We start from the raw sequence: 57,671 nt of genomic DNA, 5'->3' as shown, positions 1-57,671 counted from the left end.
AGGCCCCTCAACATAACCGTAGAAACAACCAGAATGCACAGAAGGGAAGCCTTAAAGGTCATAACCCGACCTCAACTCTGGAGTGGTTGGCCGGATAATCGAACATCGGCGATCGCAATATCCATTGGCCGGTGTTCCGGGGGTAAAGTCCCCGTCGTGACCCGGCCTGATTCAAGGGGATAAAGCCCAAGTGGTTTCAACGCGGGCGCCGGGCCTGAAGCCCCGGACTTCACCCTCCGGCGTGACTCCGGGGCCGCGGACCTCAGCCATGTCCATTTCCTGCGTGCCCGCGACGCCGACCGGCGTCGAGCGCAGCGCAGGCGGAAGGAGGCGTGCGGGCACGGCTCGTCCTTCCTGTCCGAACGCATACCGCGATAAACGCGGATGACGCGGATTCACCTCCAAGAGAACAGCGAACCCCGGGAGCCGCGTCCTCCCGGCGGGCGCTTTGTCCGCAAATCCTGTCAAGCCCCTCAGTCACCCGATTTCCGTCTAACTCCTTCCAAACGCTCATAATAAAAACTTCCAGCGCTTGCGCATTGCCCCACCTCGATTTGCTACTCTGAAAGTAGGGCCCAGAATGATGCGCACTTGACTGAGCCCGAAGGGCGGCATTTGCTTGAGCCCAGCGCGTCAGCGCTGGGATCGGCCTTCAAGAAAGAGACGCGGCGCCGGAGCGCGCAGCGCGACTAAGCCGCGCACTCCAATCAGCAGAACTGAAAACAAACACGTTAAGACCTCGGTCCTAACCCACGGCCCTGCATCAACTTGCCCGAAACCCGCTCCGCAACTGACTGAAATCATTACCACCAGAGGGGGGTGCCCTACGAAACGGCATCGCACACTCGCGCGCCGCTGCGGCTACGTCCACATTGACGGTCGCCCTTGCGGCTCGCCGCCCGTCCGCCAAGGACGCTTCTGTTACTTCCACTACCAGGTGAACCGTCCTCGCGCCACCGTCCCGCCGCTCGAGGACGCCGATGCGATCCAGCTCGCGCTCACCGATCTCGCCCGCGCGGTCCTCGCAGAAACTGTTGACCTCAAGCGCGCCAGCGTCCTCGCCTACATCCTCCAGACCGCGGTCTCCAACCTCAAGCGCGTCCAACTCGGCGTCCACACCGAGGAGATGACCATCGAACCGCCGCCACCGGTGCAGAACACCGACGAGATCGACGCCGCCTACACCACCTACACACCGCGCGCCCGCGGCGAATCGCAGCCGGAGACCACCGACGTCATGCTCACCCGCCACGACATGACCTGATCACGCGAACGGAGACGCAAACACGGACAATCGCCAATCACAAATAACAAATCACAAATAAAAAGCCCTCGCTCGTCGCGAGGGCTCTTCCGGAACCTGATGGGCTCGGCCGAAACCGGGGTCCCCATTGCGCCCGCCTTTGGCGCAATGGGGTGGAGGTTAACTCTGCGTGATCTTCGGGGTGATGAAGAAGATCAGTTCCTGCGTGCTGGTGGAGACCGCGCGGCGGCGGAACGCATTGCCCAGCACCGGGATATTGCCCAGCAGCGGCACCTGGCTGACGTTGACCGAGTTCTGCGTCTGGATGACGCCGCCGATCATCACCGTGCCGCCGTCGGTGACCAGCACCTTGGTCGTTTCCTGCTGCGTGTTCAGCGTCGGGTTGCCGTTCACCTGCCGTCCGAAGTCGGGGACGGTGTTTTCCACGTCGATGTTCAGGAACACCGTGCCCTCAGCCGTGATCTGCGGCGTCACCGTCAGCCGCAGGAAGGCCTGCACGTAGGTGACGGTCGGCGGGCCGCCCAACTGCGCGGCAGTCACCACCGGGATCTGGGCGCCCTGCCGGATCACGGCCTGGATGTTGTTCTGCGTGACCAGGCGCGGACGCGACAGGATCTTCAGCAGGCCGCGGGTCTCGGCCATGGTCAGCACGAAGTCGAGGCGATAGTTGTTGGTCGCGTTCGACACCGTGATGCCGCTGGTCGGGCCCACCGCCGGCTGGTTGGAGAACAGCGGAATGCTGTTGCCGATGGTGATGAATGACGGCGTAAGGCCGTTGATCAGCAGCGGGCTGGTGCCGACCGCGCTGGCCCCGCCCACCACGCTGGTCGAGTTGCCCCAGCCGAAGCCGAGCTGCGTGCCGATGTCGCGCGCGAAGTTGCGCGTCGCCGCCACCACGCGGGCTTCGATCTCCACCTGCTCCGACTTGCGGTCGAGCTGCACCAGCAGCCGCTGCACTTCAGGAATGATGTTGGGAATGTCCTGGATGATCAGCGCGTTGGTGCGGTCGTCGGCAATCAGGTCGCCGCGCTGCGAAAGGAACTTCTTGATGGTGGGCATCACGTCCTTCGCCTGCGCGTAGCTCAGGTAGTGCGTGTAGAGCACGCGGTCGACGGCCAGGGCCTGGGCTTCGGTCTTGGCGCGGTTGGCTTCCGCTTCCTTGCGGAGCGTGTCCACCGTGGCGATGCGCAGCACGTTGCCCTGCAGTTCCTTGTCGAGGCCGTTGTTGGTCAGGACAATGTCGAGCGCCTGGTCCCACGGCACGTCGTCGAGCACCAGCGTGAGCGAGCCGCGCACGTTGGGATCGAGCACGATGTTCAGGCCGCTGATCTCGTGGATGAGCCGGAAAAAGTCCTTCAGGTCAACGTCCTTCAGGTTCACCGAGATCGGCTCGCCCGTATAGCGCGGCTTGGCGGCTGCGGGCGCGGCGGCAGGCGCCTGCGCCATGGCCGCCTGCATTGCCGCCGGATTGTTGGCCAGCTTGGGCGAGAGCGCAGCGGCAGCCGCCGGAGGCGCCGGCAGGTTGTTCACCGTGACCTCGGGACGCATGCGCGACGCAGCTTCGGCGGCGCGCGCGGCGGGGTCCGCCTTGGCTTCTGCTTTTACATCGGCCGAGGTCGCCGGCTTCTGCGCGATGTCGTTGGCGGCGGCAGCCGCGGCTTCGGGCGTCGCCGGATGATAGTTGGGCTCCAGGTACACGAACTCTTTCGCGTCCTTCGCCGGGTCCTTCGCCGGAGCGGCCGGAACGGCGGCGGCCGGGATGGAGATGGGCGCCGGCGGCACGGCCGCGGCAATCGATGCCAGCGGCGGAGCGCTGATGTTCGACGCCAGCAGCATGGCTTCGCCGCCGCGCAGCTTCAGCGTGAGCTTGTTGCCGGCGGGCGCCACTTCGTATTCCCGGCTCGCGGCCAGGTCAACCACCACGCGGGTGACCGGAGGCTGCGCCTGGAAGCGGCCCATGCGCACACCCTTCACATCGCCGCTGGTGGTGGCGATGGCGTGCGCCTTCGGGCCGGGAACTGCGTTAGCGATGTCCAGGACAACGCGGTCGGGCTCCTTCAGCCGGATGGCCTTGGCGGTCATCGGACCCGAGCCGATGATCTCGACCTGCATGCCGTCCTTGCCCTGCGAGAGCGACACGCTCTCGACCGTCACCGGCCGGGCGGAAGCAACCGTCTTCGCGGCGCGCTTGGATTCAGGCTTTGACTCTGGCTTGGCGGTCTCGGTCTTGGCCGCAGCTTCCGGCTTCGCCGGTTTCGCAAAAGGCTCCGCCGGCTTCGCCGGCGCGGCAAAGGCATCGCCCATCACGCGCAGCGCCAGTCCGTTGGGGACGTCGCTCACGTGGACCATGGCGCCGGGCAGCAGCGAGATCTCGACGCGGGTGACTTCGCCGCCGTTCGCGCCCTTGTAATCGAGCACGTGGTACGACACCACGCCCGGGGTCTTCACGTCGCGGGTGCTGTTGGCGAATTTCGCGGGCGAGACCCCGGCCAGGTCAACCAGCAGAAGGTTGTCGGTGGGCCGGTACTCGTTGTGCGTGAACGCGCCGCTGGTCTTGAACGTGACGGTGGTCATGTTGCCCGCCGACGCGACGTTCAGGTCCGTCAGTTGCGACGCGGCCGCGGCCGCGCTGATGCAGCCGGCCAGCAGCAGAAGTGAAATTCCCAGCAGTTGCTTTCGCCTCATCTCGTCTCTCCCCACGCCCGGAACTCGGCCATGGCGTGCGCGGCGGCCGTGTCAGCACCCGACACGCATCCGCGTAAGAATTAGCCCTCCGTCCCGGAGCGCCACAAGTCCCTTCCGTGGTGCCCCAGCCGGCTCCTGCTCCCTGGGTTCGGCCCGAATTGTGCGACTGCTTTGAACTGCGCGGCGGCACCTGATCCCGCCGTATTGCCTTTCCGGCGCGGGGAAAACGATTCGCGCCTTGACAGCCGAGACGTAGCACGCTACGTCTCTGCCAAAACTCTCTACGCCGTGGGCGCCACCTTCTTCACCACCTCGCGCGTCATCGGACGTCCCACGCTGTCGGTGGTGTTCTCGCGCACCACGATCGAGTCACCCGTGATCTTGCTGACCACGCCGTTGTAGACCGGGTCGTTCTCGCGCAGGAAATAGGTGCGATGGCTGGAGTTCTCCACCACCGCGATCATTCCATCCTGCGCCTTCACGATGCCGCGCAGCATCAGTTCGCCGGCCACCAGGCAGCGTTTGCCGGTGTTGCATGCCACCGTGGGCCCGCTGGAAACCCTCACGATCGGGCTGACGAATGGGTCGCGCTTGCCGCGGCCTTCGTTGCCCGCCCTGGCCATCTCCGGCGCAGCCGCCGGCTTCGCCGCCGCGGGCCTGGCCGCAGCCTTCTTGGCCGGCACAGCCTTCTTGGGCGCCATGGGCGAGTGCATCACCGGGGCCGCCTTGGCCGCCGGTTTTGCCGGCTTCAGCGCGGGCATGGCCGCCGAAGGCGTGCCCGCCGCCGGAGCGGCAGGCTTTGCCGCGGGCTTTTGCGCCACCGCGCCGCCTTTGGCCGGCGACACGACCGCGCCGCTGGCGGGCTTCTGCGCCGCAGGCGCGGCCGGTTTGGCTTGTGCCCAGGCCGCCGATGCGGCGGCCACTACAACCAATCCCAGTTTCGCGAGCTTCATGGCGGCTGTCCTCAAAACGTTTCTCACTTACTTCTTCGCTGCTGCCGGGGCCGGCGGAGCGCCCGGCTTGGCCAGGTCTTCGCGGCTGAAAAACGTGGTGGTCACGCAGGTGGCCGCCACACTCTCATTGGGAGCGTAGGCATAGCGCCGGCGCGCGCCGGAATCGCCCGCCCTGGTCAGGGCCGCCACTTTCAGCCCGTTCACGTTGATGATGCGCTCCAGCTTGCCCACCCGCGCGAAGAAGTCGAGCATCGAGTAATACGGCCCGTCCAGTTCCATCTCGTAGGGGGCCTCGGTGTAGAACTTCTGCGGGCTCATCTGGCGCGCGGTGTAGCGGCGCACCTCGATGCCGGCGTTGGCCGCCGTCTCCTGCATCAGGTGGATGAACTGGTCGGCGAGCTTCTCGTCGGGCAGGATCTTCTTCATCGCCTCAAGCTGCTCTTTCTTGCCTTCCACCTGGCGCTGCAGGTCGGGCATCTCCAGCTCGATCTTGCGCAGGCGCGCGTTCTCGTCCTGCTTGAGCTTGAGCTGATCGGCGGCCAGCTTATTGGCGTCGGCCTGCTTCTGGTAGACCAGAAACCAGGCCGCGGCGGAAAGCGCCACCAGAAGACCGAATACGATCCCCAACTGCGTCATTGCCGGCATTTCGCTGAACTTTGCCATGGCACCCTTCCCCTACGACTTCTTTTCCTGCTGCGGTGGCACCGGCGGCGGCTGCTTCTCGCACACCAGCGTGAACTGGAACGCCTGGACTTCCTTCATCTGGTCGTCCTGGTAGGTTTCCTTGATCTCCACGCTCTTGAAGTATTTCTGCTTCTGGAGATTCGAGATCAGGTTGGCCACCGCGTTTGCGCCCAGCGCCGTCCCATCGAGGCTGATGGAGTTGCCGTCATCCTTCATCGTCACCAGCCACACGCCGTCGGTCTGGTTCACGGTGTTGCCCACCATGGTGAGCAGGTCCACCGGCCCGGACTGGCGGGCGCGCAGGTCTTCGATCACCTGCCGGCGATCGTCGAGCGCCTTGCGCTGCGCGACCAGCGCGTCGTACTTGGTCTTGACGTCGTTCAGGCGCTTGTTCTCGATGTCTTCCTTCGCGATGTCGGCCATCAGCTGGTCGTGCATGCTGTTCAGGTGCCAGTACCACCAGCCGTTGGCTGCGAGGCCGACGAGCACAAGGATCGCGAGAACCACGATCGGGCTGCCGCCCTCGCCGCCCCCGCCACCGCCCATGGCGGCGCGCCTGCCCCGCTTGGAGTGTGGTATGCCGAGAAGATTGATGCGAATCATAGGTCGTCAAAGCTCCTGAGGGCCAATCCCACCGCGACCGCGAGTTGTCCCGCGTTCTGCCCGATCAGTTCGGCGCCCGGCTGGGTTTCCGAGTAGCCGATTTTCTGGAACGGATTCAGTATCTCGACCGGCAGCGAGAACTCCTGCCGGAGCGCTTCCATCAGGCCGGCAACGCTGCATGAACCGCCTGCCAGGTAAATGCGCTCAATGTGTTCGCCCGCCGCCGTCGCGCGGAAGAAGTCGAACGTCTTCTGGATTTCCAGCACGATCACTTCGGTGACCTGCTGGAGGATGGGCAGCTTGGCATCTTCGCTCACCGTGCCGACCTGCTTGCCGAGCTTGAGGGCCTCGGCGTCGTCGAAGCTCAGGTCCAGCTCTTTTTGCAGCGAATCAGTGTACTGGTGGCCGCCGGTGGAAACGTCGCGGGTGAACAGCGGCACGTTGCCGCGCACGATGTTGATGTTCATCACGCTGGCGCCCAGGTTGAGCAGCGCGACAACCGATCCCGGCGCCGGGCTGTAGTTGTACTCGTAGCAGTTCTGCAGCGCGAAGGCGTCAATGTCCACCACCGCGCACGTCTTGCCGGCCAGCGACAGGACGTTGGTGTAGTTCAGGATCTTGTCCTTCTTCACGGCCACCAGCAGCACGTCCATCTGCGGGCCGGAGAAGTCTTCGCTCAGGATCTGGTAGTCGATGTGGACGTCGGTGATGTCGAACGGGATGTGCTGCGCCGCTTCGGTCTGGATGCTCTCGGCCAGCTCCTGCTCCGACATGGTGGGAACGGAGATTTTCTTCACGATGACCGAGTGTCCGCTGACCGAGGTGGCCACGGCCTTGGACTTGATACCGCGCTCGCTGAAGATCTTGCTGATGGCGCTCGACACCGAACCGGAATCGACGATCATCGAGTCCACCACGATGTCCTGCGCCAGCGGCTCCACGCCGATGTGCGCCAGCTCGATGCCGCCGCGCGCCTTCTTCAGCTCGACGGCCTTGATGCAGCTGGAGCCGATGTCCAGCCCGACAATCGTCTTTGCTCCACCCAATCCGAACATGCTGTCTCTCTCCCCAGCTGCCGGCACTTCCGTGCCAGCCGCCAACCCGCCTTAGTGTCCGGCTGCCGCCCGCGCCGAGCGCGGCTTCTTCTTGCTGCTGCTCCGGCCTTCCCCAAGAGTGCTCTTGCGCTCCATCCACGAGTCGAGGATGGTCTTTTTGAACTTCCAGCGGTTGCCCAGTTTGAATGCGGGTATTTTCTCCTCGTAAACGTATTTGTAAAGCGTGTCAGGACTCACGCCCAGGTATTGCGAGGCTTGCCGGATGTTCATGACTTCTGGCGAATCGGCCATAAAGCGCTGACCCTTTCCACACGATGTGACGCCCCATCTTCCCGCAGACGGGAAACGGCCCCATACCTTCATGAGGCAAACAGCGAGGAGATAATCCTCTACTTTCTCGGGGGGGAAAACCAGAATGCGCGAGTTATATCAGTGTAACGGCGGGAGGTGTCAAGACTTTCTTTGGGTTTTTTCGGGTTTTATCTGATTTTAACAGGAGTATGGCCATGCACGTTCGTGACCGAGCCGCATATCTCGTACCATCCTGAGTACCTGGATACCAGTAATTGTGGTGTTAATGCAGTTGGGGCAAGACCACCAAGCACGTCCTTTGGTGCGTCGAGGGTGCCATTCGCGCGCAGAGGAAGTCGTGACGCATTCTGGCGCAGCGGGAACTAAGGACAATCGTGCAGGTTCTAACCCGAGTTCCGCCTTGGGTTTCGGGCTGCTGGTGGCAAAAGACGACCAAGATAATATTTATGGAATCATCGGCGCGCCAACAATTCGCCTCATTAAGGCGCGTTTAATCGCCGCGCGCTAGTTTCGCTTTAGAGCGTGTGTGGACCTTGGCGGCCTCCGCAGCGGCAATCCGCCTGAATCCCGTAACGGCTCAACCGGCCGGTTAGGGCGACGCAGAGTTCGTCGGTAAGAAGCCTACGCTGCTCTGCGCCCGATGCCGGCGCCCGTCGTGTCGCGCCGGCGTACGAACATGCGGTACAGCCACAGCAGCAGAACGGCGCCCGCGATGGCCAGCACGAAGCTGCCCAGGCTCCAGTCGTTCACGCCCGAACTGCCCCACAGCGCCCGGCCAATAAAACCGCCCACCACCGCGCCGGCAATGCCGAGCAGCATGGTGATCATGAATCCGCCCGGATCGCGCCCGGGCATCAGCAGCTTGGCGATCGCGCCCGCAATCAATCCGAAGATGATCCAGCCAATAATCGCGCCCATACCTTTCCTCCTGTCGGGGGAACACCTGTTTAGACGCGGGGCTTCGGACGGCAGGATGCCGGGCCTCCCAGCCGCGGTTCACCTCAATCGCGTGCTGCGGCAGGGCTGGCGCCGCCTCCGGAATCGCTCCTGGAACGACACGTTGGCGGAGGCGAGCCGGAGCGCGGCGGTTTTCAGGCGAGCACGGCCGGTCGCGCGCGCGACAAAAAGCCCGGCCGAGGGCGGCCGGGCTCCACATAAGTTAAGGCAGACGTAGCGGACCTACGTCTCTACGCTAGTTCACGTCAAACTGCTCTTCGTGCAGCAGCGGATCGCTCTTCACGATCAGGTTCTTCCCGATCAGTTCTTCGATCTCCTGGATCCAGCGTCCGCCGTTGGCCTTGAGCGCCTTGGCGACCTCGGGATGAACGCGCAGCATCACGTCGCCAGCTTCGAACGTCTTGGCCATCTTGCGCATTTCCACCCAGATCTCGTTGCACACCGTGGAAACCGACTTGGTAAAGCCAGTGCCGCTGCAATGGTTGCAGGGCTGGCCGAGAGTGCGCTCCAGCGACTGCTTCACGCGCTTGCGGGTGATCGCCACCAGCCCAAAGTCGTTGAACTGGAGCACCTTGGACGGCGAGCGGTCGCTGCGCAGGGCCTGCTCGAGCGCCTGCATGACGCGCTGGCGGTTCTTCCGCTCATCCATGTCGATGAAGTCGATGACGATGATGCCGCCCAGGTCGCGCAGCCGGATTTGCCGCACGATCTCGCGGATGGCGTCCACGTTCGTTTTCACGATCGTGTCTTCCAGGCGCTGCGTCTTGCCCACGTACTTGCCGGTGTTGACGTCAATCGCCACCAGCGCCTCGGTCTGGTTGATGACGATGTAGCCGCCTGACTTCAGCCACACCTTCGACTTCAGCGCCTTGCTGATCTCGTCGGTGATGCCGAACTGCTCGAACAGCGGCGTGGTCTTTGTATAGAGCTTCACGCGCTTGGTGAGCGCCGGCTGGAAGCGGCTGACGAAGCGCACCAGGCGCTCGTAATCGCTTTCCGTGTCGACCCAGATGTTGGTGAAGTTCTGGTTCACCTGGTCGCGGAGGATGCGCTCCACCAGGCTCAGGTCGTGGTAGATCAGCGCCGGCGCCCTGGCGTTCTCGGCGCGCGACTTGATCTCCTGCCACAGGTTCTTGAGGAAGCGGATGTCGGCGCGCAACTCTTCCTCGTTGGCCCGGTCGGCCGCGGTGCGCACGATGAAGCCGCCATGCCCGTTTTCGCGTTCGCTGAGCACGATGCGCTTCAGCCGCGAGCGCTCTTCCTCGGACGAAATCTTCCGCGACACGCCGATGTGGTTCACGGTCGGCATGTAGACCAGGAAGCGGCCGGGCAGCGCGATGTGGCTGGTGATGCGCGCGCCCTTCTTGCCCATGGGCTCCTTGGCGATCTGCACCAGGATCTCCTGCCCTTCCTTCAGCAACTCGGAGATCATCTGCGTGCGATGCGGCTCGCGTCCGGGACGCCCGCGCCGGCCGCGGCGCCCGCCGCGCCCGCGCTGTCCGCGGCGATCGAAGCCGCGGTCGGGCCGTTCGCTGCGCTCCGAGCGCTGCTGGTAGCCGGCCGTGCCCGAAGGTCCGCGCAACTCGGCGCGATCGGGCGCGAAGTCGCCGCCGCGCGCCAGCGCCGCTTCGGCTTCGGCCTGGGCGGCGTCGGCTTCGGCGTCGTAACCGCCGCCCTCTTCTCCCTCGCCGTTGCCGTCTCCCTCGCCGTTGCCGTCTCCTTCGCCCTCCACGCTCTGGTCGTAGCCGCCCTCGAGCGTCAGCCCGCCTTCGGCGTCGTCGCGTCCGTTGGGACGCCGGCCGGCGTGCATCGTCTCCTCTTCCATCTCCTCGAACTCGGCGTCGTCGGGTTCCTCGGCTGCGCCGGCGTACTCGGTCTCCTCCTCGTCGATCACTTCCTCTTCCACCACGCCCTCGCCGGGAGCGAACGAGCGCGATTCTTCGGAGCGGAATTCGCTCTTCTGCGCCGGATGCGATTCATGCTCGTGTGGCTGCGACTCGAACTCGGCGGGCTCGCCCCGTTCACTCGCCTCACGGCTCGCGCCTTCGCTGCGCGGTCCCTCCTCGTTCTCGCCGCGGAAGAATGACGCCACGTTCGAGAAGAACCCGCTGCGACGCGGCGGCCCGGCCTCGCGGCCGGCGCCCTGGCCCTGCTCGTGCTGGCGGGTGTGCCCGTAAACTTCCGGACCCGGGCCGGGTTTGACCTCGAGCTGGTGCGGCTGCTGGGTCAATTCTTCGCGCGATTCATCGCCGGCGGCCACGTGCAGCTCGCTTTCAGGCTGTGCGTGATTGATCTCGGCGGACCGGCGCTCCGCCTCGGCTTCATCTCTTCCGCCGGTATCGAGTCCGGCTTCGCCGAACAGACGCGCCGCTTCCTCTGAAGCCGTCGGCGCCGTCTCCTGCCCGGGCAGCGCTTCGGTCATGCCCGCGGGATGCTGCGGCGGCGGCGCCTGCTGCTGCGCCAGCCGGTTGTACTTGGAGATGGATTCGCCGGGAAGAATGATCGGCTGATATCCTGCCGGCGGGCCGTACTCGCGCGAGTCGCCTCGCGATTCGCGACGCGATGAATAGCGGCCTTCGTCGCGGAACTCGTGGCGGCCTTCGTCGCGAGTTTCGGGCCGGGTGTCGCGCTGTTCGGGACCGCGTCCGCGGTCCTCTCTTCCACCGCGATCAAACCGTTCATCCCGTCCGCCGCGGCGGCGCCCGCGGCGACGGCGCCCGCGCCACCGGCGCACGCCCTCTTCGTTCTGTTGCGGCTGCGTACCGCCTTCAGCGCTCGCCGGCGCTTCGCCCTCGGCCTGCGCCTCGGTCTGCGTTTCTTCTTCGCCGCCCTCGTCCTGAGCCTCGCCTCGGGCTTCTTCCGGCGCAGCCTCGGCCTCCGTTGCCGGCGAGGCCTGCTGCTGCTGCTGCTGCTGCGCCCGCTCCAGTTGCGGCTGCCGCGGCTGCGGCACCGCCACGTTCTCAAATTCCTCCTGCTCGTCCTGTTCCTCGAGGAAGTCGGTCACGTAGAGGAACGCGTCGCGTTCCAGGCCGATGTCCACGAAAGCCGACTGCATGCCGGGAAGCACGCGCGTGACGCGTCCTTTGTAGATGGCGCCGGCGAGGCTGTATTCGTTTTCGCGCTCGAAGTAGATTTCCGCTAACTGGTCGTCCTCGGCCACCGCCACCTTGGTTTCGTGGGGCGTTGAGGAGATGAATAGTTCCTTGTTCATTGTGTCTCCGGTCCCGCTGTCGTGAGCGGGGTCTACCGGCGCGGAGACGGAGAGATCAGAGCGGAGAGGATGCGCGAAGCTCCGCGCGCCCGAGGCACACCATGAGGTCTGCCTCGACCGGCGTAAGCACATGTTCGGATGGGAAGCTTGGGAATCTTCGCACCTGTCGCGCCTCGCGCCGGGTTTGTGGCCAACTCCGCCGCGGCCGTTGCCGCGCGGGGCCGTTACCTTCCCAGCGGGAGACACTTTCTGCCCCTGCGCCGCAGCGCCGGGCTCGCATCTCTTTGTCCGCTCCGGCCTCTCTTTTTCGCGACCGGCGTTGACCCTCGTCCTGGAGGGTCTTACTGCTCAAATTTTTCCGCCCTTGGGCGGCTCCTGCTTCGGAATCCTTTCGTTCAGTTCACGAACCGGCGCATCCGTATGTTGTTGACAATGCCCAGCGCCAGGAATGTGAACAAAACCGACGAGCCGCCATAACTCATCAGCGGCAGCGGTATTCCGGTGACCGGCATAAAGCCGACCACCATGCCGACGTTTACCAGGATGTGGAACGTAAGCACCGCCACCACACCCATCACCACAAACCCTCCGGCGCGGTCAGGCGCCGTCTGGGCGTTGTGGACTAAACGCATCAGCACCATAAAGTATAGCAGCAGAAGGGTTAAAGCGCCTACAAATCCGTGTTCCTCGGAAAACGCGGCAAAGATGAAGTCGGTATGGGGCACCGGCAGGAACCCCTGCTGCGTCTGCGAGCCCTTGGTCGCCCCCCGGCCAAACAGCCCGCCGGAGCCGACCGCGATCAGCGACTGCTCCACCTGGTAGCCTGAACCCTGCGAATCGGCCTCCGGATGCAGGAAGCTGGTGAGCCGAGCGCGCTGATACGGCTTCAGCTTCATGTAAGCCAACGGCATGGCCAGCGCCGCGACCAGCACCAGCACGGTTGCCTGCTTGAGGCGCAGGCCGCCGAGGAACAGCGCCATGATGACCACCGGAATGTAGGTCAGCGCCGTACCCAGGTCGGGCTGGACCAGCACCATCAGGAACGGCACGCCCACCAGCAGGCCGGCCTTGATGATGTCACTCCACGACGCCTCGCGCTGCCGCATGTCGGCAAAATACTTGGCGACGGCGAGGATGAGAATGAGCTTCACCCACTCGGAGGGCTGGAAGTGTTGTCCGCCGGGAAGCTGGATCCAGCGCCGCGCTCCGAGGTACTTCTTGCCGAAGATGAGTACAGCTACCAGCGAAACAATGGCGGTGAGATATACCCAGTGGATATAGTCGAGCACCACCTGGTAGTTCACCAGGCTCACCAGGAACATGATGGCGACCCCGGCCATGATCCAGTACACCTGCTTCAGGTGCACGCCCGCGAACTTGGTGGTGAAGGTTGCGCTGTAGATCTCGACCACACCGAGGCCGCAGATCACCAGCACCATCCCCAGCAGGAACCAGTCAAAGTCGCGGTATGAAACGTAGCGAGACATGAAAGCAGTTTCGAGTTTCCAGTTTCGAGTTTCTAGTTCGTGCCTTCCTTAGCGCCCTTTGTGTGCCCTTCGTGTCCTTGGTGCGAACCGCTTTTGCTTCTGCTCGAGATTCGAAACCTGAAACTCGAACCTAGGGGTTGATTCCCGGCGCGGCCTTGGCCGGCGCCACCGTCACGGCCAGCGGAATGCGGACGCGGCCGGCGCGCAGGCCGCTGTTCTTCCCTTCCTTCCCTGCATCTCCGCTTTCGGCTGACCAGACGCCCGTAAATTCCGCCTCAGGTTTCGCCGGACGCAGCTCCGCCGTCTTCTGCTGCGCCGCCCGCGCGCGCTGCTTCTCCACGAACGCCTTTACCACCTGCGCCGCGATGCGCGCGGCGAACTGGCCGTGCTCGCCGCCCTCGAACAGCACTCCGACCACCACCTCCGGGCTGCGGCGCGGCGTGAAGCCCACGAACCAGGCGTTGTCCTTCATCGAGTGGCTGTGCCCGAGCTTCTGCGCCAGCGCGTTGCTCATGGTCTGCGCGCTGCCCGTCTTGCCGGCGAAATCGATTCCGTTCAGGTGCGCGCTGTTGGCCGTGCCCAGCGGCGAAGGCACGTTCGACATGGCGTCGGTGATCGTTTCCCAGTTCGACTGCTGCAGGTCGAACTTCACTTCTTCCGGAAAAGCCGCGCTTACGCGTTGCAGCGTCTGCTGCGGCACTTCGTTGTCGAAGACCAGGTGCGGACGCCGCAACTGCCCGCCCATGGCGATGCCGGAAATCGCGCGGGTGAGCTGGATGGGGGTGACAGCGACGGCGCCCTGCCCGATGCCGACCGAGATTGTTTCGCCGGCGTACCACTTCTGCTTGAAGTTGCGGATCTTCCACTCTTCCGACGGCATCACGCCGGCCATTTCTCCGGGAAGGTCAATACCGGTCCGCTTGCCCAGTCCGAGCGCGGTGGCGTACTGCGCGATGCGGCCGATGCCGAGTTTTTCTGCCAGCGTGTAGAAGAAGACGTCGCAGGACTGGTAAATCCCCTTGCTGATATCGACCGCGCCGTGCGCGCGGTGCTCGGCCGCGACCCAGCACTTGAAGTAGCGCCCGTAGAAGGTCGCGCCGCCGGGGCAGTTCACGTGCAGCGTTTGCGCGATGCCCTCCTGCAGTCCCGCCACCGACATGATGATCTTGAACACCGAGCCGGGCGCGAGCTGGGCCTGGATGGCTTTGTTCATGAGCGGATGCTCGTCGTCGGTGGCCAGGCGCGCCCACTCCTGCCGCGAGATGCGCACCGAGAACGCGTTCGGATCGAACGTGGGCCGCGAAACCATCGCCAGGATCTCGCCCGTGCGCGGGTCCATGGCGACGATGGCGCCGTTCTTGTCGCCCATGGCGACTTCGGCGGCGATCTGCAGGTCGAGATCGATCGTGAGCTTGAGCGGCTTGCCGGGTTCGGCCGGCGTTTCGCTCAGCCGGTCCACTTCCTTGCCGCGGCTGTTCACCACCGCGCGCCGGGAGCCGTCTTTGCCCATCAGCAGGTCGTTGTACTGCTGCTCCAGCCCCGACTTGCCCACGATCATGCCCGGCTCGTAGAGCTCGTACTGCGGCTGATTGAGCATGTCTTCGCTGACTTCGCCCACGTACCCGATGGTGTGCGCCAGGAAGCCGTTCTTGGGATACAGCCGCCGCGACACCAGGATCGTCTCCAGCTCGGGCAGCTCGAACTTGTGCGCCTCGATGAATTGCAGCTCGCTCGGCGTGATGTCGTCCTTGAGCACCAGCGGCTGGAACGCGGGCGCGGTGGCAATGCGGCGCAGGCGGTCGCGGATTTCGCTGGGCGACATGTTCAGCCCGGCGGCGATCTTGTCGATGTGCTCCGGCTCGATGTTCTTCACCTGGTCGCGCAGCAGCAGCACGGAGAACGACGGATAGTTGTCCACCAGAACGCGGCCTTCGCGGTCGAGAATCTTGCCGCGCGGCGCCAGGATGGGAATGGTGCGGACGCGGTTGCGCTCCGCCAGGCTCTCGTAGCGCTCGCTGCCGGTCACCTGCAGCCGCCACAAGCCGAACAGCAGCACGAGGAAGATCGCCAGGATGCCGTACTGCACCATCGTCAGGCGAAGCTGCGGAATTTTTTCCTCGCGTCCGGAAAACATTGGTTGTCAGTTGCCAGTTGCCAGTTTCAGCTCTCGTTGTCTTTCACCGGACTGCCCAGTGTGTGCCGCTGCCGATCCATCCCAGCACATACCGTCCATCACTGCGTCGAAAAACCTTGCGGCTTCCTCGGAAACGCCCTCGTACCACGCAACGCTTCCACCATACAGGGGTCCGACCGTCCGCCATCTTGTAGAGTCAGCATCGATGCCGCTGACATCTAGTCCAATCGTTTCACCCGAGACCCAGAGCCGGGTTGCGAAGCTCCTGGCCTGGAAGTATTTGTTTTCGGCAGGTCGCCCTGCGTATGCCATGCCTCCCCATAGCACGGTCAACCAGTATTGCTTCCTCGTCTCCTTGTCGCGAAAGGAAATGGCGGCGCCTTCGTAATCGACGTCGCGACCACGGACCGTCTTCATCCGAGATGGGCGGGGCAGCTTCAGATAGTGTCCGAACGTTCCTTTCCGACCTTCACAGGGCGGAACTCTCCACTCCGATTCCGGTACCAGTACAAACTCGGCCGTTGTCCCGTCCCCAGACAGCAATGCGGTCGCCGGGTGAAAACCGCGACCCAATGCGATTACCACTGTTGGCGCCTTCGCCTTGGGTAAAACGTACCGTCCTTGATCGTCCGTAGTCGCGTTGCTGACCAGCCCGTGAAACACAACCGCGCCGGTTACGGGTTCTCCGGACATTGCTTTCACTGTCCCGTGTACTTCGGCAATACAGATCGCACTCACAAGCAGTCCGCACGCAATCAGGGTTGTGCGATAGCGCTCCAAGTTGTGCCTCACGCCCTCTGCTTGAACCTGTCCAGCACCGCGAACATCGGCACCGCCAGCACCGCGTTGATGGCCGCGATCACCAGCGTGCGTCCCCACATCCAGGCGGCCGTGTCGCCCACCAGCCCGCGGTCCACCACGAAGTACACCGCCTGGTGCAGCAGGTAGAAACCGAACGTGAGCAGCAGGCGCGAGCCCGGATTCTCCACGTCAATCTTCACGCCCAGCGACGACGCGCCCCAGCCCACGACTGTTTTCGCGATGCCGTAGACGCCGATGGGATGATGCCCAAGCGCGTCCTGCGCCAGGCCGATGGCGCATCCCGTCAGCAGGCCGCTGATCTGGCTGCGCCGCGCGACGGCGAAGAAGATCGTGACCAGCAGCGGCAGGTCGAAAATTTCAAAGAACCGGAACTTCACCGGCACGAACGCCTGGAGAAAAATCGCCAGCGCCGGGATGGCAATCGCCACCGGCAGCGGAAAGCGATAGACCTCGATCTTCTCCCGCGACTGATAGGCGGCTACCGCCATGCGCCGTCACCTTGCATCGGGAGGGTCCCCGCTCCGCTGCGCGACCGCCTGCGGCGGTTTTGCGATTTCGCCGGTCTGCTGCTTCGGCCCGGGCTTTGTTCCGGGATTTGTCGCCGCGGGATTCACCGCCGCCGGCGCCGCATTCGGCGTGGTCGCCGGCGCGGCCGGCTTGTTCGGTGAAGCGCCCGTTGCGCCCGGCGCCGCCAGCTTTGCCGCATTCGGCGTCGTGCCATCGGGCCTGGGCGGCGGCAACGTGGGCAGGCGCTCGGCCAGAATGTCGGCCGCCCTCACCGGCCCGGCCGTTTCCGGCTGCGCGCTGCGCTCATCCACCTGCGTGATCACCAGCACCTCTTCCAATCGCCCCAGGCGCGCCGCCGGCTTCACGCGAATATTCAGGAACAGGTCCGGACCGCGGGCAACGTCGCTCACCACGCCGATCGGCAGGCCCTTGGGGAAAACGCGGTCACCGCCGCTGGTGAGGATCAGTTCGCCCGGCTCCACCTTCTCGTCGGCCATGATGTAGTGCAGCATCAACTCACCGTTCGGTGTTCCGCGCACCACGCCTTGCAGCCGCGAATTGCTCATCAGCGCGCCCACGCCGCTGGCCGGATCGCTGAGCAGCAGCACCTGCGAGTAGCCGCCGTACACCTTCACCACTTTCCCGACCACGCCTTCCGACGTGATCACCGCCTGATCCGTCGCTACGCCCGAGTCGCGTCCTTTGTCGATGGTGATGAGCCGCGACGCCTCGCTGCCGCTGGTGCCGATCACCTGCGCGGCGACGGTCTTGTGGATGAATTGTTCCTTGAAGGCGAGCAGGGTTTGCAGGCGACGCGCCTGAGCTGCATCCTGGGTGAGCCGGATCTGCTCCAGGCGCAGCCGCTGGATCTCATCGCGCAATTCGGCGTTCTCGGTGCGCACGCCGCGCAGCCAGAAGTAGTTGTGCCAGATGTCGCCGAACAAGTGCTGCGCCCCGATCACGCCTTTTTCCAGCGGCGAAATCGCGGCCACGGCCCAGATGCGCAGCAGGCGGTCGCTCTTCTCGTCTTTGCGGCGGACTTGTACCGCCAGGCCCAGCACCTGGGCAAACAGCACCGCCACCAAAATGGTCAGGTTACGGTAGCGGGAGAAGAAGGAGTCCATGATTCAGTTTCGAAGTTTCGAGGTTTCGAAGTTCAAGGTTGAACGCGGTCGCGCGATCGGAAACTTCGAAACCTCGAAACTTCGCAACCGATATCACGGCCCGCGAGCGATTACTCGATCGAAATCTTTCTCAACAACTTGAAATCCGAAAGCATCTTGCCCGTGCCCAGCACAACGCTGGCCAGCGGATCGTCGGCGATGGAGACCGGCAGGCCGGTTTCTTCGCGGATCCGCTTATCCAGGTTCTTCAGCAGCGCGCCGCCGCCGGTGAGCACGATGCCGCGGTCGCTGATGTCGGCGCTCAGCTCGGGCGGCGTGCGCTCCAGCGCCACGCGGATGGCGTTCATGATGGTGGCCACGCACTCGCCCAGCGCCTCGCGGATTTCGCTGTCATCCACCGTGATGGTTTTCGGCACGCCCTCGATCAGGTTGCGGCCTTTGATCTCCATGGTCAGTGGCTTGTCGAGCGGATAGGCGCTGCCGATTTCGATCTTGATCTGCTCCGCAGTGCGCTCGCCGATCAGCAGGTTGTACTTGCGCTTGAGGTAATTCATGATGGCCTCGTCCATCTGGTTTCCGGCCATGCGCACCGAGCGCGAATAGACGATGCCGGAAAGCGAGATGACGGCGATGTCGGTCGTGCCGCCCCCGATGTCGACCACCATGTTGCCGCTGGGTTCGGTGATCGGAAGGCCAGCGCCGATGGCCGCCACCATGGCCTGCTCGACGAGGTGGACCTCGGAAGCCTTGGCGCGATAGGCCGAGTCCATCACGGCGCGCTTTTCCACCTGGGTAATTTCCGAGGGCACGCCGATCACGATGCGCGGGTGCACCAGCATCTTGCGGTTGTGCGCCTTCTGGATGAAGTAGTTCAGCATCTTCTCCGTGTGTCGGAAGTCGGCGATCACGCCGTCCTTCATCGGCTTGATGGCCACGATGTTGCCCGGCGTGCGCCCGAGCATCTCTTTGGCCTCTTTGCCGACCGCTTCCACCTCGTTCGTCGTCTTGTTGACGGCGATGATGGAGGGCTCGTTCACCACGATGCCCTTGCCCTTGGCATACACCAGCGTGTTCGCCGTCCCCAGGTCGATGGCCAGGTCGCTGGAGAACATGCTGAACAGCGAGCGCAGGTTGTTGAACCGCGATGTGTTATGGAAGCCGTTCGATGACATGGTGTGCTGCGTCTCTCTTGCTGGCTCTCGGGGTGCGCCCTGGCTGTGGAGAGGCTTCGGCGGAGGGCCGGCTACTCTCAAATTGTACTCGCCTTTCGGGAGCGCCCGCGGCGCACCGCCGGACATGGCCGGCCGTGTCTCGCCTCCGTTTTTCCGGGCTTCCCGAACCTGTCGCGGCGCCCCACTCAAGCCTTCCTTTGGCTCGAGCGGCCTACCGCTGAATCACTACCTTCTCCTGCCTGGTGCGCGTCCCGCCGCGGGTGTTCTGCGCCGTCACCGTGATCAGGTTTTCGCCGGGCGGCAGCGGCTTGGTGAAATAAAAGAACGAACCATCGTCCCGCACTTCGGCCTCGCTGCCGTTCACCATCACGCGCGCCTCGCGCTCAGTCTGTCCCTTGATCTCCAGGATGTGGCCGTGCTGCACGAACGGCTGCAGCTCGAGCTGGATCGCAACCGGCTGGTCCGACTTGGGAATGATGGTGAAGCGGTTGCGCTCGCTCTCCACCGACTCGCGCCCGGTCGCGTCCACCGATTGCACCTGCCAGTAGTAGTTGCCTTCCTTCAGGTTGGGCACGCGCGCTTGCGTCGCGCTCGTCTTCTCGTCGTACACGGTGGAGGAGAAGTACGGGTTCTTGGAGATGCGCACGCGGTAAAGCTTGGCCAGCGCCACCGGCGTCCACAGGAAGTCCTGCGTCTTGGCGCCGCCGGAAATGAAAATGGGCGCCATGTTCTGCGGCGAGATCAGCGTTGGCGGGCTGATTTCCTTGCTCTTGGCCATCCTGGAATCAGTCGTGAAGCTCACGCGCTCGAACGAAGTCAGGGCCACGGTTTCACCGTTGCGCGTCACTTCGCCCGAGCCCTTCTTCACCATGATCTCGTGCCTGTCGTCGCGCGGATCGTTGCGCACCTGCGCCGACGATTCGGGCGCGAACGTTGCACTGGCTCCCGCCACCGACACGCCCGAACGCGAGCCCTGCGTGAAGGTCGAGGTCGAGAGGTCCACCGTACCGGTCGTCACCTGCACCGAAACCTGCGTGCGCTGCGAGGCGTCGGTGGAGTTTTCTTCGATCACGATCAGCGAATCCTGCTTCACCACGTAGTTGCTGCCGTCGGCGAAGACGATTTTCGCGATGCCGTCGGAGGCCGTCTGCACCACGTCGCCTTTTTCCAGCGGCACGGTGAAGTCGGCGGAAATCCAGTTGTTGCTGTCGTGCTTCTTCACGCGCACGGTCCCATCGAGCTGCGTGAAGTTGGCCGCCTGCTGCCCTTCTTTCGGCTTGTTGTCGGTCACGCCCTTGCCCGCCATGGCGTTTTCCACGCGCTGCAGCACGCGTTTGGTGGCGTCGGGAAAAGCGATGTACAAGACCATGCCGGCCAGCAGAAGCAGTCCCAGCACCGCCAGGATCACGCTGCGGTAGGTGATCGTGACCCAGCCGATCATCGGGTCGGATTTTCTGCCCGGTGCCATTCAGAAATAAGGATTTGCAGGCCGATTTTGAGGTCAGAGTACCACAGCTAAAACCCTGCGGATATAAGGTGATTAACTGCCAAGGCACCCCCGTTCAGCACCTTTTGGCACGGGTCCCGCGGGCAGAAAAAGGCCAAAAGAACTCGGGGCTTCAACGCGGAGGACGCTGAGGGCGCCGAGGAGCCGCAGAGGAAACGAAAACGAAGAAGAAGCACTCGAAACGAATACTTGAATCGGCCTTCCTTCTCGTTGAGGCGGTTTTCCTTTTGCCTGTTGTTTTCCTCCGCGCTCCCCTGCGTACTCTGCGCCCTCCGCGTTGAGTCCCACGGCGAATCCTTCGCCCGCGTAGAGCAATCTGTCACATTACGGTACGATAAACAGTTGGAATTCATCGCAGGGGACCCTCATGGCAACCGCAGACACCGTCTCCACGGCAGCCCGCTCCACTGGCGCGGCAGCGAAGACTTACAAGAACCTGATCAACGGCGAGTGGGTCGCGTCACACAGCGGCCAGACGTTCGAGAACCTGAATCCGGCCGACACGCGCGAGGTCGTGGGCATCTTCCAGCGGTCGAATGAGCGCGACGTGGCCGACGCCGTCGCCGCCGCCGCCAGGGCCTTCGAGAGCTGGCGTCTGGTGCCGGCGCCGCGCCGCGCTGAGATCATCTTCCGCGCCAGCGAGCTGCTCATCCAGCGCAAGGAAGAGTACGCGCGCGACATGACGCGCGAGATGGGCAAGGTGCTGCACGAAACCCGCGGCGACGTGCAGGAAGCCGTGGACACCGGTTACTACATGGCCGGCGAAGGCCGCCGCACGTTCGGCCAGACGGTGCCCTCGGAGCTGCGCAACAAGTTCGCCATGAGCGTGCGCACACCCATCGGCGTGTGCGGCATGATCGCGCCGTGGAACTTCCCCATGGCAATCCCGTCGTGGAAGCTTTTCCCCGCCCTGGTCTGCGGCAACACCTGCGTGATCAAGCCGGCGGAAGACACGCCGCTCTCCACCTTCAAGCTGGTGCAGGCCCTCATGGACGCGGGGCTGCCGCCGGGTGTGATCAACATCGTGACCGGCTTCGGCCCGGAAGCGGGCGCGCCCATCGTTTCCCATCCTGACGTCCGCGCGGTTTCGTTCACCGGATCGAGCGAGGTCGGGCGCATCGTCGGCGCCGAAGCGGCCAAGACCTTCAAGCACTGCTCGCTCGAAATGGGCGGCAAGAACCCGATCATCATTCTCGACGACGCCAACCTCGAACTCGCCCTCGACGGCGCCCTCTGGGGCGCCTTCGGCACCACCGGCCAGCGCTGCACCGCCGCCAGCCGGCTGATCGTGCAGAAGGGCGTGTATCGCGAGTTCGTCGATGGCCTGGTGGCGCGCGCGAAGTCGCTCAAGGTCGGCAACGGCCTCGATGAATCCGTTCAGATGGGCCCGCAGATCAACCAGCAGCAGCTGGACACCACCACCAGGTACGTCGAGGTCGGCACGAAAGACGGCGCGAAGCTGCTCGCCGGCGGACATCGCCTCACCGGCCCCGAGCACAAGCACGGCTGGTTCTTCGAGCCCACCGTTTTCGGCGACGTTGACCCGAAGATGCGCATCGCGCAGGAAGAAATCTTCGGCCCGGTCGTCTCCGTCATTCCCTGCAACGGCTACGACGAAGCCATCGCCATCGCCAACAACGTGCCGTATGGCCTGTCGTCATCCATCTACACGCGCGACGTGAACAAAGCGTTCCGCGCCATGCGCGACCTCTACACCGGCATCACCTACGTGAACGCGCCGACCATCGGCGCCGAGGTGCACCTGCCCTTCGGCGGCACCAAGGCCACCGGCAACGGACACCGCGAGGGCGGGACCGCTGCGATTGACTTCTACAGCGAGTGGAAGTCGCTCTACATCGATTACTCGGACAAGCTCCAGCGCGCCCAGATCGACCGGCCGGAGTGAAATGGCAGTTTCGAGTTGCAAGTTTCGAGTTTCGGGCTAAACGCAAAAACCAAGGACCGGATGGTGCCCTGCGTTCGCGCCGCGCTTTTTGCGGCGCGAATGTGGGCGCAGTCTCCCTGCCCACGCCCGTGGGGCGAAGACGAACCTAGAACCCGCACGTCGGCGCCAGCACGGTGAACGAGTTCACCTGAAATCCGCGTGAGAGCACCGTGCACGAGGTCACGACGGTCATGGTCGGAACAAACGTGCCGGTCAAACGCACGCTGGCGTTCGGCGGCGGAATCGCTCCACCGACAAGAAACAGGGTTGAGCCGTCGGTTACGTGGAAGATGGTGCAGTTGCCGCTGGCAGCGACGAACGTCAGGCAGCCGTTCACCGAGGAGAAGGCGATCACCGCGTCGCAGCCCATCGAGGGCACGATGAGCGCAAGCGCGGCGCATAGCAGCAGGATTGCTGGTATCGACTTCCGGCGGGAGCGCGGCATGGTGAACTCCGCGGCGGGAACTCGATAAGCATAGCCCTTTCCAGAACCACTCGTTGCCGGTAAAAGGACGATGCGCCTGACTGGCAGGGCGGGCCGGCTGCCTGCGCGGACACGCCGCCGCACAGAAAAACGCGCTCAACCTGATATAACTAACCGCGCCCTCCAACGCCCACTGGACGGTGCAATGCTGACCAGGAGAACACTCCGCTGCCGCGCGTCGCCGGCGGAGCAACAGAAAAAATGGTTATCGGCGTCCCCAAGGAAGTAAAAGACCACGAATCGCGCGTCGGCATCGTCCCGGCCGGCGTGAAGGCCCTCACCGACGCAGGCCACAAAGTCCTCGTCGAGACGCGCGCCGGTGAACTCTGCTCTATCGCCGACCAGGACTACAGCCAGGCCGGCGCCGAAATCGTCTCCACGGCCGCCGACGTCTGGCGCCGCGCCGAAATGGTGGTCAAGGTCAAGGAGCCGGTCTCGAGCGAGTTCCCTCACCTGCGTGACAACCTGGTTCTGTTCACGTATCTGCACCTGGCGCCGCTGCCCGAACTCACTGATCAGCTCCTGAAGCACAAGGTCAGCGGCATCGCCTACGAAACCATTCGCGACAAGGCGGGCACCCTGCCGCTGCTCACGCCCATGTCGGAGGTCGCGGGACGGATGTCGGTGCAGATCGGCGCCTCCTACCTGGAAAAAGAACGTGGCGGACGCGGCGTGCTGCTCGGCGGCGTCCCCGGCGTGCCGCCGGCGCAGGTGTGCATCATCGGCGGGGGAATTGTGGGCACCAACGCCGCCAAGATCGCGCTCGGCATGGGCGCCATTGTCAGCCTCATTGACCTGAACCTGAACCGCCTGCGCGAACTCGACGACATCTTCAGCGGCCGCGTCTTCACCCTCGCTTCGAACTCTTACACCATCGCCAAGGCCACCGAGCACGCCGATCTGGTCATCGGCGGCGTGCTCATCCCTGGCGCCGCCGCGCCCAAGCTGGTCACCAAAGCCATGGTCAGCCGCATGAAGAAGGGCGCCGTCATCGTGGACGTGGCCATTGATCAGGGCGGATGCATCGAAACCGCGCGCCCCACCACCCACAGCGACCCCGCGTATACGGTTGACGGCGTGGTCCACTACTGCGTTACCAACATGCCCGCCGCCGTGCCGCACACTTCCACGTTCGCGCTCACCAACGCAACGTTTCCGTACGTGATGAAGCTGGCGCAGATGGGCCCGGCCGCGGCGATCAAGAGCGACCCCGGCATTCGCGAGGGCGTGAACACCTTCGCCGGACACGTCACCTACCCGGCCGTGGCGCAGTCGCAGGGCAAACCGTCGAAGCCGGTGACGGAACTGATCTAGGCCCGTTCACCGCAGAGACGCAGAGAACGCAGTGTTCTTTGAATCAGTTCCCCTGCGCTCCTCGGCGTTCTCCGCGTCCTCAGCGTTGAAGGCTGGCCGGTTTTGCTTGAAACTTGAAACTGGAAACTTGAAACTGCTCCTGCATGGTTGACATCCACTGCCACATCATCCCGGAGGTGGACGACGGGCCCAGGACCTGGGAGGTGGCCGCCGAGATGTGCCGCGTGGCGGCCAGCGACGGCATTCGCCACATCGTGGCCACGCCGCACGCCAACGAAGAGTACGCATACAACCGCGACGACCTGAAGGAGCGCCTCGCACGCCTGAAAGACATCTCCGGCAACCTGCTGAACTTCTCGCTCGGCTGCGACTTCCATTTTTCCTATGAGAACATCCGTGACTGCCTCGATCATCCCGAGCGCTACCGCATCGGCACGACCAACTACCTGCTGGTCGAATTTAGCGATTTCGCCATTTCGCCCAACGCGAGCGAACACCTTGGCCTGCTGCAGCGGCAGGGGCTGGTTCCGATCATCACGCACCCGGAGCGCAACCCGATCCTTCAGCGGCGGCCTGAGTTGGTGCAGGCGTGGGTGAGGCAGGGGGCGATCGTGCAGATCACGGCGAACGCGCTCACCGGGCGCTGGGGCCCGATCGCGAAAAAAGCGGCGCTGCGCTTCATGTCGCAGGGCGCGGCGCACGTGATCGCCACCGACGCGCACGACCTGCGCAGCCGTCCGCCCGTGCTCTCCGCCGCGCGCGAAGAACTCGCCAGGCTCGCCGACCCCCAGACCGCCCATGCCATGGTCGACGCCAACCCTCGCGCCATCGTGGAAGGCCAGCCGCTGCCGTTCGTGCCGGCGCCGGCGTAAAGGCGATTCACCGCAGAGGCGCAGAGGGCGCAGAGGATTCGTAATCTTGCAGCTCCCAGACGCGTGGACTTCCATTCTTTCCTTCACGTGGATTAGTCGCCTTGGGGTTGTGTCATGCTGAGCGGAGGCCCGCATAGCGGGTCACAGTCGAAGCATCCCTGCTCGCACCACGGTCCGTGGTCAGGTAGGGATCCTTCGACTCGCCCGCCGCGGCGGGGCTCCCTCAGGATGACCTTCCTGATTTTCCTGCGTCCTCTGCGGCTCCGCGGTGAAGCCTTTGCCTGGGTTGTTTCGGGAAACGGGAAACGAACAACGTGAAACGGTTTTCTTCCTGCGATACTCTAATCCCAGCAGATGGCCAACATTCACGAGGAAGAGGTCTTAGGCAAGGCATACGACAGCCGTCTCATGAAACGGCTGCTTACGTATCTGAAGCCCTATACCGGACACGTCGTTGTCGCCCTCACTGCGATCGTCCTGAAGGCCGGCGCCGACGTCCTCGGGCCCTACCTGACCAAGGTCGCCATCGATAAGTACCTTACCCCTGCCGGTCGCACTTCGTTCCTCGACCCCTGGCTGAGTTCTAGGCCGCTGGTGGGCATCGCACAGGTCGCGGGGCTGTTCGTCGGCACCCTGCTGCTCAGCTTCGTCCTCGACTTCCTGCAGACGTACTACATGCAGTGGACGGGCCAGAACGTGATGTTCGACCTGCGCAGTCAGATCTTCCGGCACTTGCAGGCGATGCACCTTGGCTTCTACGACAGGAATCCGGTCGGCCGCCTCGTCACGCGCGTGACCACTGACGTGGACGCGCTCAACGACATGTTCACCGCCGGTGTCGTCTCGATTTTCGAAGACATATTCGTTCTCGCTGGGATCATCCTCATCATGCTCCGGATGGACTGGCGCCTCGCGCTGGTCACCCTCGCCGTGCTGCCGTTCATCTTCTGGGCAACCATGATCTTCCGCAAGAAGGTGCGCGACTCCTACCGGCGCATTCGCGTCGCCATCGCCCGCATCAACGCCTACCTGCAGGAGCACGTGAGCGGCATCGTGGTGCTGCAACTGTTCAACCGCGAGCAGCGCTCGTACGAAAAATTCGAGCAGGTCAACCGCGTGCACATGGACGCCTTCAAAGACGCCATCATGGCGCACGCCGTGTATTACCCAGTCGTCGAACTGCTGTCGTCCGTTGCCATCGCGAGCGTGATCTGGATCGGCGGACACCAGGTGCTTGGCGGCATCACCACGCTCGGTGTCCTGGTAGCGTTCATCCAGTACGCGCAGCGCTTCTTCCGCCCCATCCAGGACCTGAGCGAGAAATACAACATCCTGCAAGCCGCCATGGCGTCGAGCGAGCGCATCTTCAAGCTGCTCGACACGCCGGCCGAGATCACCTCGCCCGCGATTCCGAAGCACCTCACCGGTCCCGGCCGCGTCGAGTTCGACCACGTGTGGTTCGCGTATCGCAACCTGCCGGTTGAAGAAAATCGCGCCGGCCCGGACGTCGCCTCCAGGCCGGCGGAGCGCAGCTCCGCTCCCGAGCCCGACTGGGTCCTCAAAGACGTCTCGCTCACGCTCGAACCTGGCGAAGCCGTGGCCGTCGTAGGACACACCGGCGCGGGCAAGACCACGCTCATCTCGCTGCTGCTGCGCTTCTACGACGTGCAAAAGGGCGCCATCAGGATTGACGGCGTCGACATCCGCGACGTCGAGCTCGGTCAGCTGCGCCGCCGCTTCGGCGTCGTCTTGCAGGACCCGTTCCTGTTCACCGGCACCATCGAGCAGAACATCCGGCTGGGCTCGGACTGGGTCACACGCCAGGCGGTGGAGCAGGCCGCGGAAGATGTGAACGTGGCCGACTTCATCCGCACCCTGCCCTCGGGCTTTGCCGAGCCCGTGCACGAGCGCGGGTCCACGCTGAGCACGGGGCAAAAGCAGCTCATCAGCTTCGCGCGCGCGCTCGCCCACCAGCCGCCAATCCTCATCCTCGACGAAGCCACCTCGAGCGTGGACACGGAAACCGAGTTCCGCGTGCGCGAGGCGCTGGGCCGCATGCTCACCGGCCGCACGTCGCTGATCATCGCGCACCGCCTCTCGACCATTCAGCGAGCGGACAAGATCGTTGTCATGCACAAAGGACGCGTGCGCGAAGTCGGCACGCACCAGGCTTTGCTCTCCCAGCGCGGCATCTACTGGAAGCTCTACCAGCTCCAGTACAAGGACCAGGAGATTTCCGGCGCCCCGCCGGCGCCCTCGCCCGAATTGCCGGTCGGGGCGGACGATTAAAGCAGTTTCGAGTTTCGAGTTTCCCGCTTCGAGACAAACCGGCCGCGGATCGATGCTGGCTAACAGCCGTGGCAAATTCCTCTGCGTCCTCTGCGTCCTCCCTGTTTTAATGGCTCTGTGAAGCTCCTCATCTCTGCCGGCGAGGCATCGGGCGAACTCTACGGCGCGCATCTCATTGAGGCGCTCCGCCGCCTCGACCCGTCGCTCGACGTCTTCGGCGTGGGCAGCGACCGCATGCGGGCCGCAGGCGCCGACATCGTGGTGGACTCGCGGGAGATCGCCGTGCTCGGCATCGCCGAGATCGTCGGGCACCTGCCGGCCATCTTCCGCGCCTGGGGCCGAGCGACGCGTGCGGCCGTCGAGAGAAGGCCCGACGCGGCTGTCGTGATCGACTCACCCGGATTCCACCTCGGATTGGCGAGAAGAATGCAAGATCGCGGCATTCCGGTGATCTATTACGTAAGCCCGCAATTGTGGGCCTGGCGGCCGTGGCGCGTCCGGCGCGTGCGCCGCTATGTGCGAAAGGTGCTGGTGATCTTTCCCTTCGAAGAAAAGTGGTATCGCGAGCGCGGCGTCGACGCGGAATTCGTGGGACATCCGCTCGCCGAGGTCACGCCCCCTCCGATCACGAGAGAAGACTTCGGGGCGCAGCACGCGCTCGATCTGCAGCGGCACTGGATCGCTCTGCTCCCCGGCAGCCGCCGCAAGGAAATTACGCTGAACCTGCCGGAGATGATCGCCGCCGCTGGCCTATTGCAGAAATCCGGCGGCAACTGCGACTTCGTACTTCCGTTGGCGCCGACCATCGGACCCGCCTGGCTCGAAGAGCAACTCGCGCCGCTGGAGGCGCAGCACGGCGTGAAAGTCCACATCGCTGCGGGCGACCACGTTGCCCGCGCCGCGCTCAAGCACGCTCGCGCCGCCGCGGTGGCCAGCGGCACCGCGACCGTGGAAGCCGCGCTGATGAACACACCGTTCGTAATGGTCTATCGCGTTACGCCGCTGAGCTGGATGCTCGGGCGCAAGCTGGTCACCGTCTCCAACTTCGCCATGGCCAACCTCATCGCCGGACGCCGCGTCGTCCCTGAGCTTGTTCAGCACGACTTCACCGGTCAAAGAGTGTTTGAGGAACTAAGCCGCATCATTCCCGAAGGCGGGCCGCGCCGCGCCATGCTTGAAGGCCTGGCCGGCATCCGCAACCGCCTGCGCGCATCCAGTTCCGGGCCCGAGACTGCCGCCGAGCGCGCCGCGCGCGCGGTGCTGGCGATCCTGGATCAGGTGAAAGGCCTGAGAAAGACCGAGGCCCGCGCATGAAAACTGCTTCGCGCGCTGGTGCCGCCGCATCTTTCCTGAGAAAATATTCATCAAAGCGCTCAGCAGCACCTCTGGAGTCCCTCTTGACGAATTTCGCCCGGCGTCCCCTGGTTCGTGCCGCGGCCCTTCTTCTGCTCGCGATCGCGACGCTGCCCGCCTTTGCCGCCGAGAAGCCGCGCCTCCGGGTTGACGACTACCTGATCGACGCAGAAATCACTCCCCGCACTCATCGTCTCGCCGCGCGCGTGCGCGTGAAGTTCACCGCGCTCGACGACATCAATACCGCCGTCTTCGAATTGCACAACGCGCTCCATCCCTCGAAGGTGGAAGACGCCTCGGGACACGTGCTCTCGGTCGAGCGCGTCACGCAGGATTCGACCATCCGCATCCCGCTGCCCGCCGCGCTGCCCAAAGGCGAATCCACCACGCTCACCGTCGACTACGACGGCGCGCTGGTTTCCGGCGACGACAGCCCGGTGCCCGGCCTGAAGCTCGCCTACATTGGCGACGACACTTCCTATCTTCTATATGCAGGGCGCTGGTTCCCGGTCTCCGGCTACGGCGTGAACCGCTTCACCGCCACCATCAACCTCACCGCGCCTTACGGCGTGACCGTGATCGGCAGCGGCAAGTCGAGCATGTCGGCCGTGTCGGCAGCAGTCGCGGCGGCGCCGAAGGCCGCGCCTCCGGCGAAGGGCGCCAGGGGACGCGCCGCGCCGCCTTCTCCGCCTGCGCCACCGCCCACCGCCGCCGGGGGCCCTGCGCGCACTGTACACACCTTTGTCTGGGACAAGCCCAGCTTCCCCGGCACGATCATCGCCGGCAACTTTGTGGAAACCGCGGCCACTCCCGGCGGCGTGAACCTGCACCTTTACTTCAAGCCGAACCACAAGGACCTGGCCTCAGCCTACGCCGACACCGCCGGCCGCGAGTTCCAGTACTTCTCGCTGCTCTACGGCGCCGCGCCCTCGGCCACCATCAAGATCGTCGAAATTCCCGACGACACCGTGCCCTCGGCCTGGGCGCCGGAGATCGCTGCCGTCGCCTCGCGCTCCATCAGCGAGAAGACCAACTACCGCCTGCTCGCCAACGCCATCGCGCACCAGTGGTGGGGCGTCTCCGTCAGTCCGGTAAACCGTGAAGATTTCTGGCTGGTCGACGGCTTCGCCCGCTACTCGGAGGCGCGCTACATCGAGAACGCCGCCGGACAGCAGGCCTTCGAAGAGGGCATCAAAGACATTTCCGTGGGCGCGCTCGCCTACGACAACATTCCCCTCTCCGGCGTCGGCAAGCTCGACCCCTTCTCGCCCGAGTTCCAGTCGCTCACCACCGACAAGGGCGCCATGATCCTGCACATGCTGCGGTGGATCATGGGCGACGGGCCGTTCACCAACGCCATGCACAACTTCGCGACCCGGTTCGCGGCGAAGCCGGCGTCGCTGGAGGATTTCCGCCTGGTCTGCGAGCAGGCCCTGGGCGGCAACGTCCGCCTGAGCGGCTTCTTCAACCAGTGGCTCGATTCCACCGGCGCGCCCGAGTTCAAGAACAAGTACACCGTTTATCGCACCAAGAACGGTTTCCGCGTGGTCGGCCAGATTTCCCAGGACCTCGACCTGTTCCGCATGCCCGTCGAGCTGAAGATCGACACCGACGGCAAGAGCGAGATGAAGCGCATCGAAGTCTCCGGCACCGACTCGCCGTATTCGGTGGACACGTTCGGCAAGCCGCGCCGCATCAACATCGATCCCAACAACTGGGTGCTGAAGAACTCCGGCGAGCTGAAGGTGCGCACCGCCATCCTGCGCGGACAGCAACTGGTGCAGCAGGGCGACCTGGCCGAGGCACTGCGCCAGTTCCAGCAGGCACTGGAGGCCAACAAGAACAGCTCGCTGGCGCACTACCGCATCGCCGAAGTTTTCTTCCTCCAGCGCAACTACCAGTCCGCCGCCAACGCCTATCGCGAGTCACTCAACGGCGACGGCGAGCCGCGCTGGACCGAGGTCTGGAGCCACATCCAGCTCGGCAAGATTTACGACATCACCGGCCAGCGCGACCGCGCCACCAACGAGTATCGCCAGGCGCTCCAGACCAACGACGACACCCAGGGCGCTCAGGAAGAAGCGCGCAAGTATTTGTCCGCACCGTATCAGCGCGAACGGAAAGAAGGGCTGGGGGACTGAGCGAATCGGGTCATTGCGTCATTTCGTAATCGAGTAATTGAAAGGCGAAAGCGAACCGCAAAGAACACAAGGTTCACTAAGGGCACGAAGGAATCCATCGTGTCCTTTTGTGCTTCCTTCGTGTCCTTTGTGGTTAGCTCTTGCCTTTGACTTTTCCCGATCACCCGACTTCCCAATTACCCCATGCCCCAACTGGCAACTTCGGTATGATGAGGGTCCATGCCGTTCCCCCGCGCCTCGGGCATCCTGCTGCATCCCACTTCCCTGCCGTCGCGCGGCGGCATCGGTGACCTCGGCCCGGCCGCCTACGAATTTCTCGACTTCCTCGCCGACGCCCGCCAGGGCCTTTGGCAGGTGCTGCCGCTCTCGCCCCTCGGCGTCAACCACTCGCCGTACTCTTCCACCTCCGCCTTCGCCGGCAATCCGCTGCTGATCAGCCTGGAGCGGCTGGCCGAGCGCGGCTGGATCGCGCGCGATCGCGTCGCCGCCCTCCCCGGCGCCGCCGGACACGTGGACTACGACCGCGTCCGCGCCGCCAAGCTTCCGCTGCTCCGCGAAGCCGCCGCCAATTTCCTCAGCGCCGCCAACGGCGGCGACCGCAAGCGCTTCCAGGACTTCTGCTGGCTGAACGGCTGGTGGCTCGAGGATTTTGTGCTCTTCGAAGTGCTGCACCGGCGGCGCCACCGCCAGTGCTGGAACACCTGGCCGCCGGCGCTGGCGCGGCGAGAACCGCAGGCGCTGGAGCACGCGCGCAGGGAATTCGCCGCTGAACTGGAAACCGAGCGCGTCATCCAGTTCGCCTTTTTCGAGCAGTGGCGCGCGCTGCGCGCCGCCTGCCACGCGCGCGGCGTCAGAATCGTGGGCGACGTCGCCATCTTCGTGGACCTCGACTCGGCCGACGTCTGGACCCACACCGACATCTTCCGCATGGACGCCGCGCTCCAGCCCGAAGTCGTCTCCGGCGTCCCGCCCGACGCGTTCAGCGCCACCGGCCAGCGCTGGGGCAATCCGCTCTATCGCTGGGACGTGCTCCGCGCGCGCCACTACGACTGGTGGGTGCAGCGCATGCGCTGGGCGCTGGCGCAATGCGACATCATCCGCCTCGACCACTTCCGCGGCTTCGAAAGTTGCTGGGAAATTCCCGCCTCGGAAGAAACCGCGGTCCACGGCCGTTGGGTCCCCGGCCCGGGCGACGATCTGTTCAACGTCCTTCGCGGCGAACTCGGCGACCTGCCCTTCATCGCCGAAGACCTCGGCCACATCACCGCCCAAGTGCACGCCTTGCGCGAGCGCCTTGGCATTCCTGGCATGCGCGTGCTGCAATTCGGCTTCGGCGATCCCGGCGCGCACATCTACCTGCCGCACCGCTACGACCCCAACACCGTCGTCTATACCGGCACGCACGACAACGACACGACCGTCGGCTGGTGGCAGTCGCGCAACGGCGCCGAGCGCAGCGCCATCGAGGCGTATCTCGGCCTCGGCAGCGACGGCATTCACTGGGCGATGATCCGCGCCGCCGTCAACTCCGTTGCCGAGCTCGCGATTGTTCCGTTGCAGGATGTGCTGGGAATCGGCAGCGAGGGCCGCATGAACACGCCCAGCCGCCCCGACCGAAACTGGACGTGGCGCTTCTCGTCCGGCGCGCTCACGCCGGCGCTGGCGGAAAAACTGGCCGCGCTCGCCGAAGTCAGCGACCGCCTGCCGCCGCCCTCAGTGGCTGGCGAGCAGCGCGACCGGGAAGTGCGCGAAGACTTCGCGGCATAGCAGCGTCCGCGCCGTTGTCACACGCACTTTTTCTCCCGTCAGGATGTTGGTGAACTCTGCCGGCGCCCGCGGCGGCAGGCCCAGCTCCGCCGCTCCCCAGGCGTCGCCCAGCGGCGGCGCCAGTGCAGCTCGCATCAGCGTGTAGCTGAATCGCGGGACGGCTACAATTGCCATCTGCCGTTCGTGCGTGCGCGCGAACGCGCACACGTGCTGCTGCTTTTCCACCAGGCTGAACAACGGCGTGTACCCGCCGTGCTGGAGCAGCGCCGCGTTCTCCCGCCGGAAGCGCAACCCGCGCAGCACGGTCCACATCTTTACCGCGCCTGACGTCCACTCCCGCAGCAGGTCCGAGCACAGCTCAGGCCACGCAGAACGATTCGCGCGCTGCTCCAGTTCGGTCAGCATCTGCTGCCGAAGCGCGAAGTCCACCGGCCGCCGGTTGTCTGGGTCCACCAGGCTGAAGTCCCAGAGCTCCGTTCCCTGGTAAAAGTCCGGCACGCCCGGCGACGCCATCTTCAACGCCGCCTGGGCCAGCGAATTCATGGCGCCGTGGAACTGCAACGGCGGAAGCATCCCTTCCAGTTGCTGCACGAAGCCGGGCGCGCGCCAGCGCCGCTTCTCGCCGCGCTCCAGGATGCGCGCCACGAACTCGCGCAGCGCCTGAACGTACTCATCGTTCGGATTCACCCAGCTCAGGTTGACCTTGGCCTCGTGCACCGCCTTGGTCATGTAGTCCTGCACGCGCGCGATCAGCCTCTGATGTTCCTGCTCGGTCACCGACGCGCCGGCGGCGACGAACGGCCACACGCCGGCCAGGGTCTGGTAGAGCAGATACTCCTCGTTGTGGTCCGGCACGGCGCGTCCGTCGGAGAGCACGCGCTTCTTCGCCCGATTCGCGCGCCGCCAGCGCATCACTTGAGTGGCCCATTGGCGCGGCATCTCGCTGATCACGTTCAGCCGCGCGCGCACGTCTTCGCTGCGCTTGGTGTCGTGCGTGGTGGTGGCCAGCATCGAGAACGGCCAGCGCTCGGCCCGCAGCATATTGCCGCGATGGAACTCATCCGCCGAGGTGGCAAACGCCGCCGGCGATCCGCCCACCTCGTTCACCGAAACAAAGCGGTTGTAGACGTAGCACGCCGTGTCTTCCAGGCCCTTGGCCATCACCGGTCCGGTGAGCTGCTGGAATTTCAGCGCGAAGTACAGCCGCCGGCGATGGCTGTCGGCATTGTCGCGCGGCTGCGGCACGAGCATCAGGATGTCGCGCAGGAAATGGAAGACGTCCGCCGGGGTCGTCTCGTTCCGGCGCCGCGCGTGCGCGATCGCCGCATGGATGTAAGCGCGGTCGCGCTCGCTGATGTTGCCACGCTCGTCGATGTACGTGCGATATACCGGGAAGCAGGCGATCGTCTCGCGCGTGGCGTCGGCCAGCGATTGCAGCGTGAAGTCGCGCGCCCGCCGGTCGGCGTGGCAGATTTCCGCCAGCAGGTGCGTCAGCACCGTTACCTCACTCGACATCGCGCTCTCCATCACCAGCTTCTTGCTCTGGTAGATGAGCGTGGGCACATCCGTCGTGAGGCCGCTGAACCGATGGTACAGCGTGGTCAGCGCGCGCTCGTTGCGCGGCTCGATGAACACGCCGTTCACCAGGTTGGTGAAGTCGTAGCCGACCGTGCCGTCCACCGGCCACTCGCGCGGCAGCTCTTCGCCCGGCCCCAGGATTTTTTCCACCAGCACGAACAGCGGGGCGTGCGCGCCAATCCAGTCGTGCGAGCCGAACACCTGCTCGATGTCTTTCTCGATCCCGTTCTCTGCCGTCGCCGCCCGCGGCTCCGGACCGCCGCACTGGCTGGCCGCGTACAGCATCTGCGCGCGCGTGAAGTACTGGATGGGATTGAACAGCCCGTCGGGATGGTCCACCCGCAGTCCCGTCACGCTGCCGTCGGCCAGCAGTCGCCGGATCAGCCGATGCGTCTCGGCGAACACCTGCGGGTTCTCCATGCGCAGACCGACCAGGTCGTTGATGTCGAAGAAGCGCCGGTAGTTGATCTCCTCGGCCGAAACGCGCCAGTGCGCCATGCGATACGCCTGCACCTCGAGCAGCCGGTGCAGCGCGTTGAAGCTGCGGCTGTCGCCGGGCGCGCCGTTCACCAGCCGCAGCGCCGAAGCGATCTCGTGCTGCGCCGCCGGCGACCGCTCGGCCAGCAGCGCCAGCCGCCGGCGCAGGCCAAGCCACTCGCGCCGGCGCTCGGCCGCCAGGTCGGCGTCGGCGGTGTCGTGCGGCGGAAGCCCGCGCAAGGCCGCCAGGATCGAATCCAGTTCCGCCAGGTCGGCCTCGGCGTTGCGGTTGTTTTCTGCCGGACGCGGCGGCGCGTTCCACTCTGGCGCTTCGCGCTTCGCTTCAAAGATCAGCGGATAACTGCGCGGATCGATCGGCAGGCGTTTTTCGAAATAAGTGAGCGTGAAGCGCCCCTCGGCAAACTCCAGCCGCAATTGCCCGCTCTCCAGCACCACGCCGTACTGGTCGCCCAGGATCGGGATCAGCACCTTGCCGTGCAGCTCGGTCCGCAGCGGGCACCAGTCAATGTCGAAAAAGCTCGCGTACGCCGACGCGCGCCCGTTCTCCAGCACGTCCTGCCACCAGGGATTCGTGCCCTCGCCCACCCCCATGTGGTTCGGCACCACGTCGAGCACCAGCCCCATGCCGCGCGACTGCAACTCGCGCGCAAACTCACGGAACTCGGCCTCGCTGCCCAGGTCGGGATTGATGGCGCTGTGATTGATGATGTCGTAGCCGTGCTGGCTGCCGGTGCGCGCTTGCAGGATGGGCGATGCGTAGCAGTGCGTTACTCCGAGCTGGTGCAGGTAAGGCGCGATGCGCCGCGCGTCTTCGAAGCGGAACTGCGAGCTGAACTGCAGCCGGTACGTCGCCAGCGGACGGTTCTGCCACCGCCGCGACGCCAGCCGGTCAAGGCATTCGGAAACACCCGTCCCTTCGCCGTAAAGAATTACCGGGCTGCTCGCCATCGCCCGTACTTAGATGCAGATTATCGGTTACCTGTGATTTGCTATTCGTCTTTGTGGCGTCAGGGGCGCCGGCGAGTTTGTGCAAAACAGCCAATCGCATGACACGGCTTTACTAAACCACGCCCTACCGATGAAAATACTTGTTCGCCCGCCGCGTTCCGGCCCTGTCGGGCGAGGGAGACTTGATGCCGATTTCCGGTGAACTTCTGCGGATGATGAATTACGTCGACGACATTGCCGCCACGCTCCGCCGCGTGACCGCCAACCTCAGCTTCATGACCCCCGAGGAAAAGCAGCGCCTGGCCGACTACATGCGCAAGTCCGATCCCAACTTCATCACCGTGCTGGAAAAGCTGGAGCGCGGCGCCTGATGCCGGGCGCGACGCCGCAAGTCCGCACGATTTCCGTCATCGGCGCCGGCATCATGGGGCGCGGCATCGCCCACGCCGCTGCCCTCGGCGGCTACCGCACCATCCTTGAAGACATTCTTCCCGCCGCGCTGCGCAAAGCGGAAACCGAAATCCGCGGCAACCTCGACAAGGCCGTCGAGCTCGGCAAGGTCAGCCGCCCCGACGCCGACGCCGCCTTCGCCCGCCTCGAATACGCCACGTCGCTCGAGGACGCCGCCCGCCAGGCCGACCTCGTCATCGAGGCCGTCCCCGAGGAGATGGAATCGAAAATCGAGATCTTCACGCTCCTCGACAAAATCTCGCGTCCCGGGACGATCCTGGCGTCGAACACTTCGTCGCTCAGTATCACCGAGATCGCCGGCGTGACCTATCGCGCGCCCAAGATTCTCGGTATGCACTTCTTCAACCCCGTGCACAAGATGAAGCTGCTGGAAGTCGTGCGCGCGCTGGAAACCGACGACGCCACGCTCGCCGCCGCCGTCGAAGTGGGCCGCCGCATGGGAAAGGAAGTGGTGGTCATCAAGGAGTCGCCCGGCTTCATCACCAGCCGCATCAACGCCATGATCGGCAACGAGGCCTTCTACATGCTCCAGGAGGGGATCGCTTCCGCCGCCGACATCGACAAGGCGCTGAAGCTCGGGCTGAATCACCCCATGGGACCGTTCGAACTGGTGGACCTGGTCGGGCTCGACACGCGCCTGCACATCCTCGAATACCTGCACCGCACGCTCGGGGAAAAATTCCGCCCCGCGCCGCTGCTGGTGCAGTACGTCAAGGCAGGCCGCCTCGGCCGCAAGTCCGGACGCGGCGTGTACGACTATCCACAAAACGCGTCCGCGGAATCAGCGCCCGCGGCGAAGAAACTCAGCCCGCCTGATTGAAAAAGTGCCGCCGCCGCAGCCGCCCGGTACCCGGTACGCCCAACTCCCTGCTGGTTTGTTCCGGCAGCTACTCGGGATAAACTGCTGCGTGTAAACAAATTGTGGAACAACCGGCTCGCCTCGGGCGTCTGTAAACGTCGAAGCGGGATGGGCGTGCTGGCGGTGAAACCGGCGGCGGTTCCGCAATGTGTTCAGTGGCAAGCGGAGCTGCGCCCGCGCCGGCGCACTTCGCTGCTCGCCCCCATGCGCCTGCTGCTCGACATCGTTGGCCAAACCCTGCGCACGCTTTGGGCGCACAAGCTGCGCTCGTTTCTCACCATGTTCGGCATCGCGTGGGGCGTGGGGTCGCTGTTGCTCCTGGTCGGCGTCGGCGAAGGCTTCCGCAGCGGCAACCGCCGCCAGCTTTCCCAGCTCGGCGAAGACGTGATCTTCCTCTTCTCCGGCCTCGCGCCCGCGGTCAAGGGACACACCGGCACGCGCCAGTACTACCTCACCTACGACGACTTCCAGGCGATCAAGGCATCGCCCGCCGTGCGCAACGCCGCCGCCATCCTGTCGCGGGGCGACATCCGCGCGGTGAGCGAATTCGGCAACAGCGGCGCCGGCGTCACCGGCGTCACCCCCGAGTTCAACCAGGTGCGCTTCGTGCCGGTCGATGCCGGCCGCTGGCTCAACGACGCCGACGAGGCCCAGCGCCGCAACGTCGCCGTGATCGCCGTCGATCTGAAGAAGAACCTCTTCCCCGGCCGTCCCGCCCTCGGCTCTACGATCTTGCTCAACGGTGTCCGCTTCGAGGTCGTCGGCCTGCTGCAGGACGTCTCGCGCGACACCCGCCAGGCGCAGGACACGCGCGCCTTCATCCCCTACTCGACCATGCGCGTCTACTTCCCGCTCAAGGGCGTGCCCTCCGACAACGTGATCTCGTTCATCAACTACCAGCCGCGCGTGCGCGGCGCGAACGAAGAGGCCAAGCGCCAGGCGCACCAGATTATCGGCCAGCGCCACGGCTTCGACCCGGACATCGCTGAGTTCAATGAGTGGGACACCATCGCCAACCAGGAGATGGTCGGCAAGATCTTCACCGCCATGGACCTGTTTCTCGGCGCCGTCGGATTGATCACGCTTGCCCTGGGCGCCATCGGCGTCATCAACATCATGCTGGTCTCGGTCACCGAGCGCACGCGCGAGATCGGATTGCTCAAGGCGCTCGGCGCCACCAACCGCAGCGTGCTCACGCAGTTTTTCCTGGAGGGCCTGTTCCTGACGCTGTTCAGCGGCGGACTCGGCATCGCTGCCGCCGCCGGCCTGATGCGCTTTCTGCACACTCTGCCGTCGCAGCCGGGATTCGATCCGCCGACCCTGGTGCCGGCTTCGGCGGCGCTGGCCATCGGCGCACTCGGTTTTGCCGGCATCGTCGCCGGACTCTATCCCGCGCGCCGTGCCGCCATGCTCCAGCCGGTGGAAGCGTTGAGGAAGGAATAACGCCATGACCCGCGACGTAATCGCGCAGGCCTACTTCGCCATGCGGCACGACTCCCGCCGCACGATGGTCACCATCATCGGCATGGCCTGGGGCATCGCGACGGTCGTTTTGCTGCTCGCCTACGGCGCCGGCTTTGGCACCGCCATCCGCAACATCTTCGAAACCTGGGGCGTGAAAGTCATCGGCGTCTTCCCGGGACGCACCTCCATGCAGGCCGGCGGCCAGAAGGCCGGCACCCAGGTCCGCTTTACCCAGGACGACATTGACCACATCGTCGCGACCGTGCCGCTGGTGCGCCACATCACGCCCGTGTTCGGCAAGTCGGTGAAAGTGCAGAGGGACGAACATACGCTCGACACCTGGGCGCAGGGCGGCACCACCGCCATTCAGCGGATTCGCAATCTCGACATGGCCGAAGGCCGCTTCTACAACGAAGAAGAAAACGCCCAGCGCGCCCGTGTCGTGGTCATTGGCCCCGACGCCAAGGCTGAACTCTTCCGCGGCGCGCCTGCTCTGGGTGAATACATTCGGCTCGACGGCGTCAGCTTCCAGGTGATCGGCGTGCTCGAACCCAAGCCGCAGGAGGGCAACGACAGCGTCAACAAAAGCATATACATCCCCGCCGGCGCCATGGGCGCTCTGCGCGACACCTACTACGTGGACGGCATCTGGTTCGACTACGAGGGCATGCAGTACGAAAAAATCGAGCAGGCCGTGCGCGCCTCGCTCGCCGCCACCCACAACTTCCGTCCCGACGACCGCCGCGCCGTTTGGGTCTTCAACGGCATGAAGCGGCTGAGCCAGTTCGAGATCATCAGCGCCGGACTCCAGATTCTGCTCGGCTTCGTGGGCACCCTAACCCTCGGCATCGGGGGCGTGGGCCTGATGAACATCATGCTGGTCTCGGTCACGCAGCGCACCCGCGAAATCGGCGTGGAAAAAGCGCTGGGCGCGCGCCGCCGCCACATCCTCATGCAGTTCTTGGCCGAGGCCATGGCCATTACGGCGGCCGGAGGCGTGCTCGGCATCCTTATCTCTTATGCCATCTCGTATGGAGTAGGGACGCTCACCCTGTACAGCGCCCTGGCCAAGAACGGCGAAATGGGCGATATCCGCCTGGTGATTCAAATGAAGTCGCTGCTCACCGCCACGCTGATCCTCGCCGTCGTTGGCCTCATCAGCGGCATGGTCCCGGCCATCAAGGCCTCGCGCCTGGATCCGATCGAAGCCCTGCGTTACGAGTAGTTCCTTGTTGTCATCCTGAGCAATTGCCTCACCCTCTTTCCACCCGAAAGTCGTAACACCCCGCCTCCGTGTCACGCACGTGGACATACCGCACACCCACGTCGTCGAGCAGCCGTTCAATCACCGGCTCGACCGCGCCGTCATCCACATACTCCTGCGCCAGCAGCCGGCGCCCCGCGCCGTAAGCATTCAGCGTGAGCCGATGCGCTCGCAAATCCTCGGGAAATCCGCCGCGCTCGTCGTACCGCTCGCACTCCTCTTCGTGGATGAACACCGGCCCAGGCAGCGGCAGTGGCTCTAAGCCATAAAACGGATCGAACGTGAACAGGATGCGCCGCTCCTCTCCAACGCGGAACGTCCGCAGGCAATGCCGGCACGGCCCGTACCCGGTCGCCACCTCCACGTGCGCCGGATGCCCGTAGCCCGGCGACTTCATCGATTCCCGGACCTTGTTTGCCGTATATGTCGGCATGGCAACCACTCGAATGCGATCCATGATGCTCTCCTCTGCGAAAGTTTCTTCGTCGCAGACCCAGCATCGCGCAGCCGGCCCGGCGCCAACTATCCGCTATGTGCCGTCAAAAAAATGTCGATGGGCCCAGCCGCCCTCGGCTGGGCCCTTGGTTCGCGTAGCGCCCGACGTCTCTCCTGCGAATGCGTGAGATGTCTGTCAAGTCCCGGGGACCCCCGATTTCCGCGCAACCCCCACGAAATAGGCGCACTAAATTTTCCTCGCGCCTTCCCATTCTTCCCCCACAACCTGCTACCCTTGAAGCAGGCCCGCGCACACGCGCGGGCTTCGTTCTTTGACAATCCGGGTGCCGCTAACCCCTTTAGACAACATACTTTGCGTGTAACTCCTTTAGATCAACAGACCACCAACAGACCTTCGCCGCTAACCTCCTGATTCCATTCAACACCGAGGGGGGAGGGTATATGTTCGGGAGCGACGAAGGCCCGGCTGCGCCTTCATGGACAGCTCCGAAGCCGGCATCCACTTGCGCCTCGACCTCACCACGCCGGTCGCTGCGACGATCATCCTCGTCGTCGTCGGCGGAATCATTCCGGCGCTGAAGGCTTCGCGCCTCGACCCGATCGAAGCGCTGAGGTATCAGTAGCAGTTCTAAACAGGAACGCTCGCTGCTCGCCGCCGTTCCACCCAAAGCGCCGCGGCCAGCGCGGTAACCGGGATTGCCAGCATCCCCAGGTACGCGCCGCCGAACGCGATCAGGTACGCCGGAAGGAACAGAAACAGCGACGGCACGAGCAGCCCAAGCCATCGCTTGTGCTCCACCAGCGCACTCGTGAGCAGGATCAGCGGCAGGAACAGGATCGTGAGGTCGTGCAGGTAGACGTGGTAGCCGACCAGCGCAGCCACCGTGATCGCCAGCCCGAAGTCGAGGTCGAACCACAGCCCGCGCTTTTCCGCCGGACGTGGCGCCACGGCGGCAAGCAGGAATACGACAACTGAGATTGCAATCGTCGCCACCCGGAGGAACGTCTCGCCCACGCTAAACGCGGCAATGAACCCGCGGACGTTCGGCATGGCGTTCGGCAGATCGAGCAGCTCGGCGGTGTACTTGAGCAGCATCGGGTACTGCATCGCGCCATCAACGCCGGCGGCCGCAATCGAAACCAGCATGAGCGCCGCGGCCGCCGCCGCGAAACCGGTGATCGCCTTCACCTCGCGCCGCAGCAGCAGGATGAGCGCGACCGGAACGACCAGGTGCCACTTGATGAGCGCGAGGGCCAGCACGCCGCCGCCGAGAGCGTCTCTGTTCCTCTTCAGCGCGATGAACGCCAGCGCGAAGAAGAAGAGCTGGAGCACCGAGTCCTGTCCTTGCATCAGCGCCACTGCGATCGGCGCAAACGCCAGCGCCGGACACCAAACCGCGGCCTCGCGCCACGGTATCTCCGCCGAAAGCAGCGGACGCAGCCAATGGGCCGTCGCGAACAGCAACAGCACATTGATCAGCGCCCACAGGTACAGGCTCTGCGCGAACGGCAGCAGCGACAGCGGCGCGAAGACCAGTGCCTCAAAGGGCGGATGGTTGAACGGCACGGTCGACCGGACCATCCCGAACAGGCGCTGCTGGTAGTCCACCTGCGCCGCCAGTTCGTAGAGGTAGGCTGAGCGGCCGTCCGCAACCATTCGGCCTGCCAGGTAGAAGCCGGCCCAGTCGGCCATTCCGCGGCTGCCGGCGCGAATTCCTTGCACCGCGAGAACGATGTTCGCCGCCATGACCGCGAGGACGAGGAGCGCAAGGGCAACGCGCAACAGCGAGCCAGGCTTCAAGAATGGCCGTCCGCAATCGAGGTAAGCGCGACTTGTGCCGTAACCGGGAGCAGGATGGCCGCAGTGTAAACCATGGCTTGCGGCACTGTAGAATTCCGGAATGGGTCCCGTTTCTTCGCCGCGCCTGGAGCGCGTTCTGCGGCAGCTCGAGCTCTACGAGCACCCGCTGCTCGATTTCGGCGCGCGCGCCAAGGGCGACGGCGTGGAAGTGATCATCCGTTTCAAGGATCCGTCCGTGCCGGTGCACACTTATTTTTTTCAGATGCACCCGCGCGATCTCGATCATCCCCAGTTCGAGTGGACCTTCCAGCGGCAGCTGTTCGACTGCCTGCACGACTACCTGATCGAAATGTTCGTGCGCACGCCGCAGAACAAGCAGGACGCGCATCAGCGGTGATGAACACCATCGGCAAACCGCGGCCAATGACTCCGGCGCCGGCTGACTCGCCGCTGCGCCGCCTCATCGCCGAAGAGATCGCGCGGCGCGGCCCGGTTCCCTTCTCGCGCTACATGGAGCTCTGCCTCTATCACCCGGAGTTGGGCTACTACTCGCGCGCGGAAGAGAAGTTCGGCAAAGGCGGAGATTTCTACACGTCGAGCGATGTGTGCGCCGTGTTCGGACGCCTGCTGGCGCGCCAGTTCGACCAGATGTGGCGCGCGCTCGGCGAGCCGCCATCGCTCGATGTAATCGAACTCGGGCCTGGCCGCGGCCTTTTCGCGCAGGATGTGCTCGCTAACGCCGAGAGGAAGTACCCCCGCTTCTACGCGGCGGCGCGATATCGGCTCGTTGAAAGCTCTCCGTCGCTTCGCGCACGCTTGCAGACAACGTTTGGGCCGCATATCGCCCAGGAACGCGCGTCGGTGCATGCGGGGATGAGCGAACTCGCGCCTGCGGGGAATGCCATCGTGTTCGCCAACGAGTTCTTCGACGCGCTGCCGGTGGAAGTGCTCGACTATCGCGGCGAGGTGCGCGTGGGCATGCGCGACCAGCACTTCATCGAGCAGTTCGCGCCGCCCTCAGCCGAGGTCCTGGAATTCGTCGATCGCTACGGCGTCCACCCGGAAAACGGTGAGCGTGTGGAAGCAGCGCCGGCTTATAGGGAGTGGCTCCGGCAGATCGCGGGAGCATTCCATCGCGGGTTCGTGCTCGCCGTAGACTACGGCTACACGCGGGGCGAGCTGCTGGCAGGGCGCCATCGCGGGACCATCGCCGCCTTCCGCCGGCACACGCTGAGCCGCGATCCGTACGAAGCGCCCGGCGAGCAGGACATTACCGCGCACGTGAACTTCACCGCGCTCGGCCAGCTGGCGCGCGCCGCCGGAATCGGGCCCGTCGCCATGGTGACCCAATCTCAGCTGCTCATGGGCATCGGCGAAGCGGACCAGTTCGCGGAAATCTTCGAAGACAGCACGCGGCCGCAGGAGCACGCCAAACGCGCGCTGCAACTCAAGCACCTGGTCACGCCTGCGGGAATGGGCGAGAGCTTCCACGCGCTGCTGCTGGCCAAAGGCGTGGGAAAAGAAAAGGCCGCCCAATTGAGCGGCCTGAGGTTTGCCTCCTCGCGCGGCGAGTTTGCCTCCTCGCGCGGCGGGACGTAGCCAGCTGCGTCTCGGCAGAATGACTATCCCTGCTGCGGCGCGCTGCCGAACAGGCGGTTCCACTCTTCCTGGTTGATGCGGATGCTGCCGTCCTTCTCCATGCGGGCGCGCAGGCTGCCGCTGAACAGGTCCATGCGGTCGCGGCGCTTCTTCTGCACCAGCGTCTCGCGGATCTGCTCGCGCTTCTTGGCGTAGTCCTCGGCCGAGGGCTGCTGCTTCTCGGCGATCTGGATGATGGTTTCGCCCGCCGGAATGTTGATCGCGTCGCTGATCTCGCCCGGCTTCATGTCGAACGCCACGGAAACAGGTCCGCTCATTCCGCCCAAGTCGGGCACCTGGCTGTCGATGGTGACCAGTTCGCTCGTCTTAACGGGAACATTCAGCTCCTTGGCCGCCTTCTTCAGATCGTGCAGCGCTCGTGCGCGATCAGCCAGTTCACGCGCCTTGCGTCCCAGCATGCCAACAGCGCGTTCCTGCTTGAACTCGCCCTCCACCTGGTTGCGGATCTCCTCGAAGGTGGCTGCCGACGCAGGCTTTACGTCCACCGCCTGAACCACAGCGTAGCCCTGCGCGGTCTTGGCCAGCTCGGGCTGCCCGCCCTTCTGCTGATTGAACGCGGCGGCCATGAACTCGCCGTTCACCCCGACGCCGGGAAGCGAGTCGCTGCGCTTGACCCAGTCGGTGGTCACCACGTTCAGGTGGTTCTCCGCCGCGGCCTTCTCCAGGCCGCCGCTGCGCGCCGCGTTCAGCACGCGGTTGGCCAGCTGATCGCCGGCTGTCGCGGCGCGCTGCTGCGCGAGCGTATCAGCGATTGAATTGCGTACCTCGGAGAGCGGCTTAAGGTGCGCCTCGGTGCGCTCGTCCACGCGAATGATGTGGTAGCCGTAAGTGGACTTCACTAGGTCGCCGATCTTGCCCACCGGCTGGCTGAATGAAGCCTGCTCGAACTCCGGAACCGTGCGCCCGCGCTCGATCGTGCCCAGCGAGCCGCCGTTCTTGGCGCTGCCCGGGTCCTGCGACTCCTTCTTCGCCATCTCGGCGAAATTGGCGCCCGAGCGCAGCTTCTTCAGGATGTCTTCCGCCTTCTGCCGCGCTTCGGCATCGCCTTTCGCGTCAACTTTTCCGTCCGGGCCGGGCGGCGGCGTCTTGATCAGGATGTGGCTGACCTTGGCGCTCTCCGGGACACGGTACTGGTCCTGGTTCTGCTGGTAGAAAGCCTCGATCTCGGCGGGCTTGATCTGGTTCTTGGCCTGTTCCACGATGTTGGAGGTGTCGACCACGATGTACTTCAGCTTGCGCTTCTCGGGGCTGGAACTCGCATAGCGCGTGTTCTTGCCGGCTTCGTAGAACGCACGCAGCTCCGATTCGGCGGGCTTCACCTGCTTGGCAAGCTCGTCCGCCGTCAGCAGGGCGTAGTCGAGCTTCACCTTGGTGTTTTGTTTCTGGAACTCCTTCTGCACCTCGTCGTCGGTCACACCCACGCCGGCCGCGATCGCGCTCTGCAGCTTGTTCAGCGCCAGCTGCGTCTTGAAGAGCTGCTCGAACTGCTGCACGCCCATGCCGAAGTTCTGGGCGACAAAGTTGTCGTAGGCTTCCTGGCCGACGAAGTTACCGTTCGGGAACAAAGCGCGCCCGAACTCACCCTGGCGCAGCGCGTCGCGGAGCTCGGCGTCGGTCACGCGCAAGCCCAGGCGATCGGCTTCCTGCAACATGGCCTTCTGCAGGATCAGGCTGTTGGCGGCCTGCTGCATCAGGAACGGGACAAGCTGCTCAGGCACGCGTCCGCCGAACTGCTGGCGGCCGATCTGGCGGGCCAGGTTCTGGACTTCCAGCGAGGTCACTTCCTGATTGCCGACCTTGGCCAGCGTGCCGCGGGCGCCGCCGGCAAAGTTGTCGCCCAGAATGCCGCCGGGAACGAGGGTGATGACCATGGCCACGCAGATGACCAGCAGAATGCCGCCGAGAACAATCTTCTTGGCCGGGCCAGGGGTTTGAAGGAAACGAATCATTCCAATGACTCCAAAAGAAGATGGCGGAACGTTTGATTATAGCCGAGCTTCCACTGGTTTGCTGGAAGGCTAGGCAGCCTCAGGCAGGGCGGTGAGCGGCTCCGGCTCGGGCGCTGCGCCCTGAGTGAGGCGTCGCGGCACAGCCAGTGAGAGCACGTAGAGTCCGAGAACGGTCATCAAGGGCTCGATGGGATGGCGATAACGCGGGTGCGGGAACGTTATGTAGTAAACCGCAGGGTACACGAGCATGACGGCAGCAAACAGCCACGCCCCTCGACGCCGGTTACGAATGGCCAACACGAGTCCCCAGCCAGCCAGTGCCGACGAGAGGACGAACAACGCCGTGCGCGCGCGCGATCCGAAGCTGTACTCGTAATTGCGGGGCGTCCCCGCCCAGTAGAAGGCGAAGCGGCGCGCGCACAGCCGCGCAAAACGACCCGGGTGCGCGGCAATGAAGCGCAGCGCCTCCTGCTTGCGCGCGCGTGCGTAGTTGACTTCACCCATCCGGGCCACGCGGTCGAGCTCGACGGCGTTCTGCGAGGGGTGGACCCACCACATCCACAGCCCTTCGGCCGCTTCCGAGTTCCCCATGCGCAGCTCGGCGCCCAGATTGCTTCGGATGAAAATGAACGTGCCGAACACGCGATAATCGCGGATGAGCCACGGCGTGATGCATGCCAGCCCGATGCCGGCGGCCAGTGCCGGGCCGCGAAGCGTTCGCGCGAAGTTGTGGCGAGCAGCCGAAATCACTCGCCACGCCGGCCAGGCCAGCGCAAACGGCATGACGCTCAGCATAGAAGGATTGGCGAGCGCGATCGCGCCCCAAACCAGGCCCGTGAACGCCCAGTCACGCATGCGCGACGCGCGCGCCAGCCGCAGGGCGAGCAGCACCGCGACGCTCAGCAGCAGCGCCGAAAGCGACGTCTCCCAGACCCACCGAACGGCCCAATAGATGGAATATGGCAACAGCGCCCACGTCCACGCCGACCACACGGCGAGCCGCCGGTCGAAAGCCATTTCCCCGATGCCCCAGAGCGCCAGGCACGTCAGCGCGGAGAAAACTGAGTTGAGGGCCAGCAGCGTCCAGGCGGACGCGAACGTGTAAACGCCAAAGACGCGGAAGACGCCGGCGATGATCGCCGGGTACAGCGGCGCAACCCACGCCGACGGGCCGGTGGGACGCGCAAAGGGCGAGCTGAAGCCATTGCCCGCGACGAGCGAGGCGGCGATGCGTCCGCTCTCCCATCCAAAGCCGAAGTTCCCTTCACTGCCGCTGAAGCGATACGTGTGCCCGGCCGTCATCACCAACAGTCGCAGCAGCACAGCGAAGACAACGATGGCCCATGGGAGCCGGAACCATGCGGCGGCGGAAGGAGAGGTCGCGGCGTCAGACGCCGGCGGAAGCGTGGCAACGTCCCAGGTGGCGGCCTGGGAGGAGAAGGACAGCGGAGCCGTTGCAGCACCCGACTGCAGGTTCGGCCCGGGTCCCTGGATCCCTGGGGAAGGCCCGTCTTGCACCTGTCATTAGACGCAAGCCGTTTGCGAGGGGTTACGTGGCGGTCGCGGCCGAGACGGAACTCGGCGCAGTGGAAAAGTCAGGGATGAAGGACCGCTTAGCTCTTTTCCGGGTCCGACGAGCCGTTTCGCTTGGTGAGGGCGCGGTCCACGATGCTTTGTATACCAACCAGCACCGTCTGGTCGGTCTCGGGCATGGTGGCATCCACCAGCGCCTCGCTCCAGCGCTGCGTACGCAGCAGCAGGTTGGGGACGACTTCGGCCGGGACCGGCAGCAGCATGTAGCCGAGCCAGATGAGCAGCATGATGTCGAACGAGGTCATGCGCATCATGTTCAGCGCGGTGTCGCCAAACACGCCGCGAATGCGCTGCGTGTAGAGGATCAACTCGACAGTAGCGGAAACGCCGAGTCCCAGCGCGATGCCGGAAATCTGATGGCGCCACGTCAGCGCCAGGTGCGAGGAGAAGAGAACCACGAGCAGCAGCAGCCCGCACTGCATGATCCCGACCGCGCGCTCGATGCTGAGGATGACCGAGACAATCTGGGGGGCCGTCGCGCCGAATCCCGAGGCCAGCATCATCATGCCCATCATGACCACCACCACACCCGACCACTGGAACAGCACCGTGCCGAAGTCTCGCAGACCCTCATGCCGACGGAACATGCTGGTGAAGATCTCGTAGATGACCGCGAAGGCCATCAAGGCGTACAGGGCCGAGGTGGTCCAATAGGCGTAGAAGTACGCTCGGTAGGAGATGGAGTGGGCGACCTGGTACACGAACCAGGAAAGAAGGTTGAAAATCACAAACGAAAAGAACAGAGGGTACCGCCGATGCAGATGACGGCGGAACATGAACCAAAGAACCAGCCCTTCCAGCAGAGGCTGGATGTTAAACAGCGCGTGGAATAAGAATTTGGTCATTTGGGCGAAGGCAAAGCATACCTCCACGCCCACCTGATGACAAGCAAGTTGTTGCCACCAAGTCCGTTACGTTGGTTACCTGGTCAGGGTGTTTTTTACTGGCTACCAGTTGGGATCTACGTCACACTTCGGGTTAGCCGGATCGCACAAGGGCGCAGGCCCACCGCCGCCGAAGGCTTCGCGAACCGGGGACATCGCGGCAGAGTACGTACCGGCCAGAACCATGGTGAGAGCAAGGATGCGCACGATCTTCTTCACGGGAATCTCCTCTGTTTTTGGGAACTTAGGGATGTCTTACAAATGACCACCGCGCCGCTGGCTAGGGCGTCGCAGGATGAAAGTATAGGGGGAAAGGGCTTCTATTCAAAGCAAAAACATGCGTCAACATGCGACACTTTAGTCGCAGGTTGTGGTACCAAGTTAGTTATTGACTATGGCCTTTAGGTGCTATCCCGGTTAACAAATGGGCGCCTCTGGAGGGCCATTGGTTCGTTGTACGCCCGGCACTTGGGGCTCGGTTCCCGCACTTTTTGCAGCAAAAAAGCGGCCCGCAGCCGCTCTTTTGCCGGATCGCCCAGGACTACTTCTTCCCCATCTTGTCGGCTGAGATCATGTCCACCTTCATGACGTGGATCTGGTTTTTGTCAGCGTAAACGTGGGCCTGGAGCTTCACGTGATGGCCTTCGTGCCCCTTCACGTCTTCCGGATTGACGATGCCCCACGACTTGGATTTGTCCTTGTCGGGGGTGAACTTGGTGCCGTCGGCGCTGATGGTGCCGGCCATGGTCTTCAGCGGCGGGTTCTCCGACATCTTCTTGCTGTCGCTGCCGCCGGACATACCCTGGGCGAACGCGCAGGTACCCACCGTCAGCGTCAGGGCCAATGCCAGGACAAACAACTTCTTCATACCGAATCTCCTCGAATTGCGGATTGTGTCGCGAGCCCTTGGCGGGCTGTGGGAGGTACGCGCCAGGACCGCAGAGCGGATTTCCGCCGGAGAGGAAATAAATGAGGGCCGCTGCCCGCGGTTCAGGGTTCGGGCAGCGCCGAGGGCGCCGGCGGATTCACCGGCGAGTATTGCAGCACATCGCCGCGCCACTCGATCGCTTCCCGTGCCTGAACGACTTCCGCGATCTCGAACTCCACCAGCCGGAGCGCCCCGGGGAACTGCGGCAAGCGGGGGTCGTCCCAAAGCACGCGCGCGGCGCCGGCGAGCTGCAAGGTGGACCCGCGCATGAAGTCCACGAACAGCAGCCCGCTGCGCGGGTTCATCACCAGATTCCCGAGCGTCTGGAACATGTTGTTGCCGGAGTAATCGGGAAAGAGCAGGCGCCGCGGCGATTCCACGCGCACAAAACCCGGACTGCCGCCGCGATGTGACGCGTCGGCGCCGCGCGACGAGTGAGCACTCGCGATAAAGAAGGTGTCGGCGTGCGCGATGGCGCAGACCTGCTCCTGGGTGAGCATCGTACCGCGACGGGTCTCCACCAAAGCGAGGGGCGCGCCCTGCCCCACCCGCTCGAGCCCGCGCAGTTGAATGTATTGCGGGCAGTTGAAGAACACCTCGCCAACTTCGACTCGGACTTCATCGTCGCCGAGTAGTTGCGCGCTGCCGTTGAGGCGCACCCGGCGCCGCGTTGCAAGATCGATGGCCAACAGTCCAACCGGCGCGCCGGGTCCGCTGCTCAGGTTTGCGAAGAGCGGATCATGAGTGGCGATCCCGGCGGCGATTGCGATCGTGTGCTCGTCGAGCGCACGCAGAAAACCCGGCTGGCCGGAAAGCAGCGATGCCCAAACATCGCCATTCAATGAGACCGAGGCCACCACCACGAACGGCAGCTCGGCGAGAAACGGTTCCACCTGTGCGGGAATCGACGTACGCAGGCTCTTGCCGAGCGGTACGTCGGAGGGGACGCCGGCGCGCCGCTGGACCTCGAGCTCGCCCTCGTGGAATTTTGCCAGCATGAGCTGCTGATGTCGCGGCCCGCCGTTTAGTTACGAAAATATTTTGCTTGCTGCGCAGGGTCCCCGGGACGAACTGCGCCGTCTGTTAAATTCATCGGCGAGGAAAATGGTGCACATGTCGAAGACCGCCACAGTTGTTCCCGAGGACGCGCTCCGCCGCCGCCTCGAATCAATCCCGATTACCCACACCCTCAAGCTGCACCTGGAGCGCGCCGGCGCCGGTGAAGCCGTCCTCACCGCGCCTTACGAGCGCCGCTTCGACGGAATTTTCGAGTCCTTCCACGGCGGCTTGCTGATGACGCTGGCCGACACGGCCGCCTGCGTCGCCATCCTTTCACTCGCCGGGACCGATGCGCGCGTGACCACCACCGACATGAACATCCGCTTCCTGGCGCCCTGCAACTCCGATGCAACCGCCGAGGCGCGGGTGATCAAGTTTGGCCGCAGCCTGGTGCCCGTAGCGGTGACTCTGCGCGATTCGCAAGGACGCGACGTGGCCATTGCGCAGGTGACGTATATGCGATTGGAGAGGAAATGAAGTGGATCGTGGATCGTGGATAGTGAATAGCAAACCACTAATAACCACTATTCACTATCCACTGCGTTACCCGATCCTCAGCAGCAGCACCGGCTCCAGCATGAAGTCGAGCCCGTTGATCTCTTCCAGCGCGCGCTGGACCTGTGGCTCGGAAACCGGCTCCACGGTGATAACGAACGATAGCCGGTCCTTACTCATGCCGGGCTCCTGCACGACCGAATCAATGTTGATGCGCTGGCGCGCGATCGCTTCGGCCACGCGCGCCACGATGCCCGGTCGGTCGCGCACGGTGAGGCGCAGATACCAGCTCACCGGGTGCGGCGCCGGCGTGGGCGTGAGGTCGGCGCACGTCTGGAATGCTGAGCACGGCTTGAAGGCGAGGGTGCCGGCGGCGACGTGCCTCGCGATCTCGATCACGTCGGACGCGACGGCAATGCCGGTCGGTCCGCCGCCGGCGCCGCGACCGTAGTACATCTGCGCGCCGGCGCGCTCCCCGGTGATGAGCACGGCGTTGTGCGCGCCTTCCACCCCCGCAAGCATGGAATGCTTGTCCACCAGCCACGGCCTTACGCTGAGTTCGAAGCCGCGACCGTTGCGCTCGGCGGCGGCGATCAGGCGGACCGTCCCGCCCAGGCGCCGCGCGTAGTGCAGGTCCACTGCCGCGATCCGCGAGATGCCGCTGGTTGCGATCTGCGCCGGGCGCAACCTCCCGCCGAAGGCGAGGCGCGCCAGGATGCAGAGCTTGTCGCGCGCGTCGATGCCCTCGACATCCAACGTCGGGTCGGCTTCGGCGTAACCGGCGCGCTGCGCTTCCGCCAGCGCGTCGGCGAAGCTGAGCGCCGCACTCTCCATCTGCGTCAGGATGTAGTTGGCCGTGCCGTTCAGAATGCCGCGCACGCTGAGCAAGCGATCGCCCGACATGGATTCACAGATGGCGCGCAGCACCGGAACCGCGCCGGCGACGGCAGCCTCCATGGCGAGCGGAACATTGTTCGCGCGCGCCAGCGCGAACAGCTCGTCGCCGTGCTCGGCAATCAGGTTCTTGTTGGCCGTGACCACCGGCTTGCCGGCGGCAAGCGAGGCGCGGACAAGGTCGCGCGCTTCGCCCGTACCCCCGATAGTTTCGACGACGATGGCCACGTGCGGCGCCGCGACCAGCTCGCGCCAATCCGTCAGCGCGCGCGCGCCGCGGGGCAGCTCATCGGCCACGATCGCTGAGCGCCGGCAGACTGCCGCCACGCCAATGTGCACACCGGTGCGCGCTGCGATGGCGCCCGCATTGGCCGCGAGCGCGTCGGCGGTCCCGCGGCCGACAGTTCCGTACCCGGCGATGCCGATGCCGATGTGGCTGCTCATGTCCTCGATTCTCCTTTCCCGCCAAGCGCGGCGCGGCGCTCGCGCGCGCCACGCGATTCAGCTTGCGCGAAGATCAATTCGGCATCGAGCCCGGCGCCGCTCAGGCACTCCTTCACGCGTCGCGCAACGCGCGGCTGCGGCGCGCGCGGCGCGAGAAACATGAGCACCGAAGGGCCCGCGCCGCTCAACACGGCGCCGAGAATGCCGTCGCCACCGGCGAGAGCGCGCAGCGGATCGAGCAAGGGGCAGAGCGGCGCGCGGTACGGCTGATGCAGTTTGTCGGTGAGCGCGCTGCGGAGCAGATCGTCGCGCCGCTGCGCGAATGCCGTGGCGAGCAGCATGGCGCTCTGCACGTTGGCAACCGCATCCGCGCGTGACACCTGCGTGGGAAGGACCGCTCGCGCCTTCTCCGTTGCAAGTGGCCTGGCTGGGACAGCGAGCAGCAATGGCCATCGTGGCGCGGCAAGCGTGGCGACGTGCAGCGCGCCGGTTCCCATTTGCGCCACCGCGATGCCGCCATGCCAGCATGCCGCGGCATTGTCGGCGTGGCCCTCGCGCCGCACCGCTTCCTCCAGGATTCGCTCGTCGGTCCAGCCGAGGCCGCCGAAGTGGACCGCCAGCGCGATGCCGGCCAGTCGGGCCGCGGCCGACGACCCACAGCCCTTGCCGACGGGAATCTGGTTTTCGATTCTGAGTGCCAGCGAAGGCGCCGGCTTGCCGGCCTGCCCGAGCACGTCGCGATAGGTCTCAACCAGCAGGTTGCCTTCGCGCGCGCCACAAATTGCCTCGTCGCGCCCGGTCGCGCGAATGAGATCTTCGGCCGCAACCTCGGCGGAAACCTTCAAATGAAAGTTAAGCGCCAGGGCAGCGCAATCAAACGCCGGACCGAGATTGGCAGACGTCGCCGGAAGCACGATCTGAAACGCGCGCGGGCCCGCCTTCCGTTTTCCGGACTGGCGACGCTTCCCCATCACGCATGGCCTCCGGCTTGGTTCAGCGCGTGGATCACCGCGTCGGCGGAAGCTTCGAGCGAGAGCGGCGGCCGGCGGGAACGCGCCGTGTGATCGTGATCGGCCGCGGGACGCGAGTGGAAATCGAGCGTGTACTCGGGATCTTTCAACAAATGTCCTGTCAGGATGAGCACCGCGGTCTCGCCCGGCTTCACGAAATGCATGTGCACCAGCTTCTTGAGTCCGGCCAGCGTGGCGGCCGACGCCGGCTCGCAGCCCACGCCGTCGGCGCCGATCTCGGCCTTGGCGATCGCGATCTCATCTTCCGTCACGTCTTCGCAGGCGCCGGTGGTCGCCCTAAGCACCGCGATCGCCTTCTTCCACGATGCCGGATTGCCGATGCGGATCGCCGTGGCGCGCGTTTCGGCGCGCACCGGCTCAAGTTTTTCGCCGTGATGCTCGCGCAGGCTGCGCGCCAGCGGGTTGGCGCCCGCCGCCTGGATGATGGAGATTTTGGGCAGCTTTTCGATGAGCCCGAGCGCGCGCAGCTCGAGGAATCCTTTGCCAAGCGCGGACGAGTTCGCCAGATTTCCGCCAGGCACGATGACGTGATCGGGAACGCGCCACTCGAGTTGTTCCAGCATCTCCACCGCCGTGGTCTTCTGTCCTTCCAGGCGAAACGGGTTCACCGAGTTCAGCAGGTACACGGGAAACCTGCGCATGACCTCGCCGAGCACGCGCACGCAGCCGTCGAAATCGGTGGCGAGCTGGCAAGTGAGCGCGCCGTATTCCAGCGCCTGCGCCAGCTTGCCCCACGCGATCTGGCCCTGCGGCACCAGCACCAGGCTGCGCATGCCGGCGCGCGCGGCGAAAGCGGCCATGGACGCCGACGTGTTCCCCGTGGACGCGCAGCCCACCCACTTGAAGTTCTGCTCGCGCGCCACCGAGAGCGCCGCCGTCATGCCGGTGTCTTTGAACGAGCCGGTCGGGTTCATCCCCTGGTGCTTCGCCAGCAGGCGCTGCACGCCCGCGCTCACCGCACAGCGCGGCAGCTCATAAATGGGCGTATTGCCTTCGCGCAGCGTGACCACGTGCTCGAAGTCGCGCACGATGGGCAACAGCTCGCGGAATCGCCAGACGCCGCTCTGGTCGCAGCCCTTCGGCGACGTGCGGCGCGAGAGCCACGTCTGCTTCAGTGCGGCGGCGTCGGCCCCTTCGAACAGCTTGCGATCCGACCACGGGTAGCTGACTTCCAGCAGATCGCGGCACTCAACGCAGCGAAAATCTCCGGCTGCTTCGGCGACTTCGGCCTTGCAACCGATGCAGCGCAGGACAAAACGGGCGCCATCGTTCATGCCCGAGTTTGTACCCTGTTTTGCGTCACGTGAAAAGCGTCCCGGCCGCGGCACGGGCCGCGCCGGTCTCCACGAGCGCGTCCTGTTTGCTCCCGAAAAACTCTTCATGGACTGCCTGCACCACGTCTCCCGCCGACGCGCTCGGCACGGCGAAGCAGATGTTCAGCTCGCTGGCGCCCTGCGCCACGGCAATCACGCTGACGTTCCGCCGCGCGATCGCTCCGAACAGTCGGGCCAGAATTCCCGGCACGCCTTTCATCGCCTGGCCGAGCACCGCGACGACGGCAACGTCGCGCTCCACGCCGATCGGATTCAGCACGCCGTGCTTCAGCTCGGTGCGGAACAGGCGCTTGATGGCGTGCACCACCACGTCCGTATCGCGCTCGCGCAGCACCAGGCCAAGGGCGTTTTCCGACGACGACTGCGTGGTGAACAGGACGTCCACGTGCTCGTGCGCCAGCCGCAGCAGCAGCCGTCCGAAAACCTCGGCAAAGTGCACGTCCCAGCGCGTGCTCAGCGTGACCAGCGACGCGCGCGTGACCGCCGTGACCGCCTTCACCGGCGACGAGCCCGCCTGTCCGGTGGTGGTAATGCGCGTGCCCGCGGCATCGGGCTGGAATGAATTCTTGATCCACACCGGAATGCCCGCTTCCATGCATGGCCGGATGGCGCGCTGATGGATCACCTTCGCGCCGTAGTAGGAAAGCTCCACGGCTTCGCCGAACGTGATCTCCGCCAGCGTGGCGGCGTTCGGACAGACGCGCGGGTCGGCGGTCAGCACGCCGTCAACGTCGGTCCAAATCCAGACTTCGTCGGCGCCGATGGCCGCGCCGAGCAGCGTGGCGGAATAATCGGAGCCGCCGCGTCCCAGTGTCGTCAGCTGGCCCGTGGCGGTCGCGCCGCGATATCCGGTGACCACGGGAACGCGCCCGGAGTCCAGCAGCGGCAGCAACACCTGGCGGGCTTTGCGGCGGGTGGCGTCCAGGTCGGGCGCGGCCTCGCCGAAGCGATCGTCGGTGACCACCACGCGCGCCGCGTCCACGTAATCGCACGCTAGGCCGAGTTGCGCCAGGTACAACGCGCAGAGCTGCGCCGAAACCTCCTCGCCCAGCGACAGCGCCATGTCGTGCACCTGCGGCGTGGAAGTGCGCAGTTGCAGCACGCCGGAGCAGACTTCACCCAGGCGAGCCACGCCGGCGCGCGCGGCCGCGCTGGCCGCTTCCCGGGCCGCGGGCGCGAAGAGCTCGGCGATCACCGCCTCGTGGCGAGCATCGAGCTCGCGGCATCGCGCTTCGACCTCGCTGCTCGAGCCGTTGCGCGCCGCGTGCAGCGCCTTCACGATGGCGTCGGTCACGCCAGAAAGCGCCGAGACGACAACCACGACGGCGCTTTCGCGCGCGGCTTCGCGCACCAGCTCGGCCGACTGGCGAATGCGCTCCGCCGCGCCGACCGACGTTCCTCCAAACTTCATCACGATCAGGCCCATGGGTCTCCTGCCCTGCTGCCTCCGGCGATCGACGGGATGATCATGACCTCGTCGCCGTCCTGGAAGCGATAAGTGGAATTACCGAGAAAGCGGATGTCTTCGTCGTTGACGTAGAAGTTGAGGAAGCGGCGCACCTGGCCCGACTCGTCGCGCAGATGCGGCTTCAGGTCGGGAAACGTGCCGCCCAGAAAATCGAGCAGCTCAGGCAAATTGTTCGCCGCAGGCACCACGACCTTCGCTTGTCCGGCGGTGTGACGCCGCAGCGCCGTGGGAATCTGCACGACAATGCTCATCGCGCACCTCCTGCCGTGGCCAGTTCAGCCGCAAGCGGTGGGCCGGCAACCTTCTCGAACTCCGCCAGGCGCGGCGCGATCGGCTCGGCCAGCTCGTACCGGCCGGTGAGCACGTCGGTGGTCTTCAACCCGTTGCCGGTGATGCACAGCACGGTGAGCTCATCCGCGGCGATGCGTCCCTGCTCGAACAGCTTGCGCGCGGCGCCCACGGTGACGCCGCCGGCCGTCTCGGTGAAGATGCCTTCGGTTTCCGCCAGCAACTGGATTCCCGCGACGACTTCGGCGTCGCCGGCGTCTTCTCCCCAGCCGCCGCTCGCGGTCATCACCTCGATGGCTTCGTGTCCGTCGGCAGGATTGCCGATGGCCAGCGAGCGGGCGATCGTCGCCGGCTTCTGCGGCTCGATGTCTTTCGCGCCGGCCTTCACGGCGGTGGTGATGGGCGAGCAGCCCGTCGCCTGCGCACCGAAGAACTTCACCGGCTTCGGTTCCACGAGGCCCACCGCGACCAGTTCACGGAATGCCTTCGCGATGCGGCTGATGAGCGCGCCGCCGGCCATGGGAACCACGACGTTGTCGGGCAAGCGCCAGCCAAGCTGCTCAGCAATCTCGAATCCCACCGTCTTCGAGCCCTCGGCGTAGTACGGACGCAGATTCACGTTCACGAAGCCCCAGCGGCGCTCGTCGGCAATCTGCGAGCACAGCCGGTTCACCTGGTCGTAGTTGCCGGCGATGCGTACCACGTGCGCGCCGTACACCTGCGAGTTGAGGACCTTCGCGGCCTCCAGGTCAGCGGGAATGAAAAGCCAGGCATCGAGTCCCTGGCGGCGAGCCTGCGCGGCAACCGCGTTGGCAAGGTTTCCCGTCGAAGAGCAGCCGACGGCATCGAATCCAAAACGGCGAGCCTGCGCCAGGGCGACGGCCACCACGCGGTCCTTAAAGCTGAGCGTCGGGAAACAGACGGCGTCGTTTTTCACATAAAGGTTCGTGCTGCCCAACGTTTTCCCCAGCCGCGACGCAGCGACCAGCGGCGTGAAACCGGTTGGCAGCGGCGGCTCGTATCCTGGCGGCAGTGGCAACAGCTCAGCATAGCGCCACAGCGTGGGCGGGCGCGACGCGATGCGCTCGCGCGTCAGCTCGCGGCGCACAAAGTCAAGGTCGTAGTTGATCTCGAGCGGCGAAAAGCACGCTTCGCAGATGGACGCGGGCTGGTTGCCCCATGTCTTGCCGCATTCACGGCACGTCAGCTGGTAATGGACTGTCATAACGCCTCTTCGTTGGTCGTTGGTCGTTGGCCAAAGTCAAAACCGTTTCATCGTTGGCGAATCTCCGCAAAACGAAAAACCCACTCGCGGTTGGCGAGTGGGTTTCGGGAAACCTTTGAATTAAGAGGACTGCTTCAGCTCTTAACCTCGCCAGAACTCTGCATGGCGGCTGTGGTCAGCCGCATGCTCATCGCCATGGTGCTAATGGCGATGGTGCTGATGAAAGAGTTCTGGGAAGTCGAAATCATCGTGTCGCAGTTTATGTGCACGTCGTCTCTCTGTCAAGTTCGCCGGTACGGCGGGTGACGTAACGTTGATTGTGTAAAAAGCGAGAGGGTGTAAGTTGGCTTTGCCTAGCAAGCGAAGCCGTTCCTGGAAAGGAGACCTACACCCGATGGCGAAGATAATCCGGATTGAGGAGCATTTCCAACATTTTCTG

At 64.7% G+C, this 57,671-nt stretch carries 49 protein-coding genes; 18 read left to right on the top strand and 31 right to left on the bottom strand.

The window, feature by feature from the left end:
- The first annotated feature begins 937 nt into the window (after positions 1–937).
- Complete coding sequence (locus VFA60_05335) at positions 938–1,264, top strand: hypothetical protein (GenBank protein HZQ91196.1); 327 nt, start codon at positions 938–940, stop codon at positions 1,262–1,264.
- Positions 1,265–1,423: 159 nt separating this feature from the next.
- Here VFA60_05335 and pilQ read toward each other — a convergent pair whose 3' ends face one another.
- The 6 genes from pilQ to VFA60_05305 all read right to left on the bottom strand — a co-directional run bounded on the left by pilQ (position 1,424) and on the right by VFA60_05305 (position 7,535).
- Positions 1,424–3,949: a type IV pilus secretin PilQ gene (gene pilQ / locus VFA60_05330; protein HZQ91195.1), complete on the bottom strand. Its 2,526-nt coding sequence runs from the start codon at positions 3,947–3,949 to the stop codon at positions 1,424–1,426.
- Between the two features lie 281 nt (positions 3,950–4,230).
- Positions 4,231–4,902, bottom strand: coding sequence for a hypothetical protein (locus VFA60_05325; GenBank protein ID HZQ91194.1), 672 nt, complete (start codon positions 4,900–4,902; stop codon positions 4,231–4,233).
- A 27-nt stretch (positions 4,903–4,929) separates the two neighbouring features.
- Positions 4,930–5,565 (bottom strand): type 4a pilus biogenesis protein PilO, encoded by a 636-nt coding sequence (gene pilO, locus VFA60_05320; GenBank protein ID HZQ91193.1) that lies wholly within the window; start codon positions 5,563–5,565, stop codon positions 4,930–4,932.
- A 12-nt stretch (positions 5,566–5,577) separates the two neighbouring features.
- Positions 5,578–6,189, bottom strand: coding sequence for a PilN domain-containing protein (locus tag VFA60_05315; GenBank protein ID HZQ91192.1), 612 nt, complete (start codon positions 6,187–6,189; stop codon positions 5,578–5,580).
- Entirely contained in the window at positions 6,186–7,244 is a 1,059-nt protein-coding gene (pilM, locus tag VFA60_05310) for a type IV pilus assembly protein PilM (GenBank protein ID HZQ91191.1), read from the bottom strand. Before pilM ends, VFA60_05315 begins: the two co-directional genes overlap by 4 nt.
- Positions 7,245–7,295: 51 nt before the next feature.
- Positions 7,296–7,535, bottom strand: coding sequence for a helix-turn-helix domain-containing protein (locus VFA60_05305; GenBank protein ID HZQ91190.1), 240 nt, complete (start codon positions 7,533–7,535; stop codon positions 7,296–7,298).
- A gap of 358 nt (positions 7,536–7,893) precedes the next feature.
- On the opposite strand from VFA60_05305, the gene VFA60_05300 reads away from it, so the two are divergent.
- A complete protein-coding gene (locus tag VFA60_05300; protein ID HZQ91189.1) occupies positions 7,894–8,064 on the top strand; it encodes a hypothetical protein in 171 nt (56 codons plus the stop codon).
- A 113-nt stretch (positions 8,065–8,177) separates the two neighbouring features.
- On the opposite strand, the gene VFA60_05295 is transcribed toward VFA60_05300, so the two are convergent.
- The 9 genes from VFA60_05295 to VFA60_05255 form a co-directional block, all read right to left on the bottom strand.
- Positions 8,178–8,474 (bottom strand): GlsB/YeaQ/YmgE family stress response membrane protein, encoded by a 297-nt coding sequence (locus VFA60_05295; GenBank protein HZQ91188.1) that lies wholly within the window; start codon positions 8,472–8,474, stop codon positions 8,178–8,180.
- A 274-nt stretch (positions 8,475–8,748) separates the two neighbouring features.
- The gene (locus VFA60_05290) at positions 8,749–11,724 is read right to left on the bottom strand and encodes an Rne/Rng family ribonuclease (GenBank protein ID HZQ91187.1); all 2,976 of its coding nucleotides are present in this window, start codon (positions 11,722–11,724) and stop codon (positions 8,749–8,751) included.
- 395 nt (positions 11,725–12,119) lie between these two features.
- Positions 12,120–13,211, bottom strand: a complete 1,092-nt coding sequence (gene rodA / locus VFA60_05285) for a rod shape-determining protein RodA (GenBank protein HZQ91186.1) — start codon at positions 13,209–13,211, stop codon at positions 12,120–12,122.
- A 130-nt stretch (positions 13,212–13,341) separates the two neighbouring features.
- Complete coding sequence (gene mrdA, locus VFA60_05280; GenBank protein HZQ91185.1) at positions 13,342–15,345, bottom strand: penicillin-binding protein 2; 2,004 nt, start codon at positions 15,343–15,345, stop codon at positions 13,342–13,344.
- 6 nt (positions 15,346–15,351) lie between these two features.
- Positions 15,352–16,125 (bottom strand): carboxypeptidase-like regulatory domain-containing protein, encoded by a 774-nt coding sequence (locus tag VFA60_05275; protein HZQ91184.1) that lies wholly within the window; start codon positions 16,123–16,125, stop codon positions 15,352–15,354.
- Positions 16,126–16,133: 8 nt separating this feature from the next.
- Positions 16,134–16,655: a rod shape-determining protein MreD gene (gene mreD / locus VFA60_05270; protein HZQ91183.1), complete on the bottom strand. Its 522-nt coding sequence runs from the start codon at positions 16,653–16,655 to the stop codon at positions 16,134–16,136.
- A 6-nt stretch (positions 16,656–16,661) separates the two neighbouring features.
- The gene (mreC, locus tag VFA60_05265; GenBank protein ID HZQ91182.1) at positions 16,662–17,798 is read right to left on the bottom strand and encodes a rod shape-determining protein MreC; all 1,137 of its coding nucleotides are present in this window, start codon (positions 17,796–17,798) and stop codon (positions 16,662–16,664) included.
- 110 nt (positions 17,799–17,908) lie between these two features.
- On the bottom strand, positions 17,909–18,970 hold the full coding sequence (locus VFA60_05260) for a rod shape-determining protein (GenBank protein ID HZQ91181.1): 1,062 nt from the start codon (positions 18,968–18,970) through the stop codon (positions 17,909–17,911).
- Between the two features lie 211 nt (positions 18,971–19,181).
- On the bottom strand, positions 19,182–20,438 hold the full coding sequence (locus tag VFA60_05255) for a hypothetical protein (protein ID HZQ91180.1): 1,257 nt from the start codon (positions 20,436–20,438) through the stop codon (positions 19,182–19,184).
- 406 nt (positions 20,439–20,844) lie between these two features.
- Between VFA60_05255 and VFA60_05250 the strand changes: the two genes are divergently transcribed.
- Positions 20,845–22,383 carry an aldehyde dehydrogenase family protein gene (locus tag VFA60_05250; GenBank protein HZQ91179.1) on the top strand — a complete coding sequence of 513 codons (1,539 nt, stop codon included), beginning with the start codon at positions 20,845–20,847 and terminating at the stop codon, positions 22,381–22,383.
- A 145-nt stretch (positions 22,384–22,528) separates the two neighbouring features.
- On the opposite strand, the gene VFA60_05245 is transcribed toward VFA60_05250, so the two are convergent.
- On the bottom strand, positions 22,529–22,867 hold the full coding sequence (locus VFA60_05245; GenBank protein HZQ91178.1) for a hypothetical protein: 339 nt from the start codon (positions 22,865–22,867) through the stop codon (positions 22,529–22,531).
- Positions 22,868–23,107: 240 nt separating this feature from the next.
- Here VFA60_05245 and ald point away from each other — a divergent pair, with 240 nt between their 5' ends.
- From ald to malQ, 6 genes are all read left to right on the top strand, one after another.
- Entirely contained in the window at positions 23,108–24,220 is a 1,113-nt protein-coding gene (gene ald / locus VFA60_05240) for an alanine dehydrogenase (GenBank protein HZQ91177.1), read from the top strand.
- A 143-nt stretch (positions 24,221–24,363) separates the two neighbouring features.
- Positions 24,364–25,092 carry a CpsB/CapC family capsule biosynthesis tyrosine phosphatase gene (locus tag VFA60_05235; protein ID HZQ91176.1) on the top strand — a complete coding sequence of 243 codons (729 nt, stop codon included), beginning with the start codon at positions 24,364–24,366 and terminating at the stop codon, positions 25,090–25,092.
- 354 nt (positions 25,093–25,446) lie between these two features.
- Positions 25,447–27,381 carry an ABC transporter ATP-binding protein gene (locus VFA60_05230; GenBank protein ID HZQ91175.1) on the top strand — a complete coding sequence of 645 codons (1,935 nt, stop codon included), beginning with the start codon at positions 25,447–25,449 and terminating at the stop codon, positions 27,379–27,381.
- A 117-nt stretch (positions 27,382–27,498) separates the two neighbouring features.
- Positions 27,499–28,695 carry a lipid-A-disaccharide synthase gene (lpxB, locus tag VFA60_05225; protein HZQ91174.1) on the top strand — a complete coding sequence of 399 codons (1,197 nt, stop codon included), beginning with the start codon at positions 27,499–27,501 and terminating at the stop codon, positions 28,693–28,695.
- An 83-nt stretch (positions 28,696–28,778) separates the two neighbouring features.
- On the top strand, positions 28,779–30,875 hold the full coding sequence (locus VFA60_05220) for a M1 family aminopeptidase (GenBank protein ID HZQ91173.1): 2,097 nt from the start codon (positions 28,779–28,781) through the stop codon (positions 30,873–30,875).
- A gap of 219 nt (positions 30,876–31,094) precedes the next feature.
- Positions 31,095–32,642, top strand: a complete 1,548-nt coding sequence (gene malQ / locus VFA60_05215; GenBank protein ID HZQ91172.1) for a 4-alpha-glucanotransferase — start codon at positions 31,095–31,097, stop codon at positions 32,640–32,642.
- Here malQ and treY read toward each other — a convergent pair.
- Complete coding sequence (treY, locus tag VFA60_05210) at positions 32,589–35,666, bottom strand: malto-oligosyltrehalose synthase (protein HZQ91171.1); 3,078 nt, start codon at positions 35,664–35,666, stop codon at positions 32,589–32,591. The two genes, malQ and treY, sit on opposite strands and share 54 nt — an antisense overlap.
- A 185-nt stretch (positions 35,667–35,851) precedes the next feature.
- Between treY and VFA60_05205 the strand changes: the two genes are divergently transcribed.
- The 4 genes from VFA60_05205 (at position 35,852) to VFA60_05190 (ending at position 39,685) form a co-directional block, all read left to right on the top strand.
- Positions 35,852–36,037: a hypothetical protein gene (locus VFA60_05205; GenBank protein HZQ91170.1), complete on the top strand. Its 186-nt coding sequence runs from the start codon at positions 35,852–35,854 to the stop codon at positions 36,035–36,037.
- Entirely contained in the window at positions 36,037–36,957 is a 921-nt protein-coding gene (locus VFA60_05200) for a 3-hydroxyacyl-CoA dehydrogenase NAD-binding domain-containing protein (GenBank protein ID HZQ91169.1), read from the top strand. The genes VFA60_05205 and VFA60_05200 overlap by 1 nt, the downstream gene beginning before the upstream one ends.
- A 243-nt stretch (positions 36,958–37,200) precedes the next feature.
- Positions 37,201–38,439, top strand: a complete 1,239-nt coding sequence (locus tag VFA60_05195) for an ABC transporter permease (GenBank protein ID HZQ91168.1) — start codon at positions 37,201–37,203, stop codon at positions 38,437–38,439.
- A gap of 4 nt (positions 38,440–38,443) precedes the next feature.
- On the top strand, positions 38,444–39,685 hold the full coding sequence (locus tag VFA60_05190; GenBank protein ID HZQ91167.1) for an ABC transporter permease: 1,242 nt from the start codon (positions 38,444–38,446) through the stop codon (positions 39,683–39,685).
- Positions 39,686–39,713: 28 nt separating this feature from the next.
- Here VFA60_05190 and VFA60_05185 read toward each other — a convergent pair whose 3' ends face one another.
- Positions 39,714–40,181 (bottom strand): DUF1203 domain-containing protein, encoded by a 468-nt coding sequence (locus VFA60_05185; protein HZQ91166.1) that lies wholly within the window; start codon positions 40,179–40,181, stop codon positions 39,714–39,716.
- A 475-nt stretch (positions 40,182–40,656) separates the two neighbouring features.
- Here VFA60_05185 and VFA60_05180 point away from each other — a divergent pair, with 475 nt between their 5' ends.
- Entirely contained in the window at positions 40,657–40,803 is a 147-nt protein-coding gene (locus tag VFA60_05180; protein HZQ91165.1) for a hypothetical protein, read from the top strand.
- A gap of 5 nt (positions 40,804–40,808) precedes the next feature.
- Here VFA60_05180 and VFA60_05175 read toward each other — a convergent pair whose 3' ends face one another.
- Complete coding sequence (locus VFA60_05175; GenBank protein ID HZQ91164.1) at positions 40,809–41,963, bottom strand: glycosyltransferase family 87 protein; 1,155 nt, start codon at positions 41,961–41,963, stop codon at positions 40,809–40,811.
- A gap of 118 nt (positions 41,964–42,081) precedes the next feature.
- On the opposite strand from VFA60_05175, the gene VFA60_05170 reads away from it, so the two are divergent.
- Both VFA60_05170 and VFA60_05165 read left to right on the top strand, forming a co-directional pair.
- A complete protein-coding gene (locus tag VFA60_05170; GenBank protein ID HZQ91163.1) occupies positions 42,082–42,378 on the top strand; it encodes a hypothetical protein in 297 nt (98 codons plus the stop codon).
- On the top strand, positions 42,378–43,580 hold the full coding sequence (locus VFA60_05165) for an SAM-dependent methyltransferase (protein HZQ91162.1): 1,203 nt from the start codon (positions 42,378–42,380) through the stop codon (positions 43,578–43,580). The genes VFA60_05170 and VFA60_05165 overlap by 1 nt, the downstream gene beginning before the upstream one ends.
- 23 nt (positions 43,581–43,603) lie before the next feature.
- Here the strand turns inward: VFA60_05165 and VFA60_05160 are convergent, their stop codons facing one another.
- The 6 genes from VFA60_05160 to VFA60_05135 all read right to left on the bottom strand — a co-directional run bounded on the left by VFA60_05160 (position 43,604) and on the right by VFA60_05135 (position 49,992).
- On the bottom strand, positions 43,604–45,589 hold the full coding sequence (locus VFA60_05160; GenBank protein HZQ91161.1) for a peptidylprolyl isomerase: 1,986 nt from the start codon (positions 45,587–45,589) through the stop codon (positions 43,604–43,606).
- 69 nt (positions 45,590–45,658) lie between these two features.
- Complete coding sequence (locus tag VFA60_05155) at positions 45,659–46,891, bottom strand: glycosyltransferase family 39 protein (protein HZQ91160.1); 1,233 nt, start codon at positions 46,889–46,891, stop codon at positions 45,659–45,661.
- Positions 46,892–47,202: 311 nt separating this feature from the next.
- The gene (locus VFA60_05150; protein ID HZQ91159.1) at positions 47,203–47,910 is read right to left on the bottom strand and encodes a hypothetical protein; all 708 of its coding nucleotides are present in this window, start codon (positions 47,908–47,910) and stop codon (positions 47,203–47,205) included.
- Positions 47,911–48,129: 219 nt separating this feature from the next.
- The gene (locus tag VFA60_05145; GenBank protein HZQ91158.1) at positions 48,130–48,285 is read right to left on the bottom strand and encodes a hypothetical protein; all 156 of its coding nucleotides are present in this window, start codon (positions 48,283–48,285) and stop codon (positions 48,130–48,132) included.
- A 322-nt stretch (positions 48,286–48,607) separates the two neighbouring features.
- Positions 48,608–48,934 (bottom strand): hypothetical protein, encoded by a 327-nt coding sequence (locus tag VFA60_05140; protein ID HZQ91157.1) that lies wholly within the window; start codon positions 48,932–48,934, stop codon positions 48,608–48,610.
- 122 nt (positions 48,935–49,056) lie between these two features.
- The gene (locus tag VFA60_05135; protein ID HZQ91156.1) at positions 49,057–49,992 is read right to left on the bottom strand and encodes a pyridoxamine 5'-phosphate oxidase family protein; all 936 of its coding nucleotides are present in this window, start codon (positions 49,990–49,992) and stop codon (positions 49,057–49,059) included.
- Between the two features lie 115 nt (positions 49,993–50,107).
- Between VFA60_05135 and VFA60_05130 the strand changes: the two genes are divergently transcribed.
- Positions 50,108–50,530 (top strand): PaaI family thioesterase, encoded by a 423-nt coding sequence (locus VFA60_05130; protein ID HZQ91155.1) that lies wholly within the window; start codon positions 50,108–50,110, stop codon positions 50,528–50,530.
- Between the two features lie 66 nt (positions 50,531–50,596).
- On the opposite strand, the gene VFA60_05125 is transcribed toward VFA60_05130, so the two are convergent.
- From VFA60_05125 to thrC (VFA60_05100), 6 genes are read right to left on the bottom strand one after another with little or no spacing between them, the layout of a single operon-like run.
- Positions 50,597–51,886 carry a homoserine dehydrogenase gene (locus tag VFA60_05125; GenBank protein HZQ91154.1) on the bottom strand — a complete coding sequence of 430 codons (1,290 nt, stop codon included), beginning with the start codon at positions 51,884–51,886 and terminating at the stop codon, positions 50,597–50,599.
- A complete protein-coding gene (gene thrB, locus VFA60_05120; GenBank protein HZQ91153.1) occupies positions 51,883–52,857 on the bottom strand; it encodes a homoserine kinase in 975 nt (324 codons plus the stop codon). Before thrB ends, VFA60_05125 begins: the two co-directional genes overlap by 4 nt.
- Positions 52,857–54,191, bottom strand: a complete 1,335-nt coding sequence (gene thrC, locus VFA60_05115) for a threonine synthase (GenBank protein ID HZQ91152.1) — start codon at positions 54,189–54,191, stop codon at positions 52,857–52,859. Before thrC (VFA60_05115) ends, thrB begins: the two co-directional genes overlap by 1 nt.
- Before the next feature lie 25 nt (positions 54,192–54,216).
- Complete coding sequence (locus VFA60_05110; protein HZQ91151.1) at positions 54,217–55,677, bottom strand: aspartate kinase; 1,461 nt, start codon at positions 55,675–55,677, stop codon at positions 54,217–54,219.
- Positions 55,668–55,970: a MoaD/ThiS family protein gene (locus VFA60_05105; protein HZQ91150.1), complete on the bottom strand. Its 303-nt coding sequence runs from the start codon at positions 55,968–55,970 to the stop codon at positions 55,668–55,670. The genes VFA60_05110 and VFA60_05105 overlap by 10 nt, the downstream gene beginning before the upstream one ends.
- Positions 55,967–57,232, bottom strand: coding sequence for a threonine synthase (gene thrC, locus VFA60_05100; protein HZQ91149.1), 1,266 nt, complete (start codon positions 57,230–57,232; stop codon positions 55,967–55,969). The genes VFA60_05105 and thrC (VFA60_05100) overlap by 4 nt, the downstream gene beginning before the upstream one ends.
- A 162-nt stretch (positions 57,233–57,394) precedes the next feature.
- On the opposite strand from thrC (VFA60_05100), the gene VFA60_05095 reads away from it, so the two are divergent.
- Positions 57,395–57,538 (top strand): hypothetical protein, encoded by a 144-nt coding sequence (locus VFA60_05095; protein ID HZQ91148.1) that lies wholly within the window; start codon positions 57,395–57,397, stop codon positions 57,536–57,538.
- The last annotated feature ends 133 nt before the right edge of the window (positions 57,539–57,671 follow it).

The organism is Terriglobales bacterium (genome assembly GCA_035651995.1).
In the GTDB taxonomy this organism is placed as follows: Bacteria; Acidobacteriota; Terriglobia; order Terriglobales; family Acidobacteriaceae; genus DASRER01.
This window is presented reverse-complemented; position numbering and strand designations above follow the sequence as displayed.

Coding starts and splice junctions, on each gene's coding strand:
- pilQ (HZQ91195.1), bottom strand. CDS start 3,949: ATGAGGCGAAAGCAACTGCTGGGAATTTCACTTCTGCTGCTGGCCGGC.
- VFA60_05325 (HZQ91194.1), bottom strand. CDS start 4,902: ATGAAGCTCGCGAAACTGGGATTGGTTGTAGTGGCCGCCGCATCGGCG.
- pilO (HZQ91193.1), bottom strand. CDS start 5,565: ATGGCAAAGTTCAGCGAAATGCCGGCAATGACGCAGTTGGGGATCGTA.
- VFA60_05315 (HZQ91192.1), bottom strand. CDS start 6,189: ATGATTCGCATCAATCTTCTCGGCATACCACACTCCAAGCGGGGCAGG.
- pilM (HZQ91191.1), bottom strand. CDS start 7,244: ATGTTCGGATTGGGTGGAGCAAAGACGATTGTCGGGCTGGACATCGGC.
- VFA60_05305 (HZQ91190.1), bottom strand. CDS start 7,535: ATGGCCGATTCGCCAGAAGTCATGAACATCCGGCAAGCCTCGCAATAC.
- VFA60_05295 (HZQ91188.1), bottom strand. CDS start 8,474: ATGGGCGCGATTATTGGCTGGATCATCTTCGGATTGATTGCGGGCGCG.
- VFA60_05290 (HZQ91187.1), bottom strand. CDS start 11,724: ATGAACAAGGAACTATTCATCTCCTCAACGCCCCACGAAACCAAGGTG.
- rodA (HZQ91186.1), bottom strand. CDS start 13,211: ATGTCTCGCTACGTTTCATACCGCGACTTTGACTGGTTCCTGCTGGGG.
- mrdA (HZQ91185.1), bottom strand. CDS start 15,345: ATGTTTTCCGGACGCGAGGAAAAAATTCCGCAGCTTCGCCTGACGATG.
- mreD (HZQ91183.1), bottom strand. CDS start 16,655: ATGGCGGTAGCCGCCTATCAGTCGCGGGAGAAGATCGAGGTCTATCGC.
- mreC (HZQ91182.1), bottom strand. CDS start 17,798: ATGGACTCCTTCTTCTCCCGCTACCGTAACCTGACCATTTTGGTGGCG.
- VFA60_05260 (HZQ91181.1), bottom strand. CDS start 18,970: ATGTCATCGAACGGCTTCCATAACACATCGCGGTTCAACAACCTGCGC.
- VFA60_05255 (HZQ91180.1), bottom strand. CDS start 20,438: ATGGCACCGGGCAGAAAATCCGACCCGATGATCGGCTGGGTCACGATC.
- VFA60_05250 (HZQ91179.1), top strand. CDS start 20,845: ATGGCAACCGCAGACACCGTCTCCACGGCAGCCCGCTCCACTGGCGCG.
- VFA60_05245 (HZQ91178.1), bottom strand. CDS start 22,867: ATGCCGCGCTCCCGCCGGAAGTCGATACCAGCAATCCTGCTGCTATGC.
- ald (HZQ91177.1), top strand. CDS start 23,108: ATGGTTATCGGCGTCCCCAAGGAAGTAAAAGACCACGAATCGCGCGTC.
- VFA60_05235 (HZQ91176.1), top strand. CDS start 24,364: ATGGTTGACATCCACTGCCACATCATCCCGGAGGTGGACGACGGGCCC.
- VFA60_05230 (HZQ91175.1), top strand. CDS start 25,447: ATGGCCAACATTCACGAGGAAGAGGTCTTAGGCAAGGCATACGACAGC.
- malQ (HZQ91172.1), top strand. CDS start 31,095: ATGCCGTTCCCCCGCGCCTCGGGCATCCTGCTGCATCCCACTTCCCTG.
- treY (HZQ91171.1), bottom strand. CDS start 35,666: ATGGCGAGCAGCCCGGTAATTCTTTACGGCGAAGGGACGGGTGTTTCC.
- VFA60_05205 (HZQ91170.1), top strand. CDS start 35,852: ATGCCGATTTCCGGTGAACTTCTGCGGATGATGAATTACGTCGACGAC.
- VFA60_05200 (HZQ91169.1), top strand. CDS start 36,037: ATGCCGGGCGCGACGCCGCAAGTCCGCACGATTTCCGTCATCGGCGCC.
- VFA60_05195 (HZQ91168.1), top strand. CDS start 37,201: ATGCGCCTGCTGCTCGACATCGTTGGCCAAACCCTGCGCACGCTTTGG.
- VFA60_05190 (HZQ91167.1), top strand. CDS start 38,444: ATGACCCGCGACGTAATCGCGCAGGCCTACTTCGCCATGCGGCACGAC.
- VFA60_05185 (HZQ91166.1), bottom strand. CDS start 40,181: ATGGATCGCATTCGAGTGGTTGCCATGCCGACATATACGGCAAACAAG.
- VFA60_05180 (HZQ91165.1), top strand. CDS start 40,657: ATGGACAGCTCCGAAGCCGGCATCCACTTGCGCCTCGACCTCACCACG.
- VFA60_05170 (HZQ91163.1), top strand. CDS start 42,082: ATGGGTCCCGTTTCTTCGCCGCGCCTGGAGCGCGTTCTGCGGCAGCTC.
- VFA60_05165 (HZQ91162.1), top strand. CDS start 42,378: ATGAACACCATCGGCAAACCGCGGCCAATGACTCCGGCGCCGGCTGAC.
- VFA60_05160 (HZQ91161.1), bottom strand. CDS start 45,589: ATGATTCGTTTCCTTCAAACCCCTGGCCCGGCCAAGAAGATTGTTCTC.
- VFA60_05155 (HZQ91160.1), bottom strand. CDS start 46,891: ATGACGGCCGGGCACACGTATCGCTTCAGCGGCAGTGAAGGGAACTTC.
- VFA60_05140 (HZQ91157.1), bottom strand. CDS start 48,934: ATGAAGAAGTTGTTTGTCCTGGCATTGGCCCTGACGCTGACGGTGGGT.
- VFA60_05135 (HZQ91156.1), bottom strand. CDS start 49,992: ATGCTGGCAAAATTCCACGAGGGCGAGCTCGAGGTCCAGCGGCGCGCC.
- VFA60_05130 (HZQ91155.1), top strand. CDS start 50,108: ATGTCGAAGACCGCCACAGTTGTTCCCGAGGACGCGCTCCGCCGCCGC.
- VFA60_05125 (HZQ91154.1), bottom strand. CDS start 51,886: ATGAGCAGCCACATCGGCATCGGCATCGCCGGGTACGGAACTGTCGGC.
- thrB (HZQ91153.1), bottom strand. CDS start 52,857: ATGGGGAAGCGTCGCCAGTCCGGAAAACGGAAGGCGGGCCCGCGCGCG.
- thrC (HZQ91152.1), bottom strand. CDS start 54,191: ATGAACGATGGCGCCCGTTTTGTCCTGCGCTGCATCGGTTGCAAGGCC.
- VFA60_05110 (HZQ91151.1), bottom strand. CDS start 55,677: ATGGGCCTGATCGTGATGAAGTTTGGAGGAACGTCGGTCGGCGCGGCG.
- VFA60_05105 (HZQ91150.1), bottom strand. CDS start 55,970: ATGAGCATTGTCGTGCAGATTCCCACGGCGCTGCGGCGTCACACCGCC.
- thrC (HZQ91149.1), bottom strand. CDS start 57,232: ATGACAGTCCATTACCAGCTGACGTGCCGTGAATGCGGCAAGACATGG.
- VFA60_05095 (HZQ91148.1), top strand. CDS start 57,395: ATGGCGGCTGTGGTCAGCCGCATGCTCATCGCCATGGTGCTAATGGCG.